Genomic DNA, 57,096 nt, shown 5'->3' on the forward strand with positions numbered 1-57,096 from the left:
GGGGTCAAGTCCCAAGGATGACACGCGCCTCCGTCACGTCACCTATTTTACACTATCGACAACGTACAAGGATGAGGGGGCCGGTGAGGCCGTCAGGCTTTTTGCCTCAACAGCCGCAGCGCATTCATCGTCACCAGCACGGTCGCGCCGGTATCGGCCAGAATGGCGGGCCACAGCCCGGTAATGCCCAGCACGGTCGTCACGAGGAAGACGGCCTTCAGCCCAAGCGAAATGGCGATATTCTGATGAATATTGCGCATGGTGCGCTTCGACAGATCGACCATCGCCACCACATCGCCGACCCGGCCATGCAGCACGGCGGCGTCCGCGGTTTCAAGCGCCACGTCCGTACCCCCACCCATGGCGATGCCGACATCCGCGGCAGCAAGGGCTGGCGCATCGTTGATACCATCACCGACCTTGGCGACGATCTGCCCCTCACCCCGCAATTCGCCGACAATGCGCTGCTTGTCCTCGGGCAGCAGTTCGGCGCGCACTTCAATACCGAGATCGCGCCCGATAGCTTCTGCCGTGCGGCGGTTATCGCCCGTCAGCATCACCGTGCGGATACCGGCATCTTTCAGTGCCTTGAGCCCGGCAACGGCGTCTGCGCGCGGTTCGTCACGCATAGCGATTGCACCGGCAATCCTGCCACCAGCGACCAGCACCGAAACCGTCTTGCCTTCATCGTTGCAGGCAGCGATCCGGGTAGCCAGTGCCTCGGGGATAGCCGACACATCGTTTGCCGCCTTGCGAGACCCGAGGAACAGTTCGGTGCCGTCCGCAGTACCGGACACGCCCTTGCCACCATGGGCTTTGCCTTTCGCGACCGCAGAAAGCTTCAGCCCGCGCTCTTCCGCCGCCGACACGATGGCCAGCGCCAGCGGATGGCTTGAACCCGCATCGAGCGATGCAGCAAGGCGCAGCACCTCATCCTCCGGCAGAGCACCGGCAAGCACATCCGTAACCTTCGGCTTGCCCTCGGTCAGCGTGCCGGTCTTGTCGAAACAGGCGGTCGTGATCTTGCCGATGGTTTCAAGCACGGCGCCGCCCTTCATGAGAAGGCCACGCCGGGCGCCCGACGACAGGGCCGCAGCGATTGCAGCCGGCGTGGAAATGACCAGCGCGCAAGGGCAGCCGATCAGCAGGATCGCAAGGCCCTTATAGATCCACTCGTCCCATGCGCCCCCCGCGACCAGCGGCGGGAGAATGGCCACGAGTGCGGCAACGACCACCACGCCGGGCGTGTACCAGGTCGAGAAGCGATTGATGAAACGCTCGGTCGGAGCCTTGGCCTCCTGCGCTTCCTCCACCAGCCGCACGACGCGCGCGATGGTGTTGTCCTGTGCGGCAGCCGTCACCTTCACACGCAGCAGACCATCGCCATTGATCGTTCCGGCAAAGACAGTGTCGCCTGCGGTCTTGCCGACCGGCGTGCTTTCGCCGGTGACTGGCGCTTCATCGATAGCGCTTTCACCGGACAGGATTTCACCATCTGCTGGCATACGGTCGCCCGGACGCACGGAAATGACATCGCCCACGGCAAGACTGTCGGCAGCAACTTCCGTGGTCGCGCCATTGCGTTCCAGAAAGGCCGTCTTCGGCACAAGGGCGGTCAGTGACTGGATGCTGGCACGGGCCTTGCCCGCCGCAACACCTTCCAGCAATTCGCCGACGAGGAACAGGAACACGACTGCCGCCGCTTCCTCCGTCGCGCCGATGAACACCGCGCCAATGGCGGCAATCGTCATCAGCATTTCGATTGAGAACGGCGTGCCATTGATCGCGGCCATGTAAGCGCGTCTGGCAATCGGCACCAGACCGATCAGCATCGCCGCTGTAAAGGCCCAGAGCGAGATCGGCGGATAAAGATGACCGATCGCATAGGCCACCACCAGTCCGCCGCCGCTGATGAGCATCGTGCGGCCCTTGTCCGTCCGCCACCATGACAGGGGCTTGGACGGTGCGCTGGCCTTGGGCGCCACTGCGGATGGCGGTGTGGCGAGGGCGGTTTTATAGCCAAGCCCCGTCACCTTTCCGGCAATCTCGTCACTGTTTGCAGAGCCATCATGATTGACAGTCATGGTTCCGTTGGTCACGGAAACCGACACATCGCTGACGCCTGCAACGCGGCGCACCGCCGTGTCGATCTTCGCGGCGCAGGATGCACAATCCATGCCCGACACCTGGAAACGAAAGCTGTTGGCCGATGCCGGTATGGCTGCCGGTTCATCCTCATGATCGTGGTCATGCCCAGAATGATCATGATCATGGTCGTGGTCGTGATTGTGAGTGTGCCCCGAATGGTCATCGCCGTGGTCATGATCATGGTCGTGATCAGCGCAGCTTCCGTGGTCATGGTCGTGCGCATGCGCATCAGGCTTGGGCGCTTCGGCACGCTTTTCGGCGGCCAGCCGTTCTGTGCGATAGCCGAGGCTGCGCACTTTCTTTTCTATATTTTCGGGTTTGCTGCTGCCGTCATGCAGCACGGTCATCGTGCCTGCGGTGACCGAAACGGAGACGTCCTCCACGCCCGACACGCGGCGGACAGCAGTATCAATCTTGGTCGCGCAGGACGCGCAATCCATGCCGTCCACGCGAAAACGAATCTGGTTTATTGCCTTATTCATGACCTGCCCTTTCAGAGCACTCTTGAATTGTCCTGAACTGGGTCTACATCCTCTAGTGACTAGAGGAGCAAGAGAAAAATGACAAACAATCTTCCCATTGGTGAGGCCTCCAAAGCCAGCGGCGTCAAAGTGCCGACCATCCGCTATTATGAGCAGATTGGTTTGCTGCCGGTGCCGCCGCGCACGGAGGGAAATCGCCGCCTCTATGACAAGAGCGATGTTCAGCGGCTTTTGTTCATCCGCCACGCGCGTGATCTGGGTTTCGAGGTGGATTCGATCCGCACTTTGCTCGAATTGCAGGATAATCCCGATCAGTCATGCGCCATGGCCGATGCCATCGCCCGCGCCCGACTTGTTGAGATCGAACACCGCATCACCAAGCTTCTTTCTCTGAAGACGGAACTGCAACGCATGCTGGAATGCACCGCCCATGGCCGCATCGACCAATGCCGGGTGATCGAAATTTTGGGCAATCACGACGAATGCCTGCACCCCGCGCACTGATCGCACCCAGCGTTCTAATTCACCTTCTCGAAGCGCGTGGCGGTAATTTTCAGCGTGCCGATCTGGGTGCCTATCCGCGCGACGACCGGCGCATAAATGCCCGAATCGCCCAGCGAAGCGAAGGACACGCTGATCCGGCTTTTATTGCTCAGATAGTCGATCGACTTCTTGCCCTTCTGATAGCCGGAAATCGGTATGAACTTGGCCGAGCAGATCACCGACTCGCCCGTAAAGCCGTCAGCAGTGAACGATTCGGTGCCGTTGAAGGAAAGCTTGATGTCGGCGCGCGTCTGCCCGTCAAACACGCTCAGTGTGCGATTGCAGACTGAACGCGGATCGGTGGCGGGGATCATCAGGGCGCTCAGCGGATCACTGACATTGAGCAGATCCTGCGGCGTAGTCTCCACCCATGGATCGCGCTTCTTCACCGGCGGCTGGTTTTCCGAAGCCACCACATTGCCATTGGCAAAACGTATCGTCGTGCGCTTGTTCTTCCGCCCGTGCTTGTAATTGAGATCGAAACCGCTCGGAACAACCCGCCCGTTGACCGCATTGCCGGTCACGGTCACCGTACCTTTGGTATCATCGAAAACGCGCGCAAGGCCGGACGTTTTGAAATTACCGTTCAGATCATATCTGGAGCCGCTGACCGTCGTTTCGGTTGCCGCGCGTGCAATGGAAAGGCCGAAAATCGAAATCGCATATTCGGTTCTGTAGAGATCGTTCGCCTGTGCTACTCCCGTGGTCAGCGCGAAACCTGCACATGACAAGAGAACAAGCTCTTTCAGCCGGTTCGCTACGGGTTTCGATAAGAATGGCGGCTCGATCATATTCGGCGTTCCTTTCTGCGTCCCGGCCCGGAAAGAGGACCTATGGTTTTCAACCACATTGAGCTGTCAAAAAGTTGCGAGAGATTCTTCGATACAGTATCTGTGTAAGCCAAGCAAAACCGGCGAAGTTATGATCGCAGCGTTTCGTGAAGGCGATGCGAATGCCGTAAAACCGCGCTGTGACGGCATCGCGGCGGAATCTCACTTGACTGCAAGCGCTCCTGTCACTATAGAAACGCGACTTTCCCAATAGGCCGCCTGTCCGAAACCGCGCGCCAGCAGCATTAAATTGCTTTGAATGCTTGAATTCGGACATTCTGGTCGGGGCCTGAGCAATTCCAGCAAAAATGCGAAGCAGTTTGCTCAAGGATTGCGAGGAAACGGAACGAGGGACCTTTTCGCTTTTCGAAGAAAACGAAAAGGGCCGGAAACAAAATTGAAGGTGAGACCAAAATGTCCCGCGCTTGTGAATTGACCGGCAAGTCGGTCCAGTACGGCAACAATGTCAGCCACGCGAACAACAAGACGCGTCGCCGCTTTCTGCCGAACCTCTGCAATGTTACGCTGATCTCTGAAGCACTCGGCCAGAGCTATCGTCTGCGCGTTTCTGCCAACGCCCTGCGTTCGGTCGAACATCGCGGCGGCCTCGACGCTTTCCTCGTCAAGTCTGACGACAAGGAACTGTCGCAGCGCGCTCGTCTTCTGAAGCGCCAGATCGCTAAGAAGCAGGCTGAAGCTGTTGCTGCCTAAGCAATAATCCTGAAAACCCGCATGGTTTGTGGGCTTTTCTAAAAAGGATTATGCTTCGGACAGAAGACGCAGTCTTGAAGATTTGACAAAAAAGGCTGACAGTTTGTCGGCCTTTTTTGCTGGTTCCATCACCCAGGATAAAAAAATGCCTATTGAGAATCCTGCATTATCCCGGCTTTTGCCGGCTGTACTGGCTATGTGCGTGGCGGTTGCCGCGTCGAATATTCTGGTCCAGTATCCTTTCCAGCATTTCGGCCTCGGCGAAGTGCTAACCTATGGCGCCTTTACCTATCCGGTCGCATTTCTGGTCAATGATCTGACGAATCGCCGCTTCGGCCCCGCCGCAGCGCGCAAGGTTGTCTATGCCGGTTTTGTGCTCGGCGTCGTCATGTCGATCTGGCTGGCCACGCCCCGCATCGCCATCGCATCAGGGACCGCCTTTCTGCTGGCCCAGCTGATGGACATCACCGTTTTCGACCGCCTACGCCGCAAGACCTGGTGGAAAGCACCCTTCGCAGCCGCCATGTTCGGCTCGGTGCTGGACACGATCCTGTTCTTCTCGATCGCTTTTGCGGCGGGTTTTGCATGGATCGACAGGCTGACCGGCATGCCTGATTCGTCACTGACGGAACCGGCCTCCTTCCTCGGCCTGGGCGTCCCGCTCTGGGCGTCGCTCGCCTTCGGGGATTTCTTCGTGAAGGTCATCATGGGAACGCTGATGCTGATTCCCTATGGCGCAATCCTCGCCATATTCGCCCCGGCTCTGTATGCAGCCGGTCGCGCGACCGCAGAATAAGGCGTATCCCGAAAGGCGCGGGCTTTTCGAGATACGCTGATCGACTTTGTCCACGCTCTCGGGGACAAAATGCTACGGCGACACGCTACGGTTTGACGACAAGGCTACCTGTCATGTCGGGATGGAACCGGCAGTAGTATTTGACCGACTGAACGGTTTTGAGTTCCTGCCTGATTATCTTTTTGGGCGGCAATTTGATGTCGAAGCCGCCTTTTACCGTCGCCGAGTGCAATATTGCATCCCTGTTATCCCACTCGAGAATGTCTCCGACCTTGGCTTCGATCTTGGATGGCTTAAAAGCCAGGTTTTCAATCACAACATGGATCGTTTTGGCCTCAGCAGGGAAAACGCTTGCGAGAACAACGCCGAGCAGGAGAAAACTGCGCATAACTTGCATTTTTCTCTCCTATCGCAGCGAAGCATTCAATTTCTCTGCATGCATCTGATGACTTTTGAACAGTTTCAGACCGGTCTTGAGCAACTCTTTCAACTCGCCATTGCTCGCATTCGGGATCAGGGTTGTCTCCAAGGCGCCGTTGACCTGCTTATGGTAATCGACTTCGTTCTGGACATAGGCCTTATCAAATGCTTTCCCGCGAAGCTTTTTCAACTGGGCTAGCTTGCTTTGAGCCGCTTTCGATAGAGCTTTGCTGATATCGTTATCCTGGGGCGTCACATTGAGTTTCTTCACGAGGTTGAGCGCCTGAACGTTAACAGCCTCGTGGTCGCGAATCATGGTTTTCGCGAAATCTCGCACAGCTCTGTTCTTCGATTTCTGGAGAGCTTGTTTTCCGGCGGCCGCGTCAATCACTCCTGCTGTATAAGCGACATGGGCGATTTCGGGGTCACTCAGTTTAACATCTCTTGCCTCGGCGAGAGAAACAGTAGCGAATGTCAGCGCCGTTACAGCGAATAAAGTAGCACGAATATTCATAATATTACTCCTTTAAAACATGCAAATAAAACATTCATTAAAATTTTAACTTCATAAAAGACTATAAAATGTATAAGAATGTGAAATATAACCTTATAGCCCTGATTTAACTATATCAACAAACAAAAAAAAGGAAAGTTATTTTGTCAGTCCATAATTGTTGGCGCAAATGGGCGGCATGGACAATACAGATCTTTGAAGCCACTTGTACAAGAACGGCTCCGCCTTATTGTTGAGAAAAATTCTGAAAGGTTCAAGCAATCGAGTTCAAAACTCGCTTACCGAAGCAAGAGAGCTGCTTACGACAGAGTGACGGGCGATAAGGGCTCGAACAATACGATCAAGCTTCCGGCAACGGACATGGGAACTTATCCCGGAGGTGAACACCTTTGGGACAAGCGCGCCGCAAACCAAATACTTGAAGAGCAAAAAACTGCTTCTTTCAACGCTATCCGCGCCAAAAAATCGTCAGCGTCCGCCAGCCCGGCGTTTGCCTTTTCCGGCGGATGCCGCGCCCTGCTCCTCGAACAGGGATGCAAGCTGCTCGGTCATTGCGCCTGCCAGCTCTTCCGCATCGACAATCGTCACCGCGCGACGGTAATAGCGCGTCACGTCGTGGCCGATACCGATGGCGATCAGCTCGACCGGCGAACGCGTTTCGATCTCTTCGATCACCGCGCGCAGATGCCGTTCCAGATAATTGCCCGGATTGACCGACAGCGTGGAATCATCCACCGGCGCACCATCCGAGATCATCATCAGGATCTTGCGCTGCTCGGGGCGACCCAACAGGCGCTGATGCGCCCATATCAGCGCTTCACCGTCGATATTCTCCTTGAGGAGCCCTTCGCGCATCATCAGGCCGAGATTGCGCCGTGCGCGACGCCATGGCGCGTCAGCGCTCTTATAGACGATGTGGCGCAGATCGTTGAGGCGACCCGGATTGGCCGGCTTGCCACGCGACAGCCAGGCCTCGCGCGACTGACCGCCCTTCCAGGCCTTGGTCGTGAAACCAAGAATTTCCACCTTCACGCCGCAACGCTCCAGCGTGCGGGCCAGAATATCGGCGCAGGTGGCGGCAACCGTGATCGGACGGCCGCGCATGGAGCCGGAATTGTCCAGAACCAGCGTCACCACCGTGTCGCGGAAATCCGTATCGCGCTCCATCTTGTAGGAAAGCGGCTGGGTCGGATCGACCACGATACGCACGAGGCGCGCCGAGTCGAGATAGCCCTCTTCCAGATCGAAATCCCAGGAGCGGCTCTGCTGCGCCATCAGGCGGCGCTGGAGGCGATTGGCGAGACGGCCCACCACACCTTGCAGATTGGCCAGCTGTTTGTCGAGAAACCCGCGCAGACGGTCCAGCTCTGCCTCATCGCACAGATCGGTCGCCTCGACCTCTTCGTCGAATTCGCGCGTGAAAACCTTGTAGTCGATCTGCTCGGCGAAATTGGCGAAAGGCTGATTGGGACGGCGCGTATCGCCCGGCGTTTCCGCGTCGATATCCTCGCTGTCGTCCATATCGTCGGCGGATGCATCGGCGGCATCCATCTCGCCCTGCTCGCCTTCTTCGCTGGAACTATCCGACTCTTCGCTTTCAGCGGAATCGGAACCTTCCTGGCTCTCATCGCCGCCTTCTTCGTTCTCGTCAGAATCCGGCGTCTGTTCTTCGTTCTGTTCCTGATCGTCGCTCGGCTCTTCCTGCGACAGCTCTTCAGCCATGTCCATGGAAGCGAGCATATCGCGCACCGTGCGCGCAAAAGCCTGCTGATCGTCGAGATTTTCACCAAGACGCGCCAGATCGCCGCCAGCCTTCTGCTCGATCCAGTCGCGCCACAGCTCCAGCACGTCGCCCGCTTCCGCAGGTGCGGCCCGTCCGGTCAGCTTTTCGCGCAACAAGAGCGACACCGCTTCTTCAAGCGGGGCGTCTTCCTTGTCCGTAACCGCGGAGAAATTCGCCTTGGCATATTTGTCGGCCAGCATGGTCGCCAGATTATCGGCAACGCCTGCCATGGCACGCGCGCCGATGGCCTCGACACGGGCCTGCTCGACAGCATCATAAATGGCGCGGGCCTGTTTGCCTTCCGGCGCGAGCTGCGCATGAATGCGGGGATTGTGGCGCGCCTGACGCAGCGCCATCGAGTCGCCAAGGCCACGGGTCACGGCAATGTCGTGCGCGGTTGGGCGCTTCGGAAGATCGGGCAGTCGGGCGCGGTTGGCCGTCAGAGCGGGGCGATCATTGCTGAACGCCACTTCCAGCTCGTTCTCGCCGGAAATAGCGCGCATGCAAGCGGTGATCGCGCGCTTGAACGGCTCGGAGTCCACTGGCCCCGGCTTGCGCTCGCGCGAATTGTCGCCCATTCCTGACATCTGGCCTGACATATGCCTATCCTGCTTCCCATCAAATCAAGGCCCTGCCGCCATGGCGGCGACAGGCATCGTCAATTTTGCTCATGCTTGTCTGCCCCGAAAACGGTTTCCGCTTCGGGAGACTGCATCAGGCCAGAACGATATTGGCCGCCGATTCCGGCAGTTCCGCACCGAAGGCGCGCTGATAGAACTCAGCCACCGTCGCGCGTTCCAGTTCATCGCACTTGTTGAGGAAGGTCAGGCGGAAGGCAAAGCCGATATCATTGCCGAAGATCGCCGCGTTTTCTGCCCAGGTAATGACGGTACGCGGGCTCATCACGGTTGAAAGATCGCCATTGATGAAAGCCTGACGGGTCATGTCGGCGACGCGAACCATCTTGTTGACGATCTCGCGGCCTTCCGCATTCTGGAAATGCTTGGCCTTGGCCAGAACGATTGCCACTTCATTGTCATGCGGCAGATAATTCAGCGTCGTCACGATGGACCAGCGGTCCATCTGGGCCTGATTGATCTGCTGCGTGCCGTGATAAAGACCGGTCGTATCGCCGAGACCGACCGTGTTGGCGGTCGCGAACAGGCGGAAAGCCGGGTGCGGATGAATAACGCGGCTCTGGTCGAGCAAGGTCAGGCGACCGGAGGTTTCCAGCACGCGCTGGATCACGAACATTACGTCCGGGCGACCGGCATCATATTCGTCAAAGACCAGCGCGACATTGTGCTGATAAGCCCAGGGCAGGATGCCATCCTTGAATTCGGTGACCTGCACGCCGTCCTTGACGACGATGGCGTCCTTGCCGACGAGATCGATACGGCTGACATGGCTGTCGAGATTGACGCGGACGCAAGGCCAGTTCAGGCGCGCCGCAACCTGCTCGATATGGGTCGATTTACCCGTGCCGTGATAGCCGGAGACCATCACGCGGCGGTTATAGGCAAAACCGGCCAGGATCGCGAGCGTCGTCTGACGGTCGAAAAGATAATCCGGATCACGCTCCGGCACATAGGAGTCGCCCGCCGCATAGGCCGGTACTTTCATGTCGGAATCTATACCGAACACATCGCGCACCGAAACCGTCGTATCCGGCAAATTGGCTATATCCCGCTCAACCTTGTTCATCATGCCTCCAGGGCGGCAGGACTGTCCGGCCGCGACATCCAAGTATCATCCGGGGCATGATGACCGGCAAGCCGGTGGTATGCCCCTTCCGTCGTTCGTTGCGGGCATCCATGCTTGAATCCGCGCCTTCCAGCACGGCAGGAGAATGTCCGTCAAAGCATTTTGCAGCCAGATGAAAACATCTGGCATCGCATAAATGCGGCTTGAGCCACAGCTCGACTTGATCAATCAAAAACCGGCCAGTTCAAGACTGGCCAATCCATCATGCTCTAGCAAAAACCTGCCTGCTTGAGCAATTGATAAGCCTGAATGACATCGCGGAATCTCTCTTCAGAACCGCGGTCACCACCATTCGCATCGGGATGGTGCTGTTTTACCAGCTCTTTATAGCGCGCCTTGATTTTATCGCTAGTCGAATTCGGTTCAAGTCCGAGTGTAGCGAGCGCTTTGATTTCCAGCGTGCGCGGCTTGCGCTTGGCTGTTGCCCCCGGCTCCTGCCCTTTTGCTTCCTTCACGAAATTGAACGGATCGCGGATACGATTGTGATAGGAAGCCGAGCCGGAACGCATCTTGGCCATGTCGGGGGAAGTGCGCGCCTTGGCCGTGGAATTCGCCGTCGTGGACCAGGTTGGACGATGGCCAGTGACCGCATCCTTCTGGAATTTGGCGATATCTCCATCGGCAAGACCGGAGAAATAGTTGAAATTCTTATTATATTCCCGCACGTGGTCTATGCAGAAGTGGAAATATTCCCCTTCGCGCATGCGTCCGACCGGCGCGCGATGCGTGCCGGGCTTGTCACAACCGTCCCACTGGCAGCAAGGGCCGCTGGACTTGGCCTGCTGCGTCTTTTTCGGGCGGATGCGGATACTGTCGAAAAGTTTGGAGTTCGTGGTCATCGAATCAATTATGCGGATTAAGGGGTTGCTAAACAAGAATTGACATTTCGTCCGGTTGGGCTTTTGGCCATTTCAACTGGGCGAAATTTTGAAGCGGATCTGGTTCCTGTGCGGATTTGCCCCACCTTGGGCCGTCGGGGCTTGAGTCTATATGAAGCACAGCGTGTATATGGGGAGAACGAGCCCAAATGTCCATTCACAATAGCAAACAAGACGTGATGGAAGCGAAGCTGACGGCAGCTTTTGCGCCAGAACGACTTGAAATCATTAATGAAAGCCACCTTCACGCTGGCCATCATCATCACGACAGCGATCACCATGCCGCTTTTGACGGCTCCGGCGAGACGCATTTTCGCGTCCGGATCATCTCCGATGCCTTCACGGGCCTGAGTCGCGTTCAGCGCCATCGCGCCATCAACGAAGTCCTCAAGGACGAGCTGAACAACGGTGTTCATGCGCTGGCGCTTGAACCTTCTGCCCCCGGCGAACCGACGCGCCGGTGATCCCCTATTTAGGTACGCTGCGGCAGAACGCCAACGGCCACGACCGGCTTTCCATCGGCATCCAGCGTCACGATACGCAGACGAGTCAGGCGGTTCTTCTCCTTTTTCAACACGGAGAACCGCTTGCCATGAAAGGTGAAAGCCTGTTTCACTTCCGGGATTGACTGGGTTTCATGAATGACCAGCCCTGCAATCGTCGTCGCTTCCTCGTCGGGCAGCGACCAGTCGAGCGCGCGGTTCAGATCGCGAATCGGCAGTGATCCGTCGACAATGACCGAACCGTCCGGTTGCAGCCGCACGCCCTGCATGTCGATATCGTGCTCATCGGCAATATCGCCGACAATTTCCTCCAGAATATCTTCCAGCGTCACCAGACCCTGCACGTCGCCATATTCGTCCACGACGATGGCGATATGCGCCTTGCGGCGCAAAAACGCATTCAGCTGATCCTGCAAGGTCGTGGTATCCGGCACGAACCACGGCTTGCTCGCCACTTTCATGATGTCGATGCGGGTAAAATCATTATCGACATCATAGAGCGCCCGTACCAGATCCTTGGTGTGAATGATGCCGACAATATTGTCGATATCGTTGCGCCAGACCGGCATGCGCGTGTGCGGGCTTGCCAGAATATCACCGACGATCTGCTCGGCGGGGGCGTCGGCATTGATCGTTCCCATCGCGGTGCGATGCACCATGATGTCGCTGACTTCCAGCTCCTTGAGATCGAGAAGACCTCCCAACTGGTCGCGATCTTCCTTGATCACCGAACCGTCACGATGCAGCACAGCGACGGCGCCGCGTATCTCCTCGGACGCTGAGAGCATCGAACGCCCTGCCGCCAGATTGATGCCGAACAGCCGCAAGATGACGCGCACGATCCAGTTCACCACCGATGAAACCGGGCCGATGACCGTCACCACAAAGGATACGCTGCGCGCCACCGCCAGCGAAAAGCGGTCGGGCGCGGAAATGGCCCAGGATTTTGGCAGCACTTCCGCGAAGATCACCAGAATGATCGTCATGGCGATAGTGGCATAGGCCACACCGGCGTCACCGAAGAAGGTCAGGAAAATGCTGGTGGCAATCGAGGATGCGAGGATATTTGCGAGATTATTGCCAATCAGCAGCGCGCCGATCAGCCGGTCGCGCCGGCTGATCAATTGCTGCACGACCTCGGCACGCTCGTCGCCCTGGTTTTCCAGCGAATGCATCCGCGCGCGGGACGCAGCCGTCAGCGCCGTTTCGGAACCGGAGAAAAAGGCGGATAGAATGACACAAAGCAGGATGATCCCGCACATGATCCAGAGTTCGAAAACCATTCCGTCGATCTCCTTTTCCGTCCGCGCCGACCGGTTGCGCTATGAAATTTATGCGTCCGCGAGACGTTCCTTCAAAAACTCAAGCACGGCGGCGGGCGGCACATCCTTGGCGATGAAAGACTGGCCGATCCCGTGGGTGAGGATGAAGGTGAGCGCGCCGCGCGCCACTTTCTTGTCCTGCGCGATATAGTCCATCAGCTTTTCCGCAGGCGGCAGACCGCCCGGCACCTCGTCAAGCGACGTCGGCAGGCCAACAGCCTTCAGATGCGCCTCGACCCGTTCCGCTGCTTCCACACCGGCCAGATTCATCTTGACCGAAAAACGATGCGCCAGCGCCATGCCGATGGCGACACCCTCGCCATGCACCAGACGGCTCGAATCATAGCCCGTCGCCGTTTCCAGCGCGTGTCCGAATGTATGGCCGAGATTAAGCAGCGCCCGGTCACCGGTTTCGCGCTCGTCGCGCGCCACCACGGCGGCCTTGGAACGGCAGGATTCGGCAATCGCTTGCGCTCGCGCCGTGCCACCGGCAAAGACTTCCTGCCAGTTTTTCTCCAGCCAGGCGAAGAAATCCGGGCGGTCGATGAGGCCATATTTGGCAACTTCCGCATAACCGGCTCGGAATTCACGCGGGCTCAGCGTGTCCAGCACATCCGTGTCGGCCAGCACCAGCTGCGGCTGGTAGAAAACACCGACGAGATTCTTGCCATAGGCAGTGTTGATGCCCGTCTTGCCGCCAACCGACGAATCCACCTGCGCCAGAAGCGAGGTCGGCATCTGCACGAAATTCATGCCGCGCCGCACAATCCCGGCCACAAAGCCGGACAGATCGCCCACCACGCCGCCGCCGAAAGCCACCAGCGCATCGCCGCGCTCCAGCCGGGCCGCCAAAATGGCATTGGTGACGGTTTCAAGCGTCGCGAAGGACTTGGATTTTTCGCCCGGCGCCACAATGACCGGCGTGGCTTCGATACCGGCATTGCCAAAGCTTGTCCGCAGCCGTTCAAGATGCACCCTGGCGACATTTTCATCGGTGACGATGGCAACGCGCGCGCCCTTCAGGCGCTTGGCAACTTCCGCGCCCGCACGGTCAACGAGGTCCTTGCCGATCAGGATATCGTAAGAGCGCTCTCCCAGCGAAACCGGCACGGTAACACTGTCATGTGCGGACGAAGGCGCATTCATTCTATTCTCCAGTCGATTTTTCCAGATGCCGTTTTTCCAGATGCTGGGCGAGAACCTCGATCAGCTCGTCGGCGATGATTTCTTTCTTCTCTTCGCGCGTCATCATGTGCAGATCGGCAAGCGCATAAACCGGATAGCGCTCATTCATCAGTTTCTGCATGACGGCACGCGGATCGCTGTTGCGAAGAAGCGGCCGGTTCTGGCGGCGGGAAACCCTGTCCATCAGCACATTGATATCGGCATTGAGCCAGATGGAAACACCCGCAGCGCCTATGGCCGTGCGCGTTTCGGCATTCATGTAAGCGCCGCCGCCCGTGGCAAGCACCATCGGGCCGTCATCGAGAAGACGCAGGATCACCCGGCGTTCAAGGTCGCGGAATTCAACCTCGCCATAGGCTTCGAACAGTTCGGGGATCGTCATGCGCGAGACAGCTTCGATCTCCGTATCGGCATCGCGGAAAGGCAGGCCGAGCATCGAAGCCATTTTGCGGCCAATGGTGGACTTGCCAGCGCCCATCAGGCCGACCAGCACCAGAACCTTCGTACCGAGCAGACCACGGATGGCGTCGGCTCGCCCGTGGAGCCCCGCCTTCTCATGCAGCCCAGCCTTTTCATGTGAATTGGCTTGTTTTTCTATACTGCTCATCAACCTCATCCATTTGGGATGGTTCCACATGAAAAACCGGGCGGCGTCAATTGCTTTCATGGAATCTGAAAGGAGGAATGGCGGCTTTTTGCAGCGACGCCACCGACATTCTTGCTTTCACCGCAATGCCGCATCATAAACGACAGATGCCTACGCTGACGCGCCTCATCGCTTTCGTCGTCCTGATCGCAGCCATTGTCTATGCTGCGATGTATGCGCTTGCGAATTTCGTCGAGCCGCAGACCCAGGAAATGCGGGTGGAGATTCCAGCCTCCAAACTAAACCCAGTGCCGATTGCGCCACCACCTTCAAATGCTGGAACCGCCGCAAGCGAGACGCCAGCTATTGAAACAACCACGCCTTCACAGGAATAATGATGCGCGCATCGCTGGCGATTGAAAATTTCCTTGAAATGATGAGCGCTGAACGGGGCGCGGCAGGCAATACGCTCGAATCCTATGCGCGCGACCTCACCATGACCGCCGAAGCGCTGGCTGAGCGCGGCATCAATCTAGCGGAGGCTGAGGCCGATCACATTCGCTCGGTGCTTGACGGCATGGCGAGGGAAGGCTTTGCCGCGACATCGCAGGCGCGGCGGCTGTCCGCGCTGCGCCAGTTCTTCCGCTTTCTCTATGCGGAAGGCTTTCGGCAGGACGACCCCACCGGCGTCATCGATGCGCCGAAGAAGCAAAAGCCGCTGCCAAGAATCATGAGCGTCGATCAGGTCACCCGCCTTCTCGACCGGGCGGCGCTGGAAGCAGGCGAAGCGCAAGAACAAGGCGAGCGCATCAAGGCACTGCGGCTTCATGCGCTGATTGAAACGCTTTATGCCACGGGCTTGCGTGTTTCGGAGCTGGTGGGCCTGCCGGTCCGCGTTGCGCGCACCGATCACCGTTTTTTGTTGGTGCGGGGTAAGGGCTCGAAAGATCGTATGGTGCCGCTGTCGACCAAGGCGCGGGATGCGTTGCAGACCTTTTTGGCCTTGCGCGATTCCCTGCCCGCCTGCGAAGAGAACCCGTGGCTGTTTCCAGCCTTCTCCGAAAGCGGGCATCTGGCGCGACAGGTTTTTGCCCGCGAATTGAAGGGGTTGGCCGCCCGCGCCAATCTTTCCGCCGCCGCCATTTCACCCCATGTTCTGCGCCACGCCTTTGCCAGCCATCTTTTGCAGAACGGCGCTGACTTGCGCACGGTGCAGCAATTGCTCGGCCACGCCGATATTTCGACCACGCAGATTTATACGCATGTGCTTGAGGAAAGACTGCATAAGCTCGTCAGTGAACATCATCCGCTTGCCGATTGAGCCTGCTCCGGTTATGAGAAAAGCAAAATTTGCAAGTTGAGCCCGCAGTGAATATGTAAGGCGCCGTAAAACAGCCTTCTTCAGGCACGCTATTGCGGCGATCTCGTTGGAAACGCACGAACAGTCAGGCCCGATGTACAACTATCTCGATTTTGAAAAACCCGTCGCCGATCTCGAAGGCCAGATTCTTGAGCTGAAGAAGCTCGCGCAGGAACAAGGCAGCGTTGAGATGAGCGACGAGATTCGCCGCCTCGAGAAGCGTTCGGCCGATGCGCTGAAAGATATCTACCGCAAGCTGACCCCGTGGCAGAAGGCGCAGATCGCCCGCCACCCGGATCGTCCGCATTGCCTGGAATATATCGACCGGCTGTTTACGGAATTCACGCCTCTGGCCGGTGATCGCCAGTTCGCCAATGACGAAGCGCTGCAGGCTGGCTTTGCCCGTTTCAACGGACAGCCGGTCGCCATTCTCGGTCAGGAAAAGGGCTCGGACACCAAGACGCGCCTCAAGCACAATTTTGGCTCGGCCCGCCCGGAAGGCTATCGCAAGGCCGTCCGCATCATGGAAATGGCCGACCGTTTTCAGCTGCCGCTGATCACGCTGGTTGATACGGCAGGCGCCTATCCGGGTGTCAGCGCCGAGGAACGCGGCCAGGCGGAAGCCATTGCGCGTTCCACCGCCGAATGCCTGCGTCTGCGCGTGCCGGTGGTCTCGATCATCATCGGCGAAGGCGGTTCGGGCGGTGCTATCGCGATTGCCGTCGCCAACCGCGTCTATATGCTCGAACATTCGATCTATTCGGTCATCTCGCCGGAAGGCGCGGCCTCGATCCTGTGGCACGATTCCACCCGCGCCAAGGATGCCGCCTCCAACATGCGCATCACCGCGCAGGATCTGTTCGATCTCAAGGTCATCGACGGTATCATTCCTGAGCCGCTCGGCGGCGCGCATCGCGGCAAGGAAGCTGTCATCGATGCGGCGGGCGACATGATCACGGCATCGTTACGGTCGATGAAGGATGTCGACGGCGAAACGCTGAAGCAGGAACGCCGTCAGAAATTCCTCCAGATCGGCCGTAATCTCTAATAAAGCCCTGCCAGTTTTGGCATTTCTCATCCGGGATGTTCTTCGCATCCCGGATTTGCATCTTCACGTCATTTCCGCCATATTGCCGTCGCGTTAATTTTTAGATATCCAGGCAAGGATTTGTAAACGATACCGTAAGGTTTGGTTGTCAAAATCACCCTTGCAGGAAATCGTCTCTTGCACCGTTCTAACAGACTCGATGCGATATGAAGATCAGAACCGCAATACTTGGAACCGTCATGGCAACCGCGCTTCTCGCGGGGTGTCAGGGCTCGTCCGTATCCGACCTGAGCTTGCGCGCTGAAAAGCCGCTTCCCGAGAAGATCGTCACCAAGATGAAGGCGAAGGGCATGACCCGCACCTCGCCGATTCTGGTCAGAATCTTCAAGGAAGAAGGCGTTCTCGAAGTTTGGAAGCAGAAGAATAACGGCAAATACGACCAGATTGCCTCTTATGAAATCTGCAAATGGTCGGGCAAGCTCGGACCGAAATATATCGAGGGTGACCGTCAGGCTCCGGAAGGTTTCTACACCGTCCACCCGACGCAGATGAACCCGAAATCCAATTATTATCTCGCCTTCAACATCGGTTTTCCCAACGCTTATGACCGCGCCAACGGGCGCACGGGCCAGAACCTGATGGTGCACGGCGCATGCTCTTCGTCGGGCTGCTATTCGATGACCGACGAAAGCGTTTCTGAAATCTACGCCTTCGGACGCGACGCCTTCAAGGGCGGCCAGCGCGACTTCCAGATTCAGGCCTTCCCGTTCCGCATGACCAATGCCAACATGGCGCGCTACAAGAGCGACCCGAATTACGGCTTCTGGAAAATGCTGAAGCAGGGCTATGACGCCTTCGAAGTGACCAAGGTTCCGCCGAAGGTTGATGTTTGCGAGAAGCGCTACGTGTTCAACGTCGCTTCGCCAGACGGAAAGCCACTCTCAGCAACGGATGCCTGCCCGCCGTCGGCCAACACCGACGCCATGTCGACGGCCTACGCATCTTATGAAAAGACCTTCCAGAGCGCCTTCAGCGCTTCTCAGAAAGCCCCTGCTCCGTCGATTCAGGGCCTGACCGAAGCCAAGCTCGTTTCGGCCTGGAGCGCTGCCCGCGCTCGCGGCGAAAAGGTAACCCGCGAACCGCCGTCGCTCACGCCATCATCGGCTGAAAAGGCTGGCGCACCGGATATTCGTCCTGCTACGCCTGCACTTGCGCAGCCAGTGAGCGCAATTGCCGCAACGGCTCCCGTTGCAGCTCCGGCCACGGCTCCGGTAGCCGCTCCGGTCACCGCCTCTGTGCCGACACCGCAGCAAAACCCCGCCCAGAGCCCCGCAATGCCTGCCGACGTTTCGCCAGTGACGACCGGCAGCACGGTTGCACAGAATATCGATCAGCCCGCACCTGTGGCTGCACCGGAAGCGAAAAAGCCATGGTGGAAGATCATCGGCAACTGACCTCTACCGAGGCGCACATTCCCGTTTATGACCTGAGGGGGCTGAAATGCCCCCTTCCGGTTTTGAAGACCCGTCATCGTCTGGAGAAAATGCCAAGCGGCGCATATCTCTGGGTGGAGGCGACCGACCCGCTTTCCGGTATCGACCTGCCGCATTTCTGCGCGCAGGAAGGCCATGCGCTCATTGAACATGAGCGCAGCGAAACCGTGCAGCGTTTCCTGATCCGGAAAAAATAAGATTCAGTGCTTCGGTGAAAAGCCCGGGATTGCCAGCGGGTTTTCCATCAGCGCTGCGCGATCAGGCCGGTCGAGGCTTGGACGACCCAGAAATGCGTCGAACAGTTCCCGCACATAGCTTTCCGGCAGATCCTTGACGATCATCACCAGAAGCGTCTGCTTCTCACCCTGCGGCCATTGCGGCAAGCGCGCTGGCGGATGGAAGATTTTCTGGACGCCATGGATCACCACCGGACGTTCCGGGTCTTCTGCGATCTGGACGATGCCTTTGACACGCAGCAGCTTCTCGCCATGCGTCGAGCGCAAGAGATCGAGGAACATATCGAAACTCGAGAGCGGAATGGGCGCATCATGCCGCAGCGAAAACGAGCGGATGGCATCGTCATGATGGTGGTGATGCGCATGATGATGATCGTGGTCGCAATTCGGGCCGCAAACATGGTCATGATCGTGCCCGTGATCATGATGATGCGCATGGTCGTGATGATGATGGTCATCATGCTCATAGGCTTCCGCCTTGAGCCAGCGCTGCACATCCGCCGTTTTGGTCTCGGGATTATATAATCCGCATTCGAACAAGGCCGCAAAGCCGGTACGCTGATCGCCTGCCGTCAGAATTTCCGCACCCGGATTGAGCGCCCGCAACCGTGTTTTCAACGCTGGCAAACCCGCCTGTGCTTCCGGCAGATCCGATTTGGTCAGGATGATGCGGTCGGCCATCGCCGCCTGCTTGACCGCTTCCTCGTGGTTGTCGAGTGTCGCCATGCCGTTCACGGCGTCAACGGTCGTCAGCACGCCATCAAGACGGAAGGCCTGCATCAGCACCGGATGCCCCATGATCGAATGCAGCACCGGCGCCGGGTCGGCAAGACCGGTGGTTTCGATGATGACCCGCTTCAGCGCCTTGATGCGCCCGGTCTGCAAGCGGTCGATCAGATCAGCCAGCGTATCGACCAGCTCGCCGCGCACCGTGCAGCAGAGGCAACCGTCGGAAAGCTCGATAACGCCTTCGCTCGCCTGCTCGACCAGCAGATGATCGATACCCACCTCACCGAATTCGTTGATGATGACGGCGGTGTCGCTCAGGGCCGGGTCTTTCAGAAGCCGGTTGAGCAGCGTTGTCTTGCCGGAGCCCAGAAAGCCGGTCAACACGGAGACGGGAATAGGATTTGGCATGGCAAACACTTCACACTTTGAGGGCGCGACACTTCAGGAACACGACGGACAGAGTTGACCCTATCAACCCAATATTATGGTGGATCAGTTGATCGCGGTCGTCTTTATACCCACCGCACGCTGCGGGCGTGGCATCGGCACAGGCACCTGCGAAATATGCAACTGGCTCGGCTTTGTGACCGGGCCAGGTTCGGAAACAAGCCCAACCTGCACCGCAACCGGATCGTGATCCATGGCGTGAATATAGGGCGAGTTGATCTTCAGCTTGCCTTCGACATCGCGACCGTCCCAGCGGTCGGCCATGGCTTCCTTGCTGCAAATCGCCTTGCGCATATCGACAGCCTCATTGAGATTGCCGCCTGCGGTTGGTCGCAGCGTCGCAAGCGTTGCGCCGCCGGACGCGCTGGCGCGAAATGCATCGGTCATCAGCTGCGCAGCCTGTACGGCGCGCGCTTCCTGACGATCCGCGCCGAGTACGATGGCGAGCACCGTGCGACCGTTGCGCGTGGCGGACCCGGCCAGATTGAAGCCCGACGCACAGACGAAACCGGTCTTCATGCCGTCCGCGCCGTCATAACGGCCAAGCAGAATGTTGTAATTGGCCTGAATTTTCTTGCCCGCACCCGGATCGATGGCCTCGGTGGCAAAATAATGCGCATATTGCGGGAATTCACGCCGCAGCTGCACAGCGAGCACCGCAAGATCGCGCGCCGTCGTATAATTGTTCGGATCGTGCAGACCGTTCGGATTGGCGAAATGCGATCCGACCATGCCGAGACGCTGCGCTTCCGCATTCATGAGCTGTACGAAGCCAGCTTCGCTGCCGCCGACTGCCTCGCCCACGGCGACGGCGACGTCATTGGCGGATTTGACGAGCATGATCTTCAGCGCGGTATCGAGCGTCATAACCGAGCCCGGCTTGTAGCCCATCTTGCTCGGCGGCTCCTTGGCGGCACGAACCGTCATCGGCACCGGAGATTCAAGCGTCATGCGACCGGACTGGAGCGCGCGAAACGCCACATAGGCGGTCATCATCTTGGTGAGCGAAGCCGGATACCAGCGCTGGAACGCATCCTTTTGGGCATAAACCTTGCCGGTCGCCACATCGACGGCGATTGATGGATTGGCAACCGCCGCTCCCATCGCCGTGCCAGCCATTGCTGCGGCAGCAACCAGGATTTTCAACGACTTCGACAACATTGCGCAGTTCCAATCAATAATGGCCCGCAACTTCTGCGGGTCTCCGTTTGCACGGCTCAATTCAATGGTTCCAAATCGCCATCAGGACGACACACGACACGTTCGGTCATATAAGGAGGATTTGCGTTGCTCTTATCTATGCCATGTGGCGAGGAAAAGGCAAACAGGGATTGCCGGATTTCACCGAAACGTCATATCCTGTACCCTTCAAATCACACCTGATACCCATGCCTATATAGACCCAATACGGGAGCCTCTCCGAAATGCCAGTGCTTAATCGTGCCGTAGAAACGCAGGCGGAAATCGCCGGTTGGCGTCGCCAGCTTCACCAGAATCCCGAACTGCTCTACGACGTGCACGACACTGCAAAATTCGTCGCGGAAAAATTGAAAGCTTTCGGCTGCGACCACGTGGAAACCGGCGTCGGACGCTCCGGCGTGGTCGGCATCATCAAGGGCCGCCACGGCGACGGCCCGGCCATCGGCCTGCGCGCCGATATGGACGCTCTGCCGATCAATGAAACCAGCGGCGTCGAATGGGCATCGAAAATTCCCGGCAAGGCGCATTCCTGCGGCCATGACGGGCACACTTCCATGCTGCTGGGCGCTGCACAATATCTGAGCGAGACCCGCAATTTCCGCGGATCGGTCGCGTTGCTGTTCCAGCCTGCCGAAGAAGGCGGCGCGGGCGGCCTCGCCATGGTCCAGGACGGCGTCATGGATCGCTACGGCATTTCGGAAGTCTATGGCGTGCATAATATGCCGGGTTTGCCCGTGGGCCAGTTTGCCATGTGCAAGGGCCCGATCATGGCCGCAACCGACGAATTCGATCTCTTCGTCAGCGGTCGCGGCGGTCATGCGGCACAGCCGCACCGCACGATTGATCCGATCCTCGCCGGTTCGCAGCTGATGATCGCCTTGCAGGGCATCGTCTCGCGCAATACCGATCCGCTGGATTCACTCGTCATTTCGGTCACGAAATTCATCGCGGGCGAGGCCTACAATGTGATCCCGGAAAAGGCGACACTGTCGGGCACCGTGCGCACGCTGCAAAAGGAAACCCGCGCTTTCGCCGAACGCCGTATCCGCGAAGTGGCTGCCGGGATCGCCGCCGCCACGGGCGCAGAAATTACCGTGCGCTATAAGAACAATTATCCGGTCACCTTCAACCACGATGCGCAGACGGAATTTGCCGAGCGCATCGCCACCGGCGTTGCAGGTGAAGGCAAGGTCAACGCCAATGTCGAGCCGATGATGGCTGCGGAAGATTTTTCCTACATGCTGGAAGCACGCCCCGGCGCCTATATCTTCATCGGCAATGGCGATACGCCGGGCCTGCATCACCCGGCCTATGATTTCAACGACGACGCTATTCCCTATGGCGTCAGCTATTTCGTGTCCGTCGCCGAGACGGCGCTTGCCGCCTGACGTCACTCCAAACTTGAGAAAATCCGCCTACCCCGCTTTTTGCGGGGTTGGCTACCGCCATGAAACCCAGTATGTGTCGAAAATATCCGAACATGCTGGCATCACTGGCAACAGCGGATGGTTTAACGGTCGGTCCCGTAGCTCAGTAGGATAGAGCGACAGATTCCTAATCTGTAGGCCACTGGTTCGAATCCAGTCGGGATCACCACTTAAAAATCACTTATCATAAGGCCAGTTGGCCTGCGAAAAGACGCCACCATCGACCCATAATGTCTGGCCCGTCACGAAACGCGCCGCCTCGGAAGCAAAGAACAGCACCGGACCGGACAGATCCTCAGCGCTGCCGACCCGGCGCAATGGCGTCACCTTGGCCCATGTGCCCGCATAATCGGGCTGTTCCAGCGCCGTGCGCTCATTGAGGATCGCGCCGGGAGCGACACAATTCACCCGAATGCCATGCGGCCCGAGTTCCACCGCCGAAACCTTGGTGAACTGCTCAATGCCGCCCTTGGAGGCCGTGTAGGAAACAAGTTTCGGGAAAGCCAGCTTGTTGCAGCCCGAACCGATATTGATGATCGCGCCGCTCTTGTCGGCATCCACCATCCGCTTGGCCGCAGCCTGCGTGTTGAGGAAGCACCCTTTCAGATTGGTGCGGATGACATCGTCCCACTCGTCTTCGGCGAGTTCCAGCAATGATTTCCATCTCTGGATACCGGCATTGTTGACGAGCACATCCGGCGCATCGCCAAACCAGCTGCACGCCTCATCGAAGAAAGCTTCGACCTCGGCTCCAACGCCGACATCACAGGCAAGTCCAAGCGCCTGACCGCCGCCCGCTTCAATCGCCTCGACCAGCGACTGGGCTGCGTCGTCGTCATCCTTGAAGCTGAAAGCCACCGCATAGCCCGCATTAGCAAAAGCCGTAACCAGATGTCTGCCGATCCCCGTGCTGCCGCCTGTGATGACTGCGAATTCGCTCATGCCGCTCCCTCCCTGAAGCATTTCCGAAACCGAACTTAATCGGTTTTCGCCGGTGGTAAACTGGCAGAAAAGAAAATATCCTCCCCATAAGCAGAATGGAGGGAAAAATGAATCCGGACATCACGGAAGCCAATGGCGCGTGTCACTGCGGAACGGTGCGTTTTCGCGTAAAATTGTCCAATGGCCTGCACAGTGCGCGACGTTGCACCTGCTCCTATTGCCGGATGCGTGGAGCGGTTGCCGTAACTGCGGAAGTGGGCGGACTGGAAATTCTGCAAGGTGAAGATGCGCTGACGCTCTACACTTTCAATACCGGCATCGCGAAGCATTATTTCTGCTCCAAATGCGGGATTTATACCCATCACCAGCGCCGCTCCAATCCGCACCAGTTCGGCGTGAATGCGGCTTGTCTGGAAGGCGTCTCACCTTTCGATTTCAAGGTCATTCCGGTCAATGACGGCGTCAATCACCCGTCAGACACGCCGAACCGCAAGGGATCGAGTATTGTGGGTTATTTGCGCTTCGAACCGGCTGACGGCACGGATTAAACCCTTGCACGCGGCTTCTGTTGGTTTTTCTCCCAGGAGAAGACGGTCGGCGGCAGCGGATCGCGTCCACGAATAATGTCCGATCCCTTTTCGCCGACCATGATGGTTGGCGCGTTGGTGTTGCAGGACGGTACGCGCGGCATGATCGAGCTGTCGCACACCCGCAACCCCTCCAGACCGTGCACCCGCAGTTCCAGATCGACCACGGCTGAAGCGTCGGTGCCCATCCTGCACGTGCCGACCGGATGGTGATCGGTCTTGGCATTGGCGCAGGCATAGTCGAACAGATCATCGTCGGTGACCACTTTCGGTCCCGGCAGCCGCTCGGCCATGACATAGGGTTTCAGTGCGGCCTGTTGCATGATTTCACGCGCGATCTTCAGCCCTTCCAATGACATTTTCAGATCGTGCGGATCGCTCCAATAATTGGGATCGATCAGCGGCGCAGCAGCGGGATCGCTCGAACCAAGCCGCACCGTGCCCCGCGAGCGTGGATGCAGATAGGCGGAATTCAGCGTCACGCCCGCATTCTTGAGCTTCTCGACACCTGCTTCAATCCCCGATCCCAGTCCCAGATGGAACTGGATATCCGGCGAACGGGCATCCGGATCGGCATACCAGAAACCGCCCGTTTCAAAGAGGCTCGACGCCACCGGGCCGGAGCGAAGCAGCATATATTGCAGGCCCGCGCCAAGCGTGCGGTGCAGCTTTGCCACGCCGTCATAAGTGTGATCGCCAGTGCATTCAGCAATGACGAACAGATCGAGATGATCCTGCATATTTTCGCCAACGCCGGGCAGATCGTGTTTCACCGCAACGCCAACCTGTTTCAGATGATCGGCGGGACCGATGCCCGATTGCAGCAGAAGCTTTGGCGAGCCGATAGCGCCCGATGAAATGATGACCTCCCGCGATGCGCGCAACACCTCGCCACTCATCAGGGCCACGCCTGTGGCGCGCGTCTTTTCCAGCACGATGTTACGGACTGGCGCATTGATCCTGACCGTCAGGTTTCGCCGTCCCTTGATCGATGCGAGATAAGCAAGCGAGGCGGACGACCGCCGGCGGTTGCGCTGCGTCAACTGATAGAAACCGACGCCCGCCTGTTCGCGCCCGTTGAAATCCGGGTTGTAGGGTATCCCCAGTTCCTGCCCAGCGCGGATATAAGCGTCGCAGATCGGCAGCGGTGCGGACGGCATGGAGACGCCCAGCGGCCCGCCATAGGCATGGTAATCGTCGTTGAAGCGCTGATTGTCCTCGGCGCGTTTGAAATAGGGCAGCACACTGCGATAATCCCAGCCGGTGCAGCCATCTTCATTGGCCCAAAGATCGTAATCAGCGGCATTGCCGCGTGTATAAATCTGCGCATTGATGCTGGAACCGCCGCCGATGACCTTGGCCTGCGTATAGCGCAGCACGCGGTTCTTCATATGCTTTTGTGGAACGGTCTCCCAGCCCCAGCTCGCTACGCCCTTGGTCATTTTGGCAAAGCCCGCAGGCATATGGAACAGCGGATTCCAGTCGCTGCCGCCTGCCTCTAGCAGTAGTACTTTTACAGACGCGTCTTCGCTCAGCCGATTGGCGAGAACACAACCGGCAGGCCCGCCGCCAACGATGATATAATCGTAATTCATCACATCGTTCCTAAAGCTTTGCTATCGAAAGGCCGCCATCGGCATTGATCACCGACCCGGTGGCGAATATGAAATTTCCGCCCGCAAGCCCGGCCACGATGGCGCCAACATCCCCCACTTCGCCCCAGCGCTTCATCGGCACCAGCCCGCCGTCAATGAGCGTGTCGTAGCGCTCGGCGACCTTCGCGGTCATATCGGTGCGAATAATGCCGGGACGCACTTCGAACACACCAATCCGCGCCTCGGCCAGACGCAGCGCCAGCCCTTGCACGAAGGCGGTCAGCCCCGCCTTGCTGATGCAATAATCGAGCCTTTCCGGCGAACTCATCACCGATGAAACCGAACTGATCGTCACGATGCTGCGTGGAAAACGCACATCGGTTACCGCCAGCATGGCTTTCACTATCGCCTGCGTGAAAAACACTGTGCCGCGCAAATTGACCCCCATGATGGTGTCGAAATTTTCAGGCTTCAGCCCAAGAAAATCGCCGCGCTCGACCGACCCCATGCCCGCATTGTTGACGAGACAGTCGATGCTGCCAAACTCCTTCAGCACAGCGGCAATGGTCGCCTCATGCGTCTCGACGGCAGCCAGATCGCTTTTGAAGAAAGCCACCCTGCCGCCCATGCCGCGCAATTCGTGAATGACGGCCTCGTCGTCCTCAATATCGGTGATCACCAGATCAAAACCCTTTGCCGCCAGGGCGCGGGCGATGCCGAGCCCGATGCCGCGACGTCCGCCGGTTACCAGCGCCACAGGTCTTTGACGGTTCATGCCAGAACCTCCCGGTTCAAATGGTCCGCGACGCGCAACGCCTGTGCGGCAACGGTCAGCGCCGGATTGACTGCCGCCGATGTCGGCAGGAGCGATGCATCGACCACATGGAGATTGGGGTGATCGTAAGCCCGGCACCATGGATCGAGCGGCGCCGTCGCCGGGTCATTGCCGATGCGCACCGTCCCGCATTGATGCGACGGCGTGCGCCGGTCAAAGGCGCGTGACAGCACGACCGGAAACCCTGCCGCACGCAGAGCGGATTTGAGCTTTTCCACCAGCATCAGATGCGCTTGCCAGTTGCTGCGCACCCAATGCAAAACGATGCGGTCGCCATCCACCGTCACACGGCTTTCCGGCGACGGCAGATCTTCGCTTATGGCGTAGAAATCGATTGTGTGTCCGGCAATCCGGTTCAACAGCCATTCCGGCACTCGTGGCATACTGGATTTGAGGATCGCACCCGAGATGCGCCCCAGCAATTGCACATTGCCCAATGGCGGCCCGCCTGCCCCGTCCGACAGATAGTAATCGTTGAAGCCAAAGGTCTTCTGGTAGACGCTGTCATTGCGATAACGCGGACCGAAAGCGATTACGGCGCTCGCATTGTGGTTCATGAAATTGCGCCCCACCTGATCGGAGCGATTGGCCAGTCCCGACCGCAACAGGAGCGCCGCCGATTGCACCGCACCGGCGGACAGAATGACCAGCTTCGGGCGCAGGACCAGCGCCTCTCCGTTCTTCACATAATGCACGGTGGCAATGGTCTTGCCATCCGGCCCGGCTTCCAGCCGTGTCACCCGTGCGGAAGTTTCGAGCCGGACATTGGGATGCTTGAGGGCAACCGCGAGCGGACAGGTTTCCGCATCCATCTTGCCGTCATTGCTATTCGGATGCGCATCCCACGGCGTTTTGGCCTTTGCCAGCCAACGGTCGATATCGACCCCCAGCGGCAGCGATGCCGGATGCAATCCCGCTTTCTTCAACCGCGCCCGCACATCGGCAATGGCTGGTTCGTCGCGGATCGCCGGATAGGGATAAGACTTTGAATGATCTGGCTCGGTCGGATCACCGCCCAGTTCACCGCGCACCTGAAACAGCTGTTCGGCGCGGCTATACCACGGCTCCAGTTCTTCATAGGAAAAGGGCCAGGCGGGCGAGACCCCTTCCAGATGCGCCATTTCTGCAAAATCCTCGCGGCGATAGCGGATCAGCACCGCGCCAAAGAATTTGGAATTGCCGCCAACATTGTAATAATTGCCGGGATTGAACGGCGTACCGTTCGTCTCGTACCAGAACTCTTTCGGACGAAAGAAGCCTTGTTGGAAAATAGCGCGCGGGTCACGGTTTTCCGGCCTGTCCAGCAAATGCTCCCCCGCCTCAAGGATGAGAATGTTGGCACCCGACGCAGCAAGACCGGCGGCCATCGTCGCGCCGCCGATACCCGATCCGATTATGACGATATCCGGCTGTCCTCCCAAAGCCGTCACTCCCTACTTCGCCTGCGGCATCCACATGGCCGTCCGCGCACCGATATGCATATTGAGTGTCTTGGTCTCGGTGTAATCCTCCACCGCATGACGGCCCAATTCGCGCCCCAGACCCGACTGGCGATAACCGCCGAAAGGCAGTTCCGGCGTGCCGTCCATGAAAGTGTTCATCCAGACTGTGCCAGCACGCACCTTGCGCCCGATGGTCATGCAGGTATCGAAATCACGGCTCCACACGCCTGCCGAAAGACCGTAATCGACCGCATTGGCAATCGAGATTGCGTCATCCACGCTGTCGAAGGACAATACCGACAGAACCGGCCCGAACACTTCTTCACGCGCCACGGCCATGTCGGCCTTCACACCGGACAGAATGGTCGGGCCCATATATTGGCCGAGGCCGAGGTCGAGCACCTCACCGCCATGCGCCAGCGCCGCACCAGCCTTTCTGGCCTGATCGACATAGGCGCCAACCTTGCTCAGATGCTGCGGCGTGATGATCGCGCCCACCTGTGTGCTGACATCGAGCGGATCGCCGACAATGACCTTTTTCGACAGATCGGCGACGCGCTCGACAATCTCATCGACAATCGAGCGATGCACGATCAGCCGCGAACCGGCATTGCAGCATTCGCCCGCATTGAACCACGCGCCGAACACCGCCGCGTCGATGAAGGCATCCATATCCGCATCCGGGAACAGGATTTGCGGGTTCTTGCCGCCAAGCTCCAGCGACACTTTTTTCAGGGTCTGAGCGGCATTGGCCATGGTCAGCTTGCCGACGCCAGTGGAACCAGTAAACGACACCATGTCCACATCTGAATGCGTGCTCATATGCTGGCCGACATCCGCACCAGTTCCGGTGACGATGTTGACGACGCCATCCGGCACGCCCGCCTCGGCCAGAATTTCACCCAGCACCAGCGTCGAGCCGGAGGTGAGTTCCGACGGCTTGACGACCGCTGTGCAGCCTGCAGCCAACGCGAAAGGAAGCTTCTGCCCGACGATCAGGAACGGAAAATTCCACGGCGTGATGATGGAGACGACGCCAATCGCCTCGCGCAGCACCACGCCCAGCGTGCCGTCGCCCAGCGTATTATAGCTCTCGCCATGCAGATCGCGCGCCAGCGCTGCCGCATAGCGCCAGATATCGACCGAACCGGCAATCTCGCCACGCACCTGACTGATCGGCTTTCCAGCTTCAATCGCATCGAGATAGGCAAGCTCTTCGGCCCGCGCCTCGATCAGCTCGGCAGCCTTCAGCAGAACCAGCGAGCGCTGCGAAGCAGTCTTAGACGACCAGCGCCCGTCATCGAAAGCCTTGCGTGCGCTTGCTACGGCGCGTTCCACATCCGCCTTGTTGCCCGCCGGATAACGGCTCACCGTGACACCATGGCCGGGGGCCACGCGCTCAATGGTCTGGCCGCTCTGGCTGCCCACCCATTTGCCATCGATCAGCATGGAGAATTCGCGGACGGCCAGTCCGGCCAGCGGTTGCGGCTTTACAATAACGCTCATCACCATTCTCCTTTAAAATTCGCTTCGCGCTTTTCGCTAAACGAGCGCACACCTTCCTTCAGATCGCCGGTCTTGGCGACAAGGATGGAACCCAGCGCCTCGACAGCGGTTCCGTTGTCCTCGCCATTGGCGACGGACAGCATCAGTTTGGAAATTTCCAGTGCAGCCGGTCCGCGTTGTGCCACCCGCGCCGCATAATCCTGCGCCGCCTGCAAGGCTGCGCCCGTTTCCACAACGGCATCGACCAACCCGTGCGAGAGCGCTTCCTCAGCCGTGAACATCTCGCCGCCCAGCACCATTCGCCGCACGACCTGCGCGCCGAAGCGGTGTACAAGACGCTGCGTGCCCGACCAGCCGGGGATCATGCCCAGCGATGTTTCCGGCAGACCGATCTTCGCCTGTTTTTCGACAATGCGGATATCGGCAGCGCCTGCCAATTCCAGCCCGCCGCCCAGAGCATGACCATTCATTGCCGCGATCAAGGGCACACGCAAAGTCGCAAGCCGCTCGAACACCCGATGACCATAGCGCACCCAGGCATGGCCGAATTCCTGCGGTTCCATGCCGCCCCAGGCCTTGATGTCGCCGCCTGCTGAAAAGGCTTTGCCCTCACCGGTCAGGATTGCAACCCGCACAGTGCTATCCGCCTCCACCCGATCACAGGCGGCAGACAATTCCTGCAAAAGCTCAATATCGAATGCATTGAGCTTTTCGGGCCGCTTGATCGTCATGACCGCGATGTGATTTTCGGTCGAAATTTCTATCCTATCAGCCATGTCGCGCCTCCAGCTTTCGCGCCGGTTTTTGCGGCAATTCAAGTCCAATTGGCTCCTCGCGGAACAGCGCTTCATCCATGGTCTTGAGCTGGTCGGAAACGATCAGCGGAAATTCGGATTGATCTAGAATATGCGCCTGCAAATCGACACCCGGCGCAATCTCGGTGAGCACGATACCTTCCGGCGTCAGCTTCATCACCGCCCGTTCGGTGACGTAGGTAATGTCCTGTCCCTGCGCGACGCTGCGGGGGCCTGAGAAGGTGACATGCTCGACTTGCGTGACCAGTTTTTTGAGCTTGCCTTCTTTTTCGATCACCAGCTTACCGTCAGCGACCGACAATTTCGCACCCGCATTGAACATGCCGGAAAAGACGATCTTCCTGGCGCGTGCGGTAATGTCGACAAAGCCGCCCGCTCCCGCCGTGACATGCGGACGGAATGAAAGTTTCGACACATTGACCGAACCGTCGCGCCCGATCTCAAGGAACGAGAGCAGCGAGGCATCAAAACCGGCACCCTGAAAATAGGTGAACTGATAGGGTGACGGCATATAGGCATCGGCATTGGACGCGCAGCCGAAAGCGAAGTCCAGAAGCGGCACGCCGCCGACAGCACCCTGCTCGATCACCCAGGTCACGGCACCGTGCAGGCCTTCTTCCAGCAAAATGCGTGGCACATTGGCGGAAATGCCGAAGCCGAGATTGACCGCGCTGCCCGCCTGCAATTCCTGCGCGACACGCCGTGCAATCGCTTTTTGAATATTGAATTCGGCGAGACGGAATGTATCCAGCGGGCGGAAAATCTCGCCCGAAATCGCCGGGTCGTAGAGCGTCTGCGTGGTCTGCTTCTGGTCGGGATCGACAACGATATAATCGACCAGAACGCCCGGCACGCGAACGTCATGCGGCTTCAGCGTGCCTTCCTTGGCGATGCGCTTCACCTGCGCAATGACGATGCCGCCATTGTTGCGCGCTGCCAGCGCCTGATCGAGACCGCCGAGATAAGCGCCTTCATGCTCATAGGTGAGGTTGCCGCGTTCATCCGCCGTCGTCGCGCGAATGATCGCCACCTGCGGGATGATGGCGGGGAAATAAAGCCAGTCCTCGCCTTCGAAGCTGACATGTTTCACCACCGGCTCTTGTGTAGCCTTGTCATTCATCGCCGTACCCTGACGCTTGGGATCGACAAATGTATCGAGCCCTACCTTGGTCAGCACGCCGGGGCGCTTTGCCGCCGCCTCACGGTGCATGTCGAACAGGATGCCCGACGGGACATTATAGGCCGGAATCTCATTATTGGTGATCATCTGCCAGATCAGCGGCGGTTCGGCATTCGACGGGCCGGACGGATAAGACCCGCCGATGATCTTCTTCAACAGCCCGGGCTTGGCGATGTAATCCACCCCCTTGATGCCGCTCATATCGCCCGCCGCAATTGGGTGCAGCGTGGTGATGTTCTTCGGGTGGCCCGTCTCGTCGAACCGCTCGCCAATCGCTTTCAGCGTCAGGTCGGGACAGCCGAGACCGCTTGATGACGAGACCGAAACGACAGCATTGTCGGGGATGAGTGCAGCCGCTTCCGCAGCCGAAATATGCTTGTTCATGGTGTTCAGAGTCCAGATTGAACGGCGGTTGCCTTGCCAGTCTTGGCGGCTTCCGCGACCGCAAGCCCGGTGGCGAGCGACCAGATGCCGTCTTCGAGTGTTGCAGAAGGCTGGCCCTTGCCCGCAATCGCGTTGTGGAATGCCTGCAAGGCTGTTTCGTAGAGATTTTTCTGGTCGAGCGGCAATTCGTGCTCACCGTTTTGATCACGCAGCAGCACGGTGCCGACCGGCTTTTGCGTCATCACATTGCGCGCCACCAGCGAGCCTTCGCTGCCATGCACTTCAAAGCCCGTTTCGGCATATTTGGCGGTGAAAGCATCGTGGAACTGGGCAATCGCGCCGGAGGAGAAGCGCAGCACACCCATCACACCGTCTTCCAGACCATCGCCGCTGAGGCCCCCCTGCTGGCTGAAAGCCAAGGCTTCGACCGGGTTTTCGCCCAGCACAAAACGCAGCGTGTCCGCGTCGTGCACGGTGATATCGAGGATGACGCCGCCACCGGCATCTGGTCGTTCAATGCGCCAGCCCTGCAAATGTGGCGGCAGATAAACCGCATGGAAAACCCGCGCCCCAAGCACCTTGCCGATCCGGCCTTCTGCGATGGCATCGCGCATAGCGCGGTGGCTGGCGGCATTGCGCAGATGATGGTTGGTGCCAGCCACAACGCCTGCCTCGCGCACGGCTTTCAGCATGGCATGGGCGTCGCCAATCGTCAGCGCCAGCGGCTTTTCACAGAGGACGTGTTTAGCTGCTTGTGCCGCGGCAATCGCCTGATCGCGATGCAGTTCATTGGTGGTGGAGATATAGACAGCGTCGATTTCCGGATCGGCCAGCATCGCATCAAGGCTTGTCACCGAGCGGCCAATACCATTATCGCGGGCATAGGTTTCGCCGCGCGCGGCATTGGTGCTGTAAACCGAAACGACTTCGCCGCCGGTCGCACGAATGGCTCCGATCACCCACTCTTTCGCAATCGTGCTTGCGCCTATAAGGCCCCACTTTGCCATTGGTGTTTCTCCTCCTTTTTGGTCTGCGCGCCACAGCTTGCGCGCACCGCAAGACGCACCGCCAAACGCTGCGCCTCCGCCTCCACCCGTTCCGAGTTGATCTGCTTCAACAGAAGCTGTGCCGCCCGTTCGCCCATCCCCTGCGGATCGACCGACACCGTTGTTAATGCGGGCACCGCCGTCTTTGCTTCGATCACATCGTCAAAGCCGACCACGCCGAAATCGCGACCCGGTTCCAGATGCGCGGCGCGCAGGCCGTCACAAACACCAAACGCCACCGCATCGTTGAAACACACCGTGGCCGTTGGTTTTGCGCCGTGCAGCAACATGCGCTCGACTGCTTCCACACCACCTGCCCGCGACGGCGCCGATGTGAAGATCAGCGCCTCGTCAAAGGCGAGACCCGCCTGCTCCAGACCAGCGCGATATCCGGAAACACGCTCCGAAAACACCGCGGTATCCGCATAGCCGCCCATGAAGGCGATGTTCCTGTGACCCAGACCAACCAGATGCTCGACGGCCTTCGCGACACCGCCGCGATTGTCGGACAGAATGGACGAAACGCCGGAACCCGGCACATCGCGCACCATCTGCACGACCGGCAGGCCGCTTTTCGCCAGCGGCTTCAGATCGCCTGATTCCGTACCGCGCGCCGGTGAAACGATCAGCCCCGCAATGCCATGTTCCCGCATGGAGGCGATCACCTCACGCTGGCGGTCGATGCTTTCGCCGGTATTGGCCAAAAACTGCACATAGCCCGCCGACTGCATCACGCGGTCTATGCCCACCGCCAGTTCGGCAAAGAAGCTGTTGGTCAGATCATTGACGACCAGCCCGATGATCTTCGACTTCGCCTGACGCAGATTTGCGGCGCTGCGGTTATAGACATAACCGAGCTTTTCGATTGCCGCCTGTACCTTGACCCGCGTTTCAGCGTGAACCAGCGGACTGTCACGCAGCACGAGCGACACGGTCGATTTGGACACGCCTGCCTCGCGTGCAATATCGATGACCGTAACGCTGCTCTTGTTCATGGCTTTCCTCGACTTCTGCCGCTAAGTTAATTGGAACGTTCCAAAATTGTCAATTAGATAAATTTAGCCGTAATATTGCCATGATATCGCCTTGTTTTTTGGCCCTTTTTAGGCGGAATTCTCTAAATAATGGGCTATATCTGTTTGAAATAGGCTTATTCCTTGCCATTTGGAACGTTCTAAATTATCAAGACTGAGGTTCATGGGAGGACGATGATGGGCGTTGCATTCGACACTATGCTGACCTTGCCGAAGGCCGGTGGAACCCTGCTTCCATATCGGCTTGTCGGAACGCCGACCGAAAGACCGTCCGCTCCCCCGCAATTCAATCGCATCGCCTATGCGGCAGCGCATGTTGTCTCCGACCCGCGAAAAGATACGACGCCCTGGAGCAATCCCGCGCTCGACTGGGATGCGACCATGGCTTTCCGGCATCATCTCTGGAGTCTCGGTTTCAGGATCGCCGAAGCGATGGACACATCGCAGCGCGGCATGGGCCTCAACTGGACGGGCGCGCAGGAGCTGATCCGCCGCTCGCTGGCTGAAAGCAAGACCGTAGCGGGTACCGATCTCGCCTGCGGTGCTGGCACCGACCATCTCGATCCGGCGGATGCCAAGAGCCTTGATGACATCATCAAGGCCTACGAAACACAGGCTGGTTTCATCGAGAAACACGGCGGGCGTTTCATCCTGATGGCAAGCCGCGCCCTTGCCCGTATCGCCCGCTCGCCCGACGATTACGCAAAGGTTTATGGGCACATTCTCTCCAATGCCCGCGAGAAAGTTGTGCTGCACTGGCTAGGCGACATGTTCGATCCGCAGCTCAAGGGCTACTGGGGAGCCTCAAATTTCGAGGATGCGCTGGATACCGTCATCGACATCATCGAAGCCAACCGCGACAAGGTGGAAGGCATCAAGATTTCGCTACTCGAAGAACGTTACGAACTGGCATTACGAGACCGGTTGCCGGAAGGCGTGCTCTGTTTCACAGGCGATGATTTCAACTATGCGCCGCTGATCGAAGGCGACGGCAACCGGCACAGCCATGCCTTGCTCGGCATTTTCGATGCGGTCGCGCCACAGGCCTCCAGCGCATTGGCAGCGCTTGCCCAAGGCGACAGCGCCCGTTTCCGCGCCATCATAGAGCCGACCGTCCCGCTATCGCGCAAGATTTTCGAAGCGCCGACCCAGTATTACAAGGCGGGCATCGTGTTTCTCGCATGGCTCAACGGCCACCAGACGCATTTCACCATGCCAGCCGGAATGCAGTCGGCGCGCGGCATTGTCCATTATGCCGACATTTTTCAGCTGGCGGACAAGGCCAATGTGCTCGACAGGCCGGAGCTTGCCGTGAAACGCATGAAGTCGCTTTTGGAAACCCATGGGGTGGAACAAGCCTGACAGCCGCTTCATCAAGCGACCCGTATTCCCCCATGCAATCTGTCCGGTTCCCGTGCTGATTGATTTCGGCTATCAACTTGATTAAGCAATCAACAGCATAGAAACCAATTAGGGGAGATTTTCATGCGTTCTGTACTTCTGGCATTGCTGGCCGCAACGGCCATTGCCACTTCGGCCCAGGCAAAAGACGTTACCGTCGCCGTGACCGCCATCGTCGAACATCCGGCGCTCGACGCTGCCCGTGACGGCGTCAAGGATGCTTTGGCCGAAGCCGGTTTCAAGGAAGGCGAAAATCTCAAATTCGTCTATCAGTCCGCACAGGGCAACCCGGCAACCGCCGCACAGATCGCACGTCAGTTCGTCGGCGAAGGCCCGGATGTGATCGTTCCGATCTCCACCCCTTCGGCTCAGGCCGTGGTTTCTTCCACGCGCGACATACCGGTTGTGTTCACCGCCGTATCAGATCCGGTCGGCGCACAGCTCGTCAAAAGCATGGAAAAGCCGGGCGGCAATGTAACCGGCCTCTCCGACATGTCGCCGGTGGCCGAACATATCAAGCTCATCAAGGAAGTGATGCCGAACATCAAGAAGCTCGGCTATCTCTACAATTCCGGCGAAACCAATTCGGTCTCGCTTCTGGCTGCGCTGAAGGAAGCTGCTGCCGCTGACGGCATCGAAATCGTTGAATCCGCCGCCACCAAGTCGGCTGAAGTCAAGGGCGCTGCGCAGGCCCTCGTCGGCCGCGCCGATGCCATGTATGTGCCGACCGACAACACCATTGTTTCGGCCCTCGAAAGCGCTGTCGGCGTTGCCGAGGAAAGCAAGCTGCCGCTCTTCACCGCCGATACGGATTCCGTCAAGCGTGGTGCGATGGCTGCACTCGGCTTCAACTATTACGACGTCGGCAAGCAGACCGGCGCTGTGGTTGCACGCATCCTGAAGGGCGAAAAGCCGGGCGACATTTCAGTTGAAATCGCCAAGGGCACTGATCTCGTCATCAATCTTGGCGCCGCCAAGAAGATGGGCGTGGAATTCCCGAAGGCCGTGATCGACCGCGCCACCAGCAAGATCGACTGATCATCGATCAGACCGCAGAAAAAAGGGGGCGAGAGTGAAAACTCTCGCCTTCTTCTTTTTGGACAAAGGCCAAAGGAGTTCCAAACAATACCCAAGGTGGGGCAATACCGCACGAATGTTGCGTGAGCCGCACATAAAGCCGCATTTGCGGGCCTTTGGCGCGGTTTGGGCTTGCGCTCGGGATTACGAGAGTTGTAATCCCACTGGAATAATAATGGGAACAAATGATCTAGCCGGGAAACGATCCGCACGGGCCTCGCCCGCCGGATACACTCAAACCAAAACCGGTCGCGATTGGTGAAAGCCTTTTGGGCAATCGGAGGCACGAAGCCTCGATGCCCGCAGGCTTGCGGATGGTCTTATGCCGGAAAACCGGCTTCATCCTTGTCGATTGCGGCAAAGTACAAGGAATGTCGTTGTGAGTCAGATCGCCTTCTGGGGTGCGGTCGAATTAGGCCTCGTTTTCGCGTTTGTCGCCATTGGCGTTTATCTGGCGTTTCGCGTCCTCGACTTTCCCGACTTGACGGTAGACGGTTCATTCCCGCTCGGTGCAGCTGTAACCGGCGTTCTGATCCTCGCAGGCCTCAACCCATGGCTCGCCGCCGCAATCGCCATGGTTGCCGGCGCGATAGCCGGTCTCGTGACCGCCACGCTGAATGTCCGCTTCAAGATTCTCAATCTGCTCGCATCCATTCTGACGATGATCGCGCTGTTCTCGGTGAACCTGCGTGTGATGGGTCGGCCGAATATCGCGCTCATCAATCAGGACACGATGCTCAGCCCCTTCTTCGGCCACGGCATTCCGGAATATTACGTGCGTCCGGCTTTCCTGTTCGTGCTGGTGGCCATCGCGGTCTTCATCGTCTGGCGCTTTCTGGAAAGCGACATGGGCCTCGCCATGCGTGCGACCGGCGCCAATCCGAAAATGGCGCGCGCGCAGGGCGTACAGACGGATCGCCAGATCTATATCGGCATGGCGCTGTCCAACGCGCTCGTCGCGCTTGGCGGGTCGCTTTTCGCCCAGACGAACGGTTTTGCGGACGTCACCTCGGGCGTTGGTACCATCGTCGTTGGTCTCGCAGCGGTCATCATCGGTGAAACCATCCTGCGCACGCGCAACCTGCTGGTGATCCTGATCGGTTGCGTGCTCGGCTCCGTCATCTACCGCATCGCCATCCAGCTTGCACTTTCGAACGGCAACACATTCGGCCTGCAGGCGTCCGATCTCAACATCGCCACCGCGCTTCTCGTTACATTCGCCCTGATATTGCCGCGCATGCGCCGCGGGGGAGCATCCGCATGATCGAAGTATCCAATCTCGATGTCGTCTTCGGTCGCGGTACCCCGCTGGAAAAGCAGGTTCTGAACAAAATCAACCTGACCATGGATCGCGGTTCCTTCGTCACCGTTATCGGCTCGAATGGCGCTGGCAAATCCACCCTTCTCGGTGTGCTTGCGGGCGATGTCATCCCGACCGGCGGCAAGGTGGTGATCAGTGGCAAGGATGTGACCCGCAAATCCACCGCCGAACGCGCCGGTCTCGTCGCACGCGTGTTTCAGGACCCGCTGGCTGGCAGTTGCGGCACCCTGACCATTGAGGAAAACCTCGCGCTTGCCGCATCGCGTGGCAAGAAGCGCGGCTTCACCCATGCGCTGAATTCCAATCGTCGCGAATGGTTTCGCGAGCGCGTGGCGAGCCTCAATCTCGGCCTTGAAAACCGGATGCAGGACCGCATGGAACTTCTCTCCGGCGGGCAGCGTCAGGCGCTTTCGCTGATCATGGCAACGCTGGCCGGTTCGGAAGTTCTGCTTCTCGACGAACATACCGCAGCGCTCGATCCGGGCATGGCTGAATTCGTCATGGAACTGACCCGTACGCTCATCACCGAAAACAAGCTGACGGCACTGATGGTCACCCATTCCATGCGTCAGGCGCTCGACTATGGTGACCGCACCATCATGCTGCATGGCGGCAAGATTCTGCTCGATGTTACCGGCGACAAGCGCAAGACGCTGGGCGTGGAAGACCTGATCGAGATGTTCCGCAAGGTGCGCGGCCAGACGCTCGACGACGATGCCCTGCTGATCGAATAATAGTCCACTATTCGCTTTTCACAGCCGCCGTTCATCCCGTGACCGGCGGCTGTTTTGTTTCTGGCCGAAATGTTCTAAGAACCCACTATGGCCCAGAAAAAAGCAAATGAAGTCGATGGTTTCCTGAGCAGACCGAGCAGCTCGTTTCCGGTCGTGCTTCTTTATGGCCCGGATAAAGGGCTGGTGAGTGAGCGAGCGCGCCGCTATGCCGAGGCGACAAAGCTGCCGCTCGACGATCCCTTTGCCGTCATTCGCATGGAAGCCGACGAGATCGACGCAGATCCTTCGAAGCTCGCCGATGAAGCGCGCACTATTTCGATGTTCGGTGGCATCCGCTTGATCTGGATCAAGAACGCCGCCGGGCAGAAGAAACTCGCCGATGCGGTCAAGCTCTTGGCAACCGAACCGCCGCATGAAACCTTCATCCTTGTGGAAGCCGGTGATTTGAAGAAGGGCGCAGGGTTGCGCAGCGCCGTCGAGAACGCCTCGGCGGGCATGGCGCTGCCCTGCTATACGGATGATGCGCGCGGCATCGATGGTGTCATTGATGATGTGCTGGCCGAATGGAAGCTGCAGATCACCCTCGATGGGCGTCAGCTGCTTCGCGCCAGCCTTGGCGGGGACCGCCTTGCCACCCGCGGCGAACTGGAAAAGCTCTGCCTCTATGCGCGCGGCAAGGAACGCATCGACATTGACGATGTGCGCGAAGCGGTGGGCGATGTTGCAGGCCTGTCGACAGAAGAGGTCGTGGATGCAGTCATTGCCGGTGATTTGCAGCGATTTGAAATCACATTCGACCGTGTCGTGAAATCCGGCACAGCGCCTTTTCTGGTGCTGAACACAGCCATGCGGCAATTCCAGCAGATACAGGGCCTGCGCTATATCATGGATAGCGAACGCAAAAGCGCGTCCGTTGTCGTGGCCGGTGCAAGGCCACCCATCTTCTTCAATCGTAAAAGGCTGATCGAAACAGCAGTCGGACGCTGGAGCGGCGAAAGCCTTTCACGCGTTTTGGAGCGTCTCCAGCGTGCCGTGCTGGAAAGCCGTCAGAATTCCGCGCTTGCCATTCCGATCATCCGCCAATGCCTGATGGCTATCGGTGTGGAAGCTATGCGCAACGCACGGCGCTAGCTCCCTTCTCGTGAAACAATCCGCAAATAAAAACCCCGGTATAGATACCGGGGTTCTTGTATTCCACAAACGAACAAATCAGCTTTGAAGGCGGCGGCAGATTTCATCGAGTTGCTCCAGAGAGCTGTAGCGGATTTTCACCTCGCCGCCCCGGTCCCGATGGTTGATCTCGACCTTCATGCCGGTCACATCGGAAAGCAGCTTTTCCAGCGCCTTGGTGTCGGCATCTTTCTCCACCGGAGCAGCTTTGCCCGGTTTCGGTTCCGCCCCGCCCCGCGCTTCGGCCTGCGCAAGAGCTTCCACCTGACGGACGGACAAGCCTTCCTTGACGATCCGCTCCGCCAGAACCGTCGGATTGTCCATCGTGATAAGACTGCGCGCATGTCCGGCAGACAGCGCACCATCAACGATAAAATCCTGAACTGGTTGCGGCAGCTTGAGAAGGCGCAACGTATTGGCCACATGGCTACGGCTCTTGCCGATCACCTGCGCCAGATCGCTCTGCGTATACTCATGATTATCGATAAGCTGTTGATATCCCAACGCTTCTTCGACTGCATTCAGGTCTGCGCGCTGAACGTTTTCAATGATCGCGATCTCAAGAGCGACGCGATCATCCACATCGCGGACGATAACAGGGATCGTATCGACGCCTGCGCGCTGCGATGCGCGCCAGCGGCGTTCGCCGGCGATCAGCTCGAAATGATCAGGCTGACCGGGCGCGGGACGCACCACGATTGGCTGAACAACACCATGTTCCTTGATCGACTGGGCCAGATCTTCGAGTTCTGCTTCCGCGAACATGCGTCGCGGATTGCGCGGATTGCGCGTGACGAACTCGATGGGCACATTGCGTTCGATTGGAACTGGCGTTTTGCGCTCCTCGACCGGACGGTCGATCTCACCAATCAGGGCGGCCAGTCCGCGGCCAAGGCGCTTCTTTGAAGGATCGTCGTTCATCGTTCGGCAAATTCCTGCAATTGTTTCGTAGTCGAATCGATAGGTTTGTTATGCGGCTTTCAGCTGCCGCTCTCGCTGGATAACTTCCGACGCAAGCTGCAAATAGGCCTGACTTCCCGCGCATTTCAGATCATAGAGAATGGCCGGCTTGCCATGCGAGGGCGCTTCCGATACCCGCACATTGCGCGGAATGACAGTGCGATAGACCTTTTCGCCCATGAAGGCGCGGACATCATCCACCACCTGGGAAGCCAGATTGTTGCGGCTATCAAACATTGTCAGCACTATGCCCTGGATGGAAAGCTCGGCATTGATCGTCGAGCGCACCTGATCGACCGTTTGCAACAACTGGCTCAAGCCTTCCAGCGCGAAGAACTCGCACTGCAACGGCACAAGCACGGAATCCGCAGCGGCCATGGCATTCAGCGTCAACAGATTCAATGATGGCGGGCAGTCCACCAGAACATAGGAAAATCGTTCGGAAACACTGGAATCGAAGCGTAGAGAATCGCGCAGACGGCGCGTACGGTCTGCGGATTGTGCGATTTCCATCTCGATACCCAACAGATCGAGCGTCGATGGCACAATAAAGAGATTGGGTACATCGGTCTGCATCGCAGCTTCCGGCACTGACGCCTCTTGCGTCAGCACGTCATAGGAAGACAGCGGACGGTTGCGGCGGTCAATCCCTAATCCCGTGCTGGCATTACCCTGCGGATCGAGATCAACGATGAGAACCGTTTCGCCTATTGCCGCCAATGCTGTGGCCAGATTGATCGCCGTCGTGGTTTTACCGACGCCGCCCTTCTGGTTCGCAATGGTTATGATCCTGGACATCTTGTTCATTACCGTCGCCCTGCCGCTTTCCAGATCTGCCAAATTCTCGGATTCAATTTGCTTTGCGTCGCAAGTTGCTGATTTCGAGGATGACCGAAGTCTGATCGATAGCACTTTGATGTTTTACCAGATCGAAATCCCAACCGACACGGCTTTCATCGATTTCCCTCTGGTAATCCCGACCTTTTTGGAAAAGCGCCTTGGCGCCGCTGACGAGCCAGGGCTCCGTCAAACCGAAAAGATCATTCAATGAGGCGAGCGCCCGGGCGGTAACAACGTCCGGCGTTTCGAGTTTTTCCCACATCGACTCGATACGAGCCGCATGAATATGAGCGGGAACATTCAAATGTCCGGCAGCGGTACGCAGAAAAGCAGCCTTTTTGCCCGCACTTTCCACCAGATCGATACGGCTATCGGGTTGATCCGCCAGATAGCAGGCCGTGACGATGCCGGGAAATCCGCCCCCAGAACCGATATCGAGCCAGCGTTTAGCGTTTGGCGCTAGCGGGAAAACCTGCGCGCTATCGAGAATATGACGGCTCCAAAGGTCCGCCAATGTCGATGGAGAGGCCAGATTGATCGCTTTTGACCATTTTCGGAACAGCTCTTCGAATTCAATCAGGCGATCCGCTGTTTCACGTGAAACAGTGGGATTGATCCGGCGAAGGCTTTCATAACGACGATCCGCACTCATAATAGCACTCACGCCGCGCCCTTCCCTTCCGCCAGTTCCGTGGCAACCTGTCGGCGCGAGCCATGCTTCTTGATTTGTGCGATCAACAGCGCCAAAGCAGCTGGTGTCATCCCGTCGACGCGTTGCGCTTCGGCAATCGTTTCCGGTTTACGCTGCTTGAGCTTATGCTTCAACTCATTGGACAAGCCCGAAATCGCGTCGATATCCAGACCAGCGGGAATCAACAAACGCTCTTCGCGTTCCATGACAGCGATATCCGTCTGCTGACGTTCCATATAGACCGCATATTGCGCTTCAATTTCCAGCGCTTCGCGCGTGAACGGATCTATTGAGCCCAGTTCAGGCCAGATTGGATTCAACCGCGTCAGGTCAATATCGGGATAAGACAGCAGATCATAAGCCGAGCGGCGAACACCGTCGTGATTGAGATGCAGATCATATCGGCTTGCAAGATTTGGCGTAATCGACAGCGACTGTGTCAATTCCCGTGCGGCAGACAATGCTTCCTGACGTTCATCAAACCGCTTCTTGCGCTCCGCGCCCAATATTCCAAGACGATCCGCCAGTGGCGTCAAACGCTGATCAGCATTATCCGCACGCAAAGAAAGACGGAATTCTGCGCGCGATGTGAACATGCGATATGGCTCACTCACACCGCGAGATGTCAGGTCATCCACCATCACGCCAATATAGGCTTCAGTGCGCTGGATGATGATCGGCTCATCGCCCCCTGCCCGCCGCGCAGCATTCAAGCCAGCCAAAAGACCTTGGGCGCCCGCTTCCTCGTACCCTGTCGTGCCATTGATCTGGCCCGCCAGGAACAGACCATTGACGCGCCGCGTTTCCAGACTGCGCTTCAGCTCGCGCGGATCGATGAAGTCATACTCGATTGCATAGCCGGGCTGCAGCATCACTGCCTTCTCAAGACCGGGTATGGTCTTCAGGATTGCAAGCTGCACATCCTCCGGCAAAGAGGTCGAGATACCATTCGGATAGACGGTATCGTCATCCAGACCTTCCGGCTCCAGGAATATCTGGTGGCCGTCGCGATCCCCGAACTTCACGATCTTGTCTTCAACCGAAGGGCAATAGCGCGGGCCGATACCTTCAATCGAGCCGGAATACATGGCCGAGCGATGCAGATTGGCGCGAATAATCGCGTGGGTTTCCGGCGTCGTGCGCGTAATACCGCAATCGATCTGCGGTGTCGTAATGCGATCCGTCATCAAAGAAAACGGGACCGGGTTCTCATCGGCAGACTGGGTTTCGAGGTTTGCCCAATCGATAGTCCGCCCATCAAGACGCGGTGGCGTGCCAGTTTTGAGGCGCCCCAATGCAAAGCCAAGCGTCTTCAAAGTATCCGAAAGCCCAAGTGCCGGATTCTCACCCATGCGCCCAGCCGGTATCTTCTTCTCGCCGATGTGAATGAGGCCGTTCAGAAACGTGCCGGTCGTCAGCACGACAGCGCCGCAGTTCAACAGCCGACCATCTGACAACACGACACCAGTGACGTTACCATTCTCGGTTTTGATATCGAAGGCACCACCTTCAACGACAGTCAAATTCTCTTGCTTACTGATTATGTCCTGCATTGCAAGACGATAAAGTTTGCGATCAGCTTGGGTACGAGGGCCGCGAACGGCTGGTCCCTTGCGTCGGTTCAGTAGGCGGAACTGGATGCCTGCCTTATCGGCAACGCGACCCATCAAACCGTCCAACGCATCAATCTCGCGAACGAGATGCCCCTTGCCCAAACCACCAATGGCAGGATTACAGGACATAACGCCAATGGTATCAAAGCGATGTGTCACCAATGCCGTGCGTGCGCCAGCGCGCGCAGCCGCCGACGCAGCTTCGCAGCCCGCATGACCGCCACCGACAACAATAACATCGAAGACTGTAGACTCAGCCGAACTCATTTCTCGCATCCCTGGATTAAGAGACAGCTTTTGCCATGAAAGCGTTTGAAACGGAAGGATAAAAGCGTGACGAGCGATCAATTAAAGCGTTCAACGTCGCTGACTCATGAAGATAAGATGGAGTCAACCAACATTGACGGATTCCACAGATGTTTCACGTGAAACATTTCCCGAGCTTTGTCGGCGCTTCACGAGGCAATGTTTCACGTGAATCACTTGCCAATGCAGAACTGGGAGAAGATCACATCCAGAATTTCTTCGACATCCACATCACCTGTGATGCGCCCGAGATATTGCGAGGCTCGGCGCATGTTTTCGGCGCGCAACTCCAGTGGAAGATCCTCTCGGTGGGCGGCGATTTCGATTTCGCTTAGTGTTGAGCGGAGCAAATTGATATGGCGCTGTCGTGTGGGAACAGCATCGTTGATCTGACCAATGCGTTCTTCGGCGAACTTCTGTAGTTTAGCTAAAAGTTCGTCGAGTCCTGAACCATTTTTGATGGAGATTCGAAAAGTCCATCGTTCGGTTAGAGCACCAGTCAGATCAGCCTTGGTTCCAATCCGCCATATCTCCGCATCGGCTTCGTCGAGAGACACGTCAATCGGATCGCTCATATCTTCAAGCAGAAGAATAAGGTCTGCTTCCGACGCTCTTTCACGAGCTCTCTCAATGCCGATTTTTTCCACCACACTTTCGGTCTCGCGTAGCCCCGCCGTATCGGTGACATAAACCGGGATGCCATTGAGGTCGAGTTTGACTTCCAGAAGGTCGCGCGTGGTGCCCGCTTCATCGGAAATGATGGCCACTTCCCGTCCGGCGAGAAAATTTAGCAAGCTCGATTTACCGGCATTTGGTGCGCCAGCAATCACCACATGCAAACCGTCGCGGAGCATGGCTGCGCGTTTGCCGCTGGCAATGTGGAGCTCAATTTCCTTATGCAGCGCTTGCAAAGATCGCCATACCTGATCAGAAACAGAACCCGGCACATCGCTTTCATCCGCAAAGTCGAGTTCGGCTTCAATGAAGGCACGCGCACGGACAAGCCGTTGTCGCCATTCGGTATAGAGTTGACGTTGCGCGCCGGAAGCAATCTGCAAGGCAAGGCGTCGTTGGCCTTCGGTCTCTGCGGCAATCAGATCGGCGAGACCTTCGGCAATTGTCAGGTCCATCTTACCGTTGGTAAAGGCCCGACGCGTAAATTCGCCCGCTTCTGCAATGCGGCATCCGGCAAGCTCACTCAGTTCCTGCAACAGCTTTTCTACGACGGCGATACCGCCATGAAGATGAAATTCAACGCAGTCTTCGCCGGTAAAACTATGCGGTCCGGGGAAAAAGAGTGCCAATCCGCGATCGATCGCATCTCCATTTCGGGCACGGAATGTCTTATAGCCCGCATAGCGCGGTTTAATTTCGCCGCCGATAATCGTTTCGATAATGAATCGAACCTTGGGGCCGGACGCACGCACGACAGCAACACCGGACGGGAGCCTTCCACTGGACAGTGCGAAAATCGTATCGTGATGCACGGCGGTGTCGTTCATTGCGTTTCCTGACCTATATCAATCTTGCCAAGAGGATTGAAATTAAGCTCAGTGCATATTCATTCAAACGCTGAAAGGGAAGCCTCATGACGGATATCAGCAGAAACAGGCTGTCTGCGGAACCCAGTGCCTATCTGCGCCAACATGCGGACAACCCGGTTCACTGGCAGCCCTGGGGAAAGGAAGCCCTCGACGCAGCGCGGGAATTGAACCGCCCTATCCTGCTTTCAATCGGCTATGCCGCCTGTCACTGGTGTCATGTCATGGCCCACGAGTCTTTTGAAGATGCCGATGTTGCAGCAGTCATGAACGACCTGTTCGTCAATGTGAAGGTAGACCGCGAGGAGCGACCGGATATCGACCAGATCTATATGGCAGCGCTTGGCGCCATGGGACAGCAGGGCGGCTGGCCCTTGACCATGTTTCTGCGCCCTGACGGCAAGCCGTTCTGGGGCGGCACCTATTTTCCGCGACATGCGCGCTACAACATGCCGGGCTTTGTCGACGTACTGAACGCGGTGAATGGTCTCTGGCAGGGAAATAAAGAAAAAATTAACCATAATGCCGAAGCGGTCTTCAATCATTTGGAAGGCAGGCTCGCTGCGCAGAGCGAAGGTAGCCAGAACGAAGTTTCCCGTTTCGATGTGATCGCCACACGGATCGCGACCATGTTCGATCCCGTCCGGGGTGGTATTGAAGGCGCTCCGAAATTTCCCAATGCCCCTTTCATGGACGCTCTGTGGCTATCCTGGCTTTATAATCGCGACAGCGATAGCAGGGACAAGTTTATCTACTCGCTAAAAACCATGCTGCAAGGTGGCATTTACGACCATCTCGGCGGTGGTCTTTGTCGCTACAGCACGGATGCGGACTGGCTGGTGCCACATTTTGAAAAGATGCTCTACGACAATGCCCAACTGATCCGTCACGCTAATTATGCCTATGCGGAAACCACGGATGACTTGTTCCGTAACCGAATCGAAGAAACCATCGATTGGCTGGTTCGGGAAATGCGCCTGCCGGATGGCAGTTTCACATCCAGTCTGGATGCCGACAGCGAAGGCGAAGAAGGAAAATTCTACGTCTGGAGTGAAGCAGAGATCGACCGCGTTCTGGGAGGAGACAGCGCAGCTTTCAAGACCTTCTATGGCGTTACACCGGGTGGTAACTGGGAGGGCCATACTATTCTGAACCGCCTGCATGACGTCGATGGTGGAGGGTCGGTTCCGCCGTTGATACGGGATGCCAAGACGAAGCTTTTCGCACAGCGTGAAACACGCATTCGCCCCGGACGGGATGATAAGGCGCTCACCGACTGGAACGCACTGGCAATCCGGGCACTCGCAGAGGCAGGGCGGAGCTTTTCCAAACCTGAATGGGCCATGCTCGCCGTCGAAGCCTATCACGCGATCATGGCGCCGTTTCGTGCGGGACAATTGGCGCATTGTCGTATGGAAGATCGGCTGGTCTACCCTGCCCTTTCGACAGACTATGCCAGCATGATCAATGCCGCGCTGGCGCTCTTTGAAGCAAGTGCTGACCGCGCTTATGTGGATGATGCGCAGAAGCTGAAGCAAGCGCTCGACGCACATCACCGGGATGCGTCAGGCAATTATCGCCTCTCGGCACTCGATGCCGACGATGTTATTCTTCACGCCTATGGCGATTATGACGAGGCGATCCCCAGTGCGACCAGCCAGATCATTGAAGCGCTAACGCGGCTTTTCCTCGCGACCGGCGATATGGCGCTTTATCAAAGCAATGAGACGTTGATTGAGCAGGCGCTGGGCCGCGCATTGGCGCAGCAATATGGACAGATCGGCATATTGAATGCTGCGCGTATGGCAGCTGAACCGCTATCTCTCGTTGTCGCCGCGCAATCCCAACAGGATGAGCTTGTTACGATAGCGAATCGAAACCCTGATCCGCGGCGTATGGATAAGATCGTCAGTTTCACAGCGGATGCTGAGATCGACCTGCCCACAGGCGGAACAGCCAAGGCTGAAAAGCCCTCCGCCTGGTTCTGCAAAGGCCATGTCTGCCTGCCACCCGTGGAAAACGGCGAAGCCTTGCGCATTCTTCTGACCGGCGGAGCATGAACACCAAAAAAGCCACGCCGGTTACCCAGCGTAGCTTTAATTTGTCGGAGCGCTTGAAGCGCGATTACGTGTTCATCGAATCGAAGAACTCACCATTGCTCTTGGTCTGCTTGAGCTTGTCGATGAGGAACTCGATTGCATCAGTCGTGCCCATCGGCGCGAGAATACGGCGCAGAACGAAAATCTTCTGGAGATCGGCGCGTGGGACGAGCAGATCTTCCTTACGCGTACCGGATTTGAGAATGTCCATAGCCGGGAAGATGCGCTTGTCTGCAACCTTGCGGTCGAGAACGATTTCCGAGTTACCCGTGCCCTTGAATTCTTCAAAGATCACTTCGTCCATACGGCTGCCGGTATCGATCAGCGCGGTCGCGATGATGGTAAGCGAACCACCTTCTTCGATGTTACGCGCAGCACCGAAGAAACGCTTCGGACGCTGGAGCGCATTGGCGTCCACACCACCGGTCAGGACTTTACCCGACGACGGAACAACAGTGTTGTAAGCGCGGCCAAGACGGGTGATCGAGTCAAGCAGGATCACGACATCGCGGCCATGTTCCACCAGGCGCTTGGCCTTTTCGATGACCATTTCGGCAACCTGAACGTGACGCGCAGCCGGTTCGTCGAAGGTAGACGAAATGACTTCGCCCTTCACCGAACGCTGCATGTCCGTCACTTCTTCAGGACGCTCATCAATCAGAAGAACGATCAGATAGCATTCCGGATGATTGGCGGTGATCGAATGCGCGATATTCTGCAAGAGAACGGTTTTACCGGTACGCGGCGGAGCGACGATCAGGCCGCGCTGGCCCTTGCCGAGCGGCGCAACCAGATCGATGACGCGCGGCGACAGATCCTTGGAGGTTGGAACTTCGAGTTCCATCTTGAAACGCTCATTCGGATAGAGCGGCGTCAGATTGTCGAAGTGGACCTTGTGGCGAATCTTTTCCGGGTCTTCGAAATTGATCGAATTGACCTTGAGAAGCGCAAAATAACGCTCGCCTTCCTTCGGGCCACGGATCGGGCCTTCAACCGTATCGCCGGTCTTCAGCGAGAAGCGGCGCAACTGCGAAGGGGAAATATAAATATCGTCGGGGCCTGGCAGATAATTGGCGTCGGCGGAGCGCAGGAAGCCAAAACCGTCCTGCAGCACTTCGACAACGCCCTCACCGATGATCTCGACATCCTGCGAAGCCAGCTTCTTGAGAATCGCGAACATCAGTTCCTGCTTGCGCATCGCGCTCGCATTTTCGACTTCAAGGGTTTCGGCGAAAGCAAGCAGCTCAACCGGTGTTTTATTTTTTAGTTCTTGTAGTTTCATTTCCTGCATGGATGAGGAACTCTTTTGAAATATAAGGAGAAAATGCAGTTGTTCGGAAAGTTGGTCAGCTGGTTGGCTTGACCGGCATCGAAGGCCTGCGATCAGGAAGGGAAGAGGTTTCCTTCATATCGATTTGCAATATGAAGAGCAAGTCACATGTAGTGACTGCGCAAAAATTCTGCAACGAGAAAATGGCAGAAACCCGACCAAACGGGTTTCTTTTTCATTTAAAACCGCAATTAAAATGGCTTCACGATCACCAGAATGACGATCAGGACCATCAGCACCGTTGGCACTTCGTTAACGATTCGCCAGTGCTTTGCCGATTTCGTGTTCTTGTCTTCCGCGAAAAGGCGTGTCGCTTTCGAAAGATAGCCATGCATGCCGGACATCAACACGACCAGCAGCAGCTTGGCGTGCAGCCACCCGCCCTGGAAGCGGAAAATCTCCCATGCCATCCAGATACCGGCGATCCAGGTCACCGCCATGGCGGGATTGATGATGAAGTGCAGCAGTCGCTTTTCCATCACCTTGAAAGTCTCGGAAGCTTCTGAGCCCGGCTTGGCCGCTGTGTGATAGACGAAAAGCCGTGGCAGATAGAGCATTCCGGCCATCCAGGCGATGACGGCAATGACGTGAACCGCCTTTACCCAGAGATAGGCATCGGTTGGATTCACGTGAAACAATGCCCAAACGCCAAGCACCACGATGACAAGCGCTGCGATCATGCGAATATAGGCGGCCTTGGTGCTGCCCTTCGAGGTCGGCTGGCTCACGATTTTTCTCCACGAATGCGATCAATCATGCGCTGGACATTCTCGACCGGCGCTTGCGGCGTAATACCATGTCCGAGATTGAAGATCAGCGGACCTTTCCCGAGACGTTCTAGGATCGCGTCTACACCTTCATCGAGTGCCGAACCGCCCGCGACAACGCGCAACGGATCGAGATTGCCCTGAATGGCGCCATCTTCCTGCAAGGCGGCGGCGAAATTGAGCGGAACCGACCAGTCGAGGCCGAGCACGTCCACACCGGTCTTTTCGCGGTAGCCCGCATAAAGCATTCCGGCACCCTTCGGGAAACCGATAATGCGCGCTTCGGGATAGACCGCGCGAACTTTCTGAACGATCCGCGCCACCGGCTGGATGCAGAACCGCTCAAAGCAATCTTCGTCCAGAACACCAGACCAGGAATCGAAAATCTGTACGGCGTCCGCGCCTGCATCCAGCTGTTCGATGAGATATTCGGCGGACACATCCGCCAGATCATTCAAAAGCTTTTCGAAGGCTTCCGGGAAACGATAGGCGAAAAGGCGGGCTGGCGCCTGATCCGGTGTGCCGTGACCGGCGATCATATAGGTCGCAACGGTCCAGGGCGCGCCACAGAAGCCGAGCAGCGTCGTTTCGTCGGGCAGTTGCTCGCGCAGTAGCCGAACCGTTTCGTAGACCGGCTCCAGCCGTTTGGCGACACCTTCGGTCTCAAGCCAGAATATCTCGTCCGCGTCGATCGGGGTCATTAAAGGCCCCTTGCCTTCTTCAAAGCGAAGGTCACGTCCAAGGGCGTGAGGGATGACCAGAATGTCGGAAAACAGAATGGCTGCATCAAAGCCAAAACGGCGGATCGGCTGAAGCGTCACTTCGACTGCCAGGTCGGGTGAATAACACAGATCGAGAAAGCTCCCTGCCTTCTTCCGTGTCTCGCGATATTCCGGAAGGTAGCGACCGGCCTGACGCATCATCCAGATGGGAGGTGGAAAGACCGCTTCACCGTCGATCACTCTCAAGACTTTGCGCTTCATCTGATTTTTTTCCGCCCTGTTGGTTGTCTGATCCGGTTTTGGTCTGAAGTTATCCAGTCCGGTTCTCATAAAGAAAGGATGATTCAGGAATCTTTTGATTCTTAGAGTCTGTTGGAATCGGGGATTAAGGTCTGTTCCGGTTTTCCCCACAGTTCAGAAATTGCCAACGCATCCTGTGCAATTTTTCGCCGCCAGTCTGACCGAAAACGGAAAAAACTCAATTCCCTCTTTTAATATAAAGGGTTACCAATTGACGCAGTTCATGAGCTTTTGTGGAAAAGCTGGGAATTATTGAGAGGTTTCCCGATTTTGCGAGTCTTGTCCACACATGTTGATGGCGGCTTCTCACATGTTCGCCCGCTGTGGATGACTTGCCAATTTTTCCACGGCCTGCCATGGCTTGTGGAAGAAGCCTGGGGCTTACGCACAGCCGTCAACAGGAGGGCAACAAAACTGTGACCAGACCGCTTTCCTACTTTCATCTCCATCTGATTTCTGATGCGACCGGAGAGACTCTCCTTGCAGCCGGGCGCGCTGCGGCGGCGCAATATGCCAATGCGCGGGCCATTGAGCATATTTATCCACTGATCCGCACCGAGAAGCAGTTGCGCAAGGTTCTGGAAGGCATCGACGCGGAACCCGGCATCGTGCTCTATACGATTGTGGATCAGAAACTGGCTGCGATCATCGATCAGTCCTGTGCGGAAATGGGTATTCCAAGCGTGTCCGTGCTGGAACCGGTGCTGACCACGTTTCAATCCTATCTCGGCGCGCCGGCACATCGCCGCGCCAGCGCACAGCATGTGCTCAATGCCGATTATTTTCGCCGCATCGATGCGCTGAATTTCACGATGGAGCACGATGACGGGCAATTGCCGCTCGATATCGAAGAAGCGGACGTCATTCTGGTCGGCATTTCGCGGACGTCGAAAACGCCGACCAGCATTTATCTCGCCAATCGCGGCGTGAAGGCGACCAATGTGCCAATCGTATTGGGCATTCCTATTCCCGAAGTGCTGTTCACGGCCAAGCGACCGCTGATCGTGGGGCTGGTGGCGACCGCCGAACGAATTTCGCAAATCCGCCAGAACCGCCCGCTTGGCAGTGTGCCGTCGCTCGATACGGGACTTTATACGGACCGGGTGTCAATTTCCGAAGAATTGGCCTATGCGCGTAACATCTGCAACCGGCACAACTGGCCGATCATCGATGTATCGCGCCGTTCCATCGAGGAAACGGCAGCCGCCATATTGGCGCTTTTGCGATCTGGAAAGAACGAAGGATTTCAGTCATGACAACCAGGCTCATTCTTGCTTCCAAAAGCCCGTTCCGTTCTGCGCTGTTGAAAAATGCAGGTATCGAATTTTCGAACGAAAGTGCCGATATCGATGAGCGCGCCGTCGAAGCCCCGCTTTATGAAACGGGCGCTACGCCGGAAGATGTGGCGCAGGTTCTGGCTGAAGCCAAGGCGCTGGACGTGAGTGAGAAAAATCCTGGCGCCGTGGTGATCGGCTGCGACCAGACTCTCTCGCTCGGTGAAGATATTTTCCACAAGCCCGCCGATATGGAAGCGGCGGGTCGCCAGCTTCTGCAATTTTCCGGCAAGACGCACCAGCTCAACAGCGCGGTGGTTCTGGTGAAGGACGGCGAGACTCTATGGCGTCACGTTTCGGTGGCGCGCATGACAATGCGGGCATTGAGCCCGGCTTTTATCGGGCGCTATCTCGGTCGGGTTGGCGACAGCGCGCTTTCCAGCGTCGGCGCCTATCAGGTGGAAGGTCCGGGCATCCAGCTTTTCGAAAAAATCGAAGGCGATTATTTCACGATTGTCGGCCTGCCGCTGCTGCCGCTGCTTGCCGAACTGCGCAAGGAACAACTTATCGATGGCTGACACGACATCCGTGGCGGGACCGAAGGCTTTCGTCACCGGCTTTCCGATCAAACATTCGCGTTCCCCATTGATCCACGGATTCTGGCTGGAAACGCTCGGCATTGACGGTTCTTACCAACCGATCGAGGTCAAACCGGAAGATTTCGCGGCTTTCGCCGCAGCGCTTGCCGCCAATGGTTTCGCGGGCGGCAATGTCACGATCCCGCATAAGGAAGCGGCTTTTGCGGCAGCGGAAAGCCTTGATGGTGCCGCAACCGCCATCGGCGCGGTCAACACGCTATGGTTTGAAGGCGGCAGGCTGCGCGGCGGCAATACGGATGCCTATGGCTTCGCCGCCAATCTCGACGATTATGCGCCGGGCTGGGACAATGCCGAAACGGCGCTTGTTCTGGGTGCGGGCGGCGCAAGCCGCGCCGTCGTTCACGCGCTTTTGTCGCGCGGCTTTTCAAAGGTCTGGATCGCTAATCGCACGGCAAGCCGGGCAGAAGAACTGGCCGCGCATTTCGGCGCTGCCGTTTCGGCCTCCGGCTGGGATGCCGCGCAGCAACGCGTTGCTGATGCCGGGCTGATCGTCAACACCACCTCGCTCGGCATGAGCGGTCATGGCGGCGATCAGGATGACGAAGGCAGGTTTCCGCTTGATCTGAGCGTCGCAGCGGAAGGCGTCATCGCGACCGATATTGTTTATGTTCCGCTCAAAACGCCCTTTCTGAAAGCTGCGGAAGAGGCCGGACTGAACACCGTGGACGGGCTTGGCATGTTGTTGCATCAGGCAGTCCCGGGTTTCGAACGCTGGTTTGGCCAAAAGCCTGAGGTGACGGCGGCGCTGCGGGAGCATATTCTGGCGGATATGGCAAAGGCTGGCGCTCTATGATCATTCTCGGACTGACAGGCTCCATCGGCATGGGAAAGACCACGGCGTCCAATATGTTCGCCGAGGCGGGTATTCCTGTTTACAGCGCCGACGATGCAGTCCACCGGCTTTATTCAGGCCGTGCCGCGCCGCTGATCGAGGCGGCTTTTCCCGGAACGGTGACGAATGGCACCGTGGACCGTGAAAAACTATCCGCTACGGTGATCGGCAAGCCGGATGCCCTGAAGAAGCTGGAAGCCATCGTGCATCCGCTGGTGCGCGAGGAAGAAGAAGCGTTTCTGCGTGAGGCGGAAGCGCAAGGCTCGGCCATCGCTCTAGTCGATATTCCGCTGCTTTTTGAAACCGGCGGCGAAAAGCGCGTGGACAGGATCGTAGTCGTCTCCGCGCCTGCCGATATTCAGCGCGCCCGCGTTCTGGCGCGGCCCGGCATGACAGAAGAAAAGCTCGACGCCATTCTCGCGCGTCAGATCCCGGATGCCGAAAAGCGCGCCCGCGCCGATTTCGTGCTCGATACCAGCGGCAGTTTTGACAATTTGCGTCAGCAGATTACAGCGGTCATCGAGAAATTGAGTGGAAAGCCGGCGGTCGCGACCGAATAGCCGCATTCGTCGTGCTATAAGGTTCGAGATAATCCCTTGAGAGGTTCTTCAATGCGTGAGATCGTTTTCGATACCGAAACCACCGGTCTGGAAAGGCTGGAGGATCGCGTGATCGAAATTGGCGGCGTGGAACTGATCAACAAGTTTCCCACAGGCCGCACATTCCATAAATTCATCAATCCGCAGGGACGTCAGGTGCATGCGGAAGCGCTGGCCGTGCATGGCATCAGCAATGAGCAATTGCTGGACAAGCCGACTTTTGCTGAAATTCTGGACGAGTTTCTGGAATTCTTCGACGGCGCCAAGCTGGTCGCGCACAATGCCATGTTCGACCTTGGCTTCATGAATGCCGAACTCGCGCGTCTTGGAAAACCGGAAATCGCTGCGGAGCGCATTGTGGATACGCTGGCGCTGGCGCGCCGCAAACATCCGATGGGGCCGAATTCGCTGGACGCACTGTGCAAGCGTTATGGCATCGACAATTCGCACCGCACGCTGCACGGCGCTTTGCTCGATTCCCAGATTCTGGCGGAAGTCTATATCGAGCTGATCGGCGGCAAGCAGACGGCGCTTGGTCTCAGCCAGGATGGTGGGGCAAACAGGGATAATGCAGCCGATGGCAGCGCCGCCATTGTGCTGGCGGTGCGCCCTGCCCCGCTTGCTCCCCGCATCAGCGAAACGGAACGTGCAGCCCATGCCGCACTGATTGAGGGTATGGGTGACAAGGCAATCTGGAAAAAATATTTGGCCTGAATTTTTGGATGAATATGACAAAAAACCCGGCCTTGAGCCGGGTTTTTATTGCAAGCAGTATGTAGAGCTCAGCTCTTGACGGCGGCCTTGGCCTGTTCTTCGGCCATGCGCTGCTGGAACATCTGCGCGAAATCGATTGGGTCGATCATCAGCGGCGGGTAGCCGCCATTGCGCGTTGCGTCAGAAATGATCTGGCGCGCGAACGGGAACAGCAGGCGCGGGCATTCGATGAACAGCAGCGGCAGCATGTGTTCCTGCGGGATGCCAGCAATGCGGAAAACGCCGCCATAGACCAGTTCCGTGTTGAACAGAACGTCCTTGCCGTCCATAGCCTTGGCTTCCAGCGTCAGAACGACGTCGAAATCCGTTTCGGAAAGCGGATTGGCGTTCACGTTGACATTGATGTTGATCGAAGGAGCCTTATCGCGCGGGCGCAGCGACAGCGGCGCACCCGGGCTTTCAAAGGACAGATCCTTCACATATTGCGCCAGAATGTTGAGGGACGGCTCGGCGGTCGCGCCATTGCCATTCTTTACTTCGCCCGCAGCGGCCTTATCGCTCATTATCGGTATGCCTTCTTTTCGGTAATTAAACTCGTTGCCCCAAAAGGCTGGTGGTCTGATTCCGACATTTGCTTTCCGTGCTACAGCCGCTGGGCAAATGTCGGAATCAAAAGACCACCAGCAACTTTAAATCTTCAGTGGAGTTTTCAAATTTGACGTTTGAAGCTGCGCTTATGTCGAACGGCGTTCAAACGTCAAATTAACTCCACTGGAATGCTTGGCTAGCATGTGAAGGGGAATGAGGCAAGAAAGGCTTTTAACGTTAGCTATTGCTGCTGTTAGCCGTCTTTGCGCTCGCCTTTCCATGGCGAATTGTCATTCGGCTTGGTCGTATAATCTTCGGGGTCGAGATCGATGACACGATCTTCACGCGGTTGCTTATACTGGCCATAGCCGTCCGAATAGCGCGCCGAGGTGGCGACGACCATGCGGCCACGCACGAATTTTTCCCAGACGATATCGCGAATGAACGGGATGAACAGCAAAATGCCGATGGTGCTGGTCACGAAGCCCGGCACGATCAGCATGATCGCGGCCAGAACCAGCATGGCGCCATGCACCATTTCGCGATCCGGCACGCGGCCTGCCGCCGTTTCGGTGCGGATGCGCTGGAGAAGGCCGATCCCCTGCACACGCAGCAGGAAAAAGCCCAGCATGGCGCTCAAGATCACCAGACCCAGTGTCGCGAATACGCCGATATGGCTGCCGACGATCACAAAACCGGCGATCTCGATGAAAGGCATTGCCAGCATGACGAGAGGGGCGAAAGAAGACGACACGTGAGTCAGGACCTTTTGTTGTGTGATTGACGTTGCGACCATAGCGACAAATGTAGCTTTTTCAGGTTCGGAACGAAAATGAAACTGTTAACATGAAATATCAAATAGGTACGCGTGATCGGGATTTGAATGATTGCGCCTGCCGATCTATATGTATGAAACAGAAATTCACGATTGGAAGGGATTTGACGCCCTCTCCTTCAATCTATGGCAGGCGGCATGGAATTTTTCGACTTCGGCACAATCTTCTTCTTCATCGCAGCGGTGATCATTTTTCTCCAGCTGAGGAATGTTCTTGGCCGCCGTACTGGAAATGAAAAGCCGCCCTTCGATCCCTATACATCGGCCAAAAGCGCCGACAATGCCGCGCCCGCCGGGACGGACACCGACAATGTCGTGGCTCTGCCGCGCCGTGCCGGTGAGAAGGACTTTACGGCAATCGACAAGATCGCTGCGGCGGGGACACCGATCAATGACGGTCTGCGGGCCATTTACGCCGCCGATCCCACCTTCGAACCAGCCCGTTTCGTCGATGGCGTGAAGATCGCTTATGAAATGATTGTGATGTCCTTTGCCGATGGCGATCGGAAGGTTTTGAAGAATCTTCTGTCGAAGGAAGTCTATGAAGGCTTCGTTTCGGCCATCGAGGAGCGCGAGCAGCGCGGCGAAAGCGTGCGCTCTTCCTTCGTGGGTATCGAAAAGGCGGAAATCGCGGCTGCTGAAATGAAGGGCTCGGAGGCGCATGTGACGCTGAATATCGTCAGCCAGATGATTTCGGCGACGCTCGACAAGGAAGGCACGCTGATCGACGGCGATCTGGAAAATGTGGTCGAGATCAAGGACTTGTGGACCTTTGCCCGCGATACGCGCTCGCGTGATCCGAACTGGAAGCTTGTCGCGACCGAAGCGGAAGATTAAGAGAAGGCTTATGAATCGGGCCGCTGATTTCAGCGGCCTTTTTGTTTTACTTGATAGCGGATGTAGCTGTGAGCGACTTGGCGAGGATTTTCCGCCCGGTGGGTTTTTCCGATTG

Annotated in this window: 55 protein-coding genes and 1 tRNA gene (1 of these 56 only partly in view); 25 read left to right on the top strand and 31 right to left on the bottom strand. The window is 57.6% G+C overall.

Translation table 11 applies throughout. The features are described 5' to 3' along the window. Positions 1-92 precede the first annotated feature (92 nt). Entirely contained in the window at positions 93-2,630 is a 2,538-nt protein-coding gene (locus tag FIC94_RS20500) for a heavy metal translocating P-type ATPase (RefSeq protein WP_140026232.1), read from the bottom strand. Between the two features lie 78 nt (positions 2,631-2,708). On the opposite strand from FIC94_RS20500, the gene FIC94_RS20505 reads away from it, so the two are divergent. Continuing rightward, positions 2,709-3,134, top strand: coding sequence for a MerR family transcriptional regulator (locus FIC94_RS20505; RefSeq protein ID WP_109369982.1), 426 nt, complete (start codon positions 2,709-2,711; stop codon positions 3,132-3,134). A 14-nt stretch (positions 3,135-3,148) separates the two neighbouring features. On the opposite strand, the gene FIC94_RS20510 is transcribed toward FIC94_RS20505, so the two are convergent. Further along, positions 3,149-3,964 carry a DUF3108 domain-containing protein gene (locus tag FIC94_RS20510; protein WP_109369983.1) on the bottom strand — a complete coding sequence of 272 codons (816 nt, stop codon included), beginning with the start codon at positions 3,962-3,964 and terminating at the stop codon, positions 3,149-3,151. Between the two features lie 453 nt (positions 3,965-4,417). On the opposite strand from FIC94_RS20510, the gene rpmB reads away from it, so the two are divergent. Both rpmB and FIC94_RS20520 read left to right on the top strand, forming a co-directional pair. After that, on the top strand, positions 4,418-4,714 hold the full coding sequence (rpmB, locus tag FIC94_RS20515) for a 50S ribosomal protein L28 (RefSeq protein ID WP_078337585.1): 297 nt from the start codon (positions 4,418-4,420) through the stop codon (positions 4,712-4,714). 145 nt (positions 4,715-4,859) lie between these two features. Next, entirely contained in the window at positions 4,860-5,510 is a 651-nt protein-coding gene (locus FIC94_RS20520; protein ID WP_109370332.1) for a queuosine precursor transporter, read from the top strand. Positions 5,511-5,595: 85 nt separating this feature from the next. Here the strand turns inward: FIC94_RS20520 and FIC94_RS20525 are convergent, their stop codons facing one another. The 5 genes from FIC94_RS20525 to FIC94_RS20545 form a co-directional block, all read right to left on the bottom strand. After that, positions 5,596-5,907 carry a cupredoxin domain-containing protein gene (locus FIC94_RS20525; RefSeq protein ID WP_140026233.1) on the bottom strand — a complete coding sequence of 104 codons (312 nt, stop codon included), beginning with the start codon at positions 5,905-5,907 and terminating at the stop codon, positions 5,596-5,598. Positions 5,908-5,916: 9 nt separating this feature from the next. Next, positions 5,917-6,444, bottom strand: coding sequence for a DUF4142 domain-containing protein (locus FIC94_RS20530; RefSeq protein ID WP_140026234.1), 528 nt, complete (start codon positions 6,442-6,444; stop codon positions 5,917-5,919). A gap of 468 nt (positions 6,445-6,912) precedes the next feature. Continuing rightward, positions 6,913-8,826, bottom strand: a complete 1,914-nt coding sequence (gene cobT / locus FIC94_RS20535; protein ID WP_140026235.1) for a cobaltochelatase subunit CobT — start codon at positions 8,824-8,826, stop codon at positions 6,913-6,915. Between the two features lie 115 nt (positions 8,827-8,941). Further along, positions 8,942-9,931 (bottom strand): cobaltochelatase subunit CobS, encoded by a 990-nt coding sequence (gene cobS, locus FIC94_RS20540; RefSeq protein WP_109369985.1) that lies wholly within the window; start codon positions 9,929-9,931, stop codon positions 8,942-8,944. Positions 9,932-10,200: 269 nt separating this feature from the next. Next, positions 10,201-10,830, bottom strand: a complete 630-nt coding sequence (locus FIC94_RS20545) for a J domain-containing protein (protein ID WP_109369986.1) — start codon at positions 10,828-10,830, stop codon at positions 10,201-10,203. 188 nt (positions 10,831-11,018) lie between these two features. On the opposite strand from FIC94_RS20545, the gene FIC94_RS20555 reads away from it, so the two are divergent. Continuing rightward, the gene (locus FIC94_RS20555; protein WP_140026236.1) at positions 11,019-11,333 is read left to right on the top strand and encodes a BolA family protein; all 315 of its coding nucleotides are present in this window, start codon (positions 11,019-11,021) and stop codon (positions 11,331-11,333) included. An 8-nt stretch (positions 11,334-11,341) separates the two neighbouring features. Here the strand turns inward: FIC94_RS20555 and FIC94_RS20560 are convergent, their stop codons facing one another. The 3 genes from FIC94_RS20560 to FIC94_RS20570 are packed head-to-tail and all read right to left on the bottom strand — an operon-like array spanning position 11,342 to position 14,486. Next, the gene (locus tag FIC94_RS20560; protein ID WP_109369988.1) at positions 11,342-12,655 is read right to left on the bottom strand and encodes an HlyC/CorC family transporter; all 1,314 of its coding nucleotides are present in this window, start codon (positions 12,653-12,655) and stop codon (positions 11,342-11,344) included. A gap of 48 nt (positions 12,656-12,703) precedes the next feature. Beyond that, the gene (gene aroB, locus FIC94_RS20565) at positions 12,704-13,840 is read right to left on the bottom strand and encodes a 3-dehydroquinate synthase (RefSeq protein ID WP_140026237.1); all 1,137 of its coding nucleotides are present in this window, start codon (positions 13,838-13,840) and stop codon (positions 12,704-12,706) included. Position 13,841: 1 nt separating this feature from the next. Beyond that, the gene (locus FIC94_RS20570) at positions 13,842-14,486 is read right to left on the bottom strand and encodes a shikimate kinase (protein WP_140026238.1); all 645 of its coding nucleotides are present in this window, start codon (positions 14,484-14,486) and stop codon (positions 13,842-13,844) included. A gap of 146 nt (positions 14,487-14,632) precedes the next feature. Here FIC94_RS20570 and FIC94_RS20575 point away from each other — a divergent pair, with 146 nt between their 5' ends. The 5 genes from FIC94_RS20575 to FIC94_RS20595 all read left to right on the top strand — a co-directional run bounded on the left by FIC94_RS20575 (position 14,633) and on the right by FIC94_RS20595 (position 18,563). Further along, the gene (locus FIC94_RS20575) at positions 14,633-14,860 is read left to right on the top strand and encodes a hypothetical protein (RefSeq protein ID WP_109370334.1); all 228 of its coding nucleotides are present in this window, start codon (positions 14,633-14,635) and stop codon (positions 14,858-14,860) included. 2 nt (positions 14,861-14,862) lie between these two features. Further along, entirely contained in the window at positions 14,863-15,786 is a 924-nt protein-coding gene (gene xerD / locus FIC94_RS20580; protein WP_140026259.1) for a site-specific tyrosine recombinase XerD, read from the top strand. Between the two features lie 133 nt (positions 15,787-15,919). Next, positions 15,920-16,873, top strand: a complete 954-nt coding sequence (locus FIC94_RS20585; RefSeq protein WP_109369991.1) for an acetyl-CoA carboxylase carboxyltransferase subunit alpha — start codon at positions 15,920-15,922, stop codon at positions 16,871-16,873. 206 nt (positions 16,874-17,079) lie between these two features. Continuing rightward, positions 17,080-18,327, top strand: coding sequence for a L,D-transpeptidase family protein (locus FIC94_RS20590; protein ID WP_140026239.1), 1,248 nt, complete (start codon positions 17,080-17,082; stop codon positions 18,325-18,327). Beyond that, a complete protein-coding gene (locus FIC94_RS20595; RefSeq protein ID WP_235858911.1) occupies positions 18,306-18,563 on the top strand; it encodes a sulfurtransferase TusA family protein in 258 nt (85 codons plus the stop codon). The genes FIC94_RS20590 and FIC94_RS20595 overlap by 22 nt, the downstream gene beginning before the upstream one ends. Before the next feature lie 3 nt (positions 18,564-18,566). Here the strand turns inward: FIC94_RS20595 and FIC94_RS20600 are convergent, their stop codons facing one another. Then, positions 18,567-19,739 (bottom strand): CobW family GTP-binding protein, encoded by a 1,173-nt coding sequence (locus FIC94_RS20600; RefSeq protein WP_140026240.1) that lies wholly within the window; start codon positions 19,737-19,739, stop codon positions 18,567-18,569. Positions 19,740-19,823: 84 nt separating this feature from the next. Beyond that, positions 19,824-20,939 carry a D-alanyl-D-alanine carboxypeptidase family protein gene (locus tag FIC94_RS20605; protein ID WP_121536832.1) on the bottom strand — a complete coding sequence of 372 codons (1,116 nt, stop codon included), beginning with the start codon at positions 20,937-20,939 and terminating at the stop codon, positions 19,824-19,826. 263 nt (positions 20,940-21,202) lie between these two features. Between FIC94_RS20605 and FIC94_RS20610 the strand changes: the two genes are divergently transcribed. Both FIC94_RS20610 and FIC94_RS20620 read left to right on the top strand, forming a co-directional pair. Further along, complete coding sequence (locus FIC94_RS20610) at positions 21,203-22,366, top strand: M20 aminoacylase family protein (protein WP_109369996.1); 1,164 nt, start codon at positions 21,203-21,205, stop codon at positions 22,364-22,366. Between the two features lie 131 nt (positions 22,367-22,497). Then, positions 22,498-22,574 (top strand) — tRNA-Arg (locus tag FIC94_RS20620). Between the two features lie 8 nt (positions 22,575-22,582). On the opposite strand, the gene FIC94_RS20625 is transcribed toward FIC94_RS20620, so the two are convergent. Continuing rightward, a complete protein-coding gene (locus tag FIC94_RS20625) occupies positions 22,583-23,347 on the bottom strand; it encodes an SDR family NAD(P)-dependent oxidoreductase (RefSeq protein WP_140026241.1) in 765 nt (254 codons plus the stop codon). A gap of 107 nt (positions 23,348-23,454) precedes the next feature. Here FIC94_RS20625 and FIC94_RS20630 point away from each other — a divergent pair, with 107 nt between their 5' ends. Beyond that, on the top strand, positions 23,455-23,895 hold the full coding sequence (locus FIC94_RS20630) for a GFA family protein (protein ID WP_140026242.1): 441 nt from the start codon (positions 23,455-23,457) through the stop codon (positions 23,893-23,895). On the opposite strand, the gene FIC94_RS20635 is transcribed toward FIC94_RS20630, so the two are convergent. The 8 genes from FIC94_RS20635 to FIC94_RS20670 are packed head-to-tail and all read right to left on the bottom strand — an operon-like array spanning position 23,892 to position 33,732. Next, the gene (locus tag FIC94_RS20635) at positions 23,892-25,529 is read right to left on the bottom strand and encodes a GMC family oxidoreductase (RefSeq protein ID WP_140026243.1); all 1,638 of its coding nucleotides are present in this window, start codon (positions 25,527-25,529) and stop codon (positions 23,892-23,894) included. The two genes, FIC94_RS20630 and FIC94_RS20635, sit on opposite strands and share 4 nt — an antisense overlap. A gap of 10 nt (positions 25,530-25,539) precedes the next feature. Next, a complete protein-coding gene (locus FIC94_RS20640) occupies positions 25,540-26,304 on the bottom strand; it encodes a 3-ketoacyl-ACP reductase (protein ID WP_140026244.1) in 765 nt (254 codons plus the stop codon). Next, a complete protein-coding gene (locus FIC94_RS20645; RefSeq protein WP_140026260.1) occupies positions 26,301-27,785 on the bottom strand; it encodes a GMC oxidoreductase in 1,485 nt (494 codons plus the stop codon). The genes FIC94_RS20640 and FIC94_RS20645 overlap by 4 nt, the downstream gene beginning before the upstream one ends. 12 nt (positions 27,786-27,797) lie before the next feature. Beyond that, positions 27,798-29,318: an aldehyde dehydrogenase family protein gene (locus tag FIC94_RS20650; protein ID WP_124915135.1), complete on the bottom strand. Its 1,521-nt coding sequence runs from the start codon at positions 29,316-29,318 to the stop codon at positions 27,798-27,800. Then, positions 29,312-30,088 (bottom strand): enoyl-CoA hydratase/isomerase family protein, encoded by a 777-nt coding sequence (locus FIC94_RS20655; RefSeq protein WP_140026245.1) that lies wholly within the window; start codon positions 30,086-30,088, stop codon positions 29,312-29,314. The genes FIC94_RS20650 and FIC94_RS20655 overlap by 7 nt, the downstream gene beginning before the upstream one ends. Continuing rightward, positions 30,081-31,691 carry an acyl CoA:acetate/3-ketoacid CoA transferase gene (locus FIC94_RS20660; protein WP_140026246.1) on the bottom strand — a complete coding sequence of 537 codons (1,611 nt, stop codon included), beginning with the start codon at positions 31,689-31,691 and terminating at the stop codon, positions 30,081-30,083. Before FIC94_RS20660 ends, FIC94_RS20655 begins: the two co-directional genes overlap by 8 nt. 5 nt (positions 31,692-31,696) lie before the next feature. Beyond that, positions 31,697-32,698: a Gfo/Idh/MocA family protein gene (locus FIC94_RS20665; RefSeq protein ID WP_140026247.1), complete on the bottom strand. Its 1,002-nt coding sequence runs from the start codon at positions 32,696-32,698 to the stop codon at positions 31,697-31,699. Then, positions 32,677-33,732 carry a LacI family DNA-binding transcriptional regulator gene (locus FIC94_RS20670; RefSeq protein ID WP_121536855.1) on the bottom strand — a complete coding sequence of 352 codons (1,056 nt, stop codon included), beginning with the start codon at positions 33,730-33,732 and terminating at the stop codon, positions 32,677-32,679. Before FIC94_RS20670 ends, FIC94_RS20665 begins: the two co-directional genes overlap by 22 nt. Positions 33,733-33,948: 216 nt before the next feature. Here FIC94_RS20670 and FIC94_RS20675 point away from each other — a divergent pair, with 216 nt between their 5' ends. From FIC94_RS20675 to holA, 5 genes are all read left to right on the top strand, one after another. Continuing rightward, complete coding sequence (locus tag FIC94_RS20675; RefSeq protein ID WP_140026261.1) at positions 33,949-35,133, top strand: dihydrodipicolinate synthase family protein; 1,185 nt, start codon at positions 33,949-33,951, stop codon at positions 35,131-35,133. A 123-nt stretch (positions 35,134-35,256) separates the two neighbouring features. Further along, entirely contained in the window at positions 35,257-36,210 is a 954-nt protein-coding gene (locus FIC94_RS20680) for an ABC transporter substrate-binding protein (RefSeq protein WP_140026248.1), read from the top strand. Between the two features lie 418 nt (positions 36,211-36,628). Continuing rightward, a complete protein-coding gene (locus FIC94_RS20685; protein WP_109370010.1) occupies positions 36,629-37,513 on the top strand; it encodes an ABC transporter permease in 885 nt (294 codons plus the stop codon). Then, complete coding sequence (locus FIC94_RS20690; RefSeq protein WP_140026249.1) at positions 37,510-38,304, top strand: ABC transporter ATP-binding protein; 795 nt, start codon at positions 37,510-37,512, stop codon at positions 38,302-38,304. Before FIC94_RS20685 ends, FIC94_RS20690 begins: the two co-directional genes overlap by 4 nt. A gap of 87 nt (positions 38,305-38,391) precedes the next feature. Continuing rightward, positions 38,392-39,435 (top strand): DNA polymerase III subunit delta, encoded by a 1,044-nt coding sequence (holA, locus tag FIC94_RS20695; protein WP_140026250.1) that lies wholly within the window; start codon positions 38,392-38,394, stop codon positions 39,433-39,435. A gap of 78 nt (positions 39,436-39,513) precedes the next feature. Here holA and FIC94_RS20700 read toward each other — a convergent pair whose 3' ends face one another. From FIC94_RS20700 to mnmE, 5 genes are all read right to left on the bottom strand, one after another. Next, positions 39,514-40,395, bottom strand: coding sequence for a ParB/RepB/Spo0J family partition protein (locus tag FIC94_RS20700; RefSeq protein WP_140026251.1), 882 nt, complete (start codon positions 40,393-40,395; stop codon positions 39,514-39,516). Positions 40,396-40,443: 48 nt separating this feature from the next. Next, entirely contained in the window at positions 40,444-41,241 is a 798-nt protein-coding gene (locus FIC94_RS20705) for a ParA family protein (protein ID WP_109370014.1), read from the bottom strand. 43 nt (positions 41,242-41,284) lie between these two features. Then, on the bottom strand, positions 41,285-41,926 hold the full coding sequence (gene rsmG, locus FIC94_RS20710; protein WP_140026252.1) for a 16S rRNA (guanine(527)-N(7))-methyltransferase RsmG: 642 nt from the start codon (positions 41,924-41,926) through the stop codon (positions 41,285-41,287). 8 nt (positions 41,927-41,934) lie between these two features. Then, entirely contained in the window at positions 41,935-43,845 is a 1,911-nt protein-coding gene (gene mnmG, locus FIC94_RS20715; protein WP_140026253.1) for a tRNA uridine-5-carboxymethylaminomethyl(34) synthesis enzyme MnmG, read from the bottom strand. 212 nt (positions 43,846-44,057) lie between these two features. Then, the gene (gene mnmE / locus FIC94_RS20720) at positions 44,058-45,386 is read right to left on the bottom strand and encodes a tRNA uridine-5-carboxymethylaminomethyl(34) synthesis GTPase MnmE (RefSeq protein WP_140026254.1); all 1,329 of its coding nucleotides are present in this window, start codon (positions 45,384-45,386) and stop codon (positions 44,058-44,060) included. A gap of 86 nt (positions 45,387-45,472) precedes the next feature. On the opposite strand from mnmE, the gene FIC94_RS20725 reads away from it, so the two are divergent. Further along, a complete protein-coding gene (locus tag FIC94_RS20725) occupies positions 45,473-47,485 on the top strand; it encodes a thioredoxin domain-containing protein (RefSeq protein WP_140026255.1) in 2,013 nt (670 codons plus the stop codon). 64 nt (positions 47,486-47,549) lie between these two features. Here the strand turns inward: FIC94_RS20725 and rho are convergent, their stop codons facing one another. The 3 genes from rho to hemE form a co-directional block, all read right to left on the bottom strand. Further along, on the bottom strand, positions 47,550-48,815 hold the full coding sequence (gene rho / locus FIC94_RS20730; protein WP_109370019.1) for a transcription termination factor Rho: 1,266 nt from the start codon (positions 48,813-48,815) through the stop codon (positions 47,550-47,552). A 230-nt stretch (positions 48,816-49,045) separates the two neighbouring features. After that, complete coding sequence (gene hemJ / locus FIC94_RS20735) at positions 49,046-49,534, bottom strand: protoporphyrinogen oxidase HemJ (RefSeq protein WP_140026262.1); 489 nt, start codon at positions 49,532-49,534, stop codon at positions 49,046-49,048. 44 nt (positions 49,535-49,578) lie between these two features. After that, positions 49,579-50,604 carry a uroporphyrinogen decarboxylase gene (gene hemE / locus FIC94_RS20740; RefSeq protein WP_121536872.1) on the bottom strand — a complete coding sequence of 342 codons (1,026 nt, stop codon included), beginning with the start codon at positions 50,602-50,604 and terminating at the stop codon, positions 49,579-49,581. Positions 50,605-51,059: 455 nt separating this feature from the next. Here hemE and FIC94_RS20750 point away from each other — a divergent pair, with 455 nt between their 5' ends. The 5 genes from FIC94_RS20750 to dnaQ are packed head-to-tail and all read left to right on the top strand — an operon-like array spanning position 51,060 to position 54,721. Continuing rightward, a complete protein-coding gene (locus FIC94_RS20750) occupies positions 51,060-51,899 on the top strand; it encodes a pyruvate, water dikinase regulatory protein (RefSeq protein WP_121536874.1) in 840 nt (279 codons plus the stop codon). After that, positions 51,896-52,495: a Maf-like protein gene (locus FIC94_RS20755; protein WP_109370022.1), complete on the top strand. Its 600-nt coding sequence runs from the start codon at positions 51,896-51,898 to the stop codon at positions 52,493-52,495. The genes FIC94_RS20750 and FIC94_RS20755 overlap by 4 nt, the downstream gene beginning before the upstream one ends. After that, complete coding sequence (locus tag FIC94_RS20760; protein WP_109370023.1) at positions 52,488-53,369, top strand: shikimate dehydrogenase; 882 nt, start codon at positions 52,488-52,490, stop codon at positions 53,367-53,369. The genes FIC94_RS20755 and FIC94_RS20760 overlap by 8 nt, the downstream gene beginning before the upstream one ends. Then, positions 53,366-53,968, top strand: coding sequence for a dephospho-CoA kinase (gene coaE / locus FIC94_RS20765; RefSeq protein WP_109370024.1), 603 nt, complete (start codon positions 53,366-53,368; stop codon positions 53,966-53,968). The genes FIC94_RS20760 and coaE overlap by 4 nt, the downstream gene beginning before the upstream one ends. A gap of 51 nt (positions 53,969-54,019) precedes the next feature. Then, positions 54,020-54,721 (top strand): DNA polymerase III subunit epsilon, encoded by a 702-nt coding sequence (gene dnaQ / locus FIC94_RS20770; protein ID WP_109370025.1) that lies wholly within the window; start codon positions 54,020-54,022, stop codon positions 54,719-54,721. 68 nt (positions 54,722-54,789) lie between these two features. Here the strand turns inward: dnaQ and secB are convergent, their stop codons facing one another. Together secB and FIC94_RS20780 are read right to left on the bottom strand one after the other, a co-directional pair. After that, complete coding sequence (gene secB, locus FIC94_RS20775; RefSeq protein WP_109370026.1) at positions 54,790-55,284, bottom strand: protein-export chaperone SecB; 495 nt, start codon at positions 55,282-55,284, stop codon at positions 54,790-54,792. Between the two features lie 278 nt (positions 55,285-55,562). Then, a complete protein-coding gene (locus FIC94_RS20780) occupies positions 55,563-56,063 on the bottom strand; it encodes an FxsA family protein (protein WP_109370337.1) in 501 nt (166 codons plus the stop codon). 219 nt (positions 56,064-56,282) lie between these two features. On the opposite strand from FIC94_RS20780, the gene FIC94_RS20785 reads away from it, so the two are divergent. Beyond that, positions 56,283-56,981, top strand: a complete 699-nt coding sequence (locus FIC94_RS20785) for a Tim44/TimA family putative adaptor protein (protein WP_121537425.1) — start codon at positions 56,283-56,285, stop codon at positions 56,979-56,981. 68 nt (positions 56,982-57,049) lie between these two features. After that, positions 57,050-57,096: the start of a murein transglycosylase A gene (gene mltA, locus FIC94_RS20790; protein ID WP_140026257.1), read on the top strand. 1,051 nt of this gene lie beyond the right edge of the window; 47 of the gene's 1,098 nt are visible here — the first part of the coding sequence; it begins with the start codon at positions 57,050-57,052; its stop codon lies beyond the right edge, outside the window.

The organism is Ochrobactrum teleogrylli (genome assembly GCF_006376685.1).
GTDB lineage: Bacteria > Pseudomonadota > Alphaproteobacteria > Rhizobiales > Rhizobiaceae > Brucella > Brucella teleogrylli.

Coding starts and splice junctions, on each gene's coding strand:
- cobS (WP_109369985.1), bottom strand. CDS start 9,931: ATGAACAAGGTTGAGCGGGATATAGCCAATTTGCCGGATACGACGGTT.
- secB (WP_109370026.1), bottom strand. CDS start 55,284: ATGAGCGATAAGGCCGCTGCGGGCGAAGTAAAGAATGGCAATGGCGCG.
- holA (WP_140026250.1), top strand. CDS start 38,392: ATGGCCCAGAAAAAAGCAAATGAAGTCGATGGTTTCCTGAGCAGACCG.
- hemJ (WP_140026262.1), bottom strand. CDS start 49,534: ATGATCGCAGCGCTTGTCATCGTGGTGCTTGGCGTTTGGGCATTGTTT.
- rpmB (WP_078337585.1), top strand. CDS start 4,418: ATGTCCCGCGCTTGTGAATTGACCGGCAAGTCGGTCCAGTACGGCAAC.
- FIC94_RS20530 (WP_140026234.1), bottom strand. CDS start 6,444: ATGAATATTCGTGCTACTTTATTCGCTGTAACGGCGCTGACATTCGCT.
- FIC94_RS20590 (WP_140026239.1), top strand. CDS start 17,080: ATGAAGATCAGAACCGCAATACTTGGAACCGTCATGGCAACCGCGCTT.
- FIC94_RS20545 (WP_109369986.1), bottom strand. CDS start 10,830: ATGACCACGAACTCCAAACTTTTCGACAGTATCCGCATCCGCCCGAAA.
- FIC94_RS20520 (WP_109370332.1), top strand. CDS start 4,860: ATGCCTATTGAGAATCCTGCATTATCCCGGCTTTTGCCGGCTGTACTG.
- FIC94_RS20660 (WP_140026246.1), bottom strand. CDS start 31,691: ATGAACAAGCATATTTCGGCTGCGGAAGCGGCTGCACTCATCCCCGAC.
- FIC94_RS20635 (WP_140026243.1), bottom strand. CDS start 25,529: ATGAATTACGATTATATCATCGTTGGCGGCGGGCCTGCCGGTTGTGTT.
- FIC94_RS20560 (WP_109369988.1), bottom strand. CDS start 12,655: ATGGTTTTCGAACTCTGGATCATGTGCGGGATCATCCTGCTTTGTGTC.
- FIC94_RS20670 (WP_121536855.1), bottom strand. CDS start 33,732: ATGAACAAGAGCAGCGTTACGGTCATCGATATTGCACGCGAGGCAGGC.
- FIC94_RS20570 (WP_140026238.1), bottom strand. CDS start 14,486: ATGAGCAGTATAGAAAAACAAGCCAATTCACATGAAAAGGCTGGGCTG.
- FIC94_RS20525 (WP_140026233.1), bottom strand. CDS start 5,907: ATGCAAGTTATGCGCAGTTTTCTCCTGCTCGGCGTTGTTCTCGCAAGC.
- FIC94_RS20675 (WP_140026261.1), top strand. CDS start 33,949: ATGGGCGTTGCATTCGACACTATGCTGACCTTGCCGAAGGCCGGTGGA.
- mnmG (WP_140026253.1), bottom strand. CDS start 43,845: ATGAGTTCGGCTGAGTCTACAGTCTTCGATGTTATTGTTGTCGGTGGC.
- FIC94_RS20510 (WP_109369983.1), bottom strand. CDS start 3,964: ATGATCGAGCCGCCATTCTTATCGAAACCCGTAGCGAACCGGCTGAAA.
- mnmE (WP_140026254.1), bottom strand. CDS start 45,386: ATGAACGACACCGCCGTGCATCACGATACGATTTTCGCACTGTCCAGT.
- FIC94_RS20575 (WP_109370334.1), top strand. CDS start 14,633: ATGCCTACGCTGACGCGCCTCATCGCTTTCGTCGTCCTGATCGCAGCC.
- dnaQ (WP_109370025.1), top strand. CDS start 54,020: ATGCGTGAGATCGTTTTCGATACCGAAACCACCGGTCTGGAAAGGCTG.
- FIC94_RS20650 (WP_124915135.1), bottom strand. CDS start 29,318: ATGGTGATGAGCGTTATTGTAAAGCCGCAACCGCTGGCCGGACTGGCC.
- rsmG (WP_140026252.1), bottom strand. CDS start 41,926: ATGAGTGCGGATCGTCGTTATGAAAGCCTTCGCCGGATCAATCCCACT.
- FIC94_RS20665 (WP_140026247.1), bottom strand. CDS start 32,698: ATGGCAAAGTGGGGCCTTATAGGCGCAAGCACGATTGCGAAAGAGTGG.
- FIC94_RS20505 (WP_109369982.1), top strand. CDS start 2,709: ATGACAAACAATCTTCCCATTGGTGAGGCCTCCAAAGCCAGCGGCGTC.
- cobT (WP_140026235.1), bottom strand. CDS start 8,826: ATGTCAGGCCAGATGTCAGGAATGGGCGACAATTCGCGCGAGCGCAAG.
- FIC94_RS20600 (WP_140026240.1), bottom strand. CDS start 19,739: ATGCCAAATCCTATTCCCGTCTCCGTGTTGACCGGCTTTCTGGGCTCC.
- FIC94_RS20705 (WP_109370014.1), bottom strand. CDS start 41,241: ATGAACAAGATGTCCAGGATCATAACCATTGCGAACCAGAAGGGCGGC.
- FIC94_RS20725 (WP_140026255.1), top strand. CDS start 45,473: ATGACGGATATCAGCAGAAACAGGCTGTCTGCGGAACCCAGTGCCTAT.
- rho (WP_109370019.1), bottom strand. CDS start 48,815: ATGCAGGAAATGAAACTACAAGAACTAAAAAATAAAACACCGGTTGAG.
- FIC94_RS20605 (WP_121536832.1), bottom strand. CDS start 20,939: ATGTTGTCGAAGTCGTTGAAAATCCTGGTTGCTGCCGCAGCAATGGCT.
- aroB (WP_140026237.1), bottom strand. CDS start 13,840: ATGAATGCGCCTTCGTCCGCACATGACAGTGTTACCGTGCCGGTTTCG.
- FIC94_RS20610 (WP_109369996.1), top strand. CDS start 21,203: ATGCCAGTGCTTAATCGTGCCGTAGAAACGCAGGCGGAAATCGCCGGT.
- FIC94_RS20755 (WP_109370022.1), top strand. CDS start 51,896: ATGACAACCAGGCTCATTCTTGCTTCCAAAAGCCCGTTCCGTTCTGCG.
- FIC94_RS20690 (WP_140026249.1), top strand. CDS start 37,510: ATGATCGAAGTATCCAATCTCGATGTCGTCTTCGGTCGCGGTACCCCG.
- FIC94_RS20700 (WP_140026251.1), bottom strand. CDS start 40,395: ATGAACGACGATCCTTCAAAGAAGCGCCTTGGCCGCGGACTGGCCGCC.
- hemE (WP_121536872.1), bottom strand. CDS start 50,604: ATGAAGCGCAAAGTCTTGAGAGTGATCGACGGTGAAGCGGTCTTTCCA.
- FIC94_RS20555 (WP_140026236.1), top strand. CDS start 11,019: ATGTCCATTCACAATAGCAAACAAGACGTGATGGAAGCGAAGCTGACG.
- FIC94_RS20680 (WP_140026248.1), top strand. CDS start 35,257: ATGCGTTCTGTACTTCTGGCATTGCTGGCCGCAACGGCCATTGCCACT.
- FIC94_RS20785 (WP_121537425.1), top strand. CDS start 56,283: ATGGAATTTTTCGACTTCGGCACAATCTTCTTCTTCATCGCAGCGGTG.
- FIC94_RS20630 (WP_140026242.1), top strand. CDS start 23,455: ATGAATCCGGACATCACGGAAGCCAATGGCGCGTGTCACTGCGGAACG.
- FIC94_RS20500 (WP_140026232.1), bottom strand. CDS start 2,630: ATGAATAAGGCAATAAACCAGATTCGTTTTCGCGTGGACGGCATGGAT.
- FIC94_RS20655 (WP_140026245.1), bottom strand. CDS start 30,088: ATGGCTGATAGGATAGAAATTTCGACCGAAAATCACATCGCGGTCATG.
- FIC94_RS20760 (WP_109370023.1), top strand. CDS start 52,488: ATGGCTGACACGACATCCGTGGCGGGACCGAAGGCTTTCGTCACCGGC.
- FIC94_RS20625 (WP_140026241.1), bottom strand. CDS start 23,347: ATGAGCGAATTCGCAGTCATCACAGGCGGCAGCACGGGGATCGGCAGA.
- xerD (WP_140026259.1), top strand. CDS start 14,863: ATGCGCGCATCGCTGGCGATTGAAAATTTCCTTGAAATGATGAGCGCT.
- FIC94_RS20640 (WP_140026244.1), bottom strand. CDS start 26,304: ATGAACCGTCAAAGACCTGTGGCGCTGGTAACCGGCGGACGTCGCGGC.
- FIC94_RS20585 (WP_109369991.1), top strand. CDS start 15,920: ATGTACAACTATCTCGATTTTGAAAAACCCGTCGCCGATCTCGAAGGC.
- coaE (WP_109370024.1), top strand. CDS start 53,366: ATGATCATTCTCGGACTGACAGGCTCCATCGGCATGGGAAAGACCACG.